44 protein-coding genes, 1 tRNA gene and 1 pseudogene are annotated in these 47,020 nt (G+C 65.5%); 32 read left to right on the top strand and 14 right to left on the bottom strand.

All coding sequences use genetic code 11. From position 1 onward, the window contains the following. The 14 genes from Q0A15_RS05820 to Q0A15_RS05755 all read left to right on the top strand — a co-directional run. On the top strand, positions 1–973 hold a 973-nt coding region (locus Q0A15_RS05820; protein WP_291278587.1), incomplete at its 5' end, for a hypothetical protein. Between the two features lie 223 nt (positions 974–1,196). Continuing rightward, a complete protein-coding gene (rpsP, locus tag Q0A15_RS05815) occupies positions 1,197–1,613 on the top strand; it encodes a 30S ribosomal protein S16 (protein WP_291278586.1) in 417 nt (138 codons plus the stop codon). A gap of 1 nt (position 1,614) precedes the next feature. Next, positions 1,615–1,857: an RNA-binding protein gene (locus Q0A15_RS05810; protein WP_291278585.1), complete on the top strand. Its 243-nt coding sequence runs from the start codon at positions 1,615–1,617 to the stop codon at positions 1,855–1,857. 131 nt (positions 1,858–1,988) lie between these two features. Next, on the top strand, positions 1,989–2,510 hold the full coding sequence (gene rimM, locus Q0A15_RS05805; RefSeq protein WP_291278584.1) for a ribosome maturation factor RimM: 522 nt from the start codon (positions 1,989–1,991) through the stop codon (positions 2,508–2,510). A gap of 1 nt (position 2,511) precedes the next feature. Next, positions 2,512–3,288: a tRNA (guanosine(37)-N1)-methyltransferase TrmD gene (trmD, locus tag Q0A15_RS05800; RefSeq protein WP_291278583.1), complete on the top strand. Its 777-nt coding sequence runs from the start codon at positions 2,512–2,514 to the stop codon at positions 3,286–3,288. A 203-nt stretch (positions 3,289–3,491) separates the two neighbouring features. Further along, positions 3,492–3,866 carry a 50S ribosomal protein L19 gene (gene rplS, locus Q0A15_RS05795; RefSeq protein ID WP_291278582.1) on the top strand — a complete coding sequence of 125 codons (375 nt, stop codon included), beginning with the start codon at positions 3,492–3,494 and terminating at the stop codon, positions 3,864–3,866. Between the two features lie 246 nt (positions 3,867–4,112). Next, positions 4,113–4,916 (top strand): signal peptidase I, encoded by an 804-nt coding sequence (gene lepB / locus Q0A15_RS05790; RefSeq protein WP_291278581.1) that lies wholly within the window; start codon positions 4,113–4,115, stop codon positions 4,914–4,916. Beyond that, positions 4,913–5,671 carry a ribonuclease HII gene (locus tag Q0A15_RS05785; RefSeq protein WP_291278580.1) on the top strand — a complete coding sequence of 253 codons (759 nt, stop codon included), beginning with the start codon at positions 4,913–4,915 and terminating at the stop codon, positions 5,669–5,671. The genes lepB and Q0A15_RS05785 overlap by 4 nt, the downstream gene beginning before the upstream one ends. A 40-nt stretch (positions 5,672–5,711) precedes the next feature. Then, a complete protein-coding gene (locus tag Q0A15_RS05780) occupies positions 5,712–6,023 on the top strand; it encodes a DUF2469 domain-containing protein (RefSeq protein WP_291278579.1) in 312 nt (103 codons plus the stop codon). A gap of 165 nt (positions 6,024–6,188) precedes the next feature. Beyond that, positions 6,189–6,599 (top strand): YraN family protein, encoded by a 411-nt coding sequence (locus Q0A15_RS05775; RefSeq protein ID WP_291278578.1) that lies wholly within the window; start codon positions 6,189–6,191, stop codon positions 6,597–6,599. Beyond that, positions 6,596–8,242, top strand: coding sequence for a YifB family Mg chelatase-like AAA ATPase (locus Q0A15_RS05770; RefSeq protein ID WP_291278577.1), 1,647 nt, complete (start codon positions 6,596–6,598; stop codon positions 8,240–8,242). The genes Q0A15_RS05775 and Q0A15_RS05770 overlap by 4 nt, the downstream gene beginning before the upstream one ends. 71 nt (positions 8,243–8,313) lie before the next feature. After that, a complete protein-coding gene (locus Q0A15_RS05765; protein WP_291278576.1) occupies positions 8,314–9,474 on the top strand; it encodes a DNA-processing protein DprA in 1,161 nt (386 codons plus the stop codon). A 13-nt stretch (positions 9,475–9,487) separates the two neighbouring features. Continuing rightward, on the top strand, positions 9,488–10,411 hold the full coding sequence (locus Q0A15_RS05760; protein WP_291278575.1) for a tyrosine recombinase XerC: 924 nt from the start codon (positions 9,488–9,490) through the stop codon (positions 10,409–10,411). A 166-nt stretch (positions 10,412–10,577) separates the two neighbouring features. Next, positions 10,578–11,081, top strand: a complete 504-nt coding sequence (locus Q0A15_RS05755; RefSeq protein ID WP_291278574.1) for a DUF3145 domain-containing protein — start codon at positions 10,578–10,580, stop codon at positions 11,079–11,081. Between the two features lie 121 nt (positions 11,082–11,202). Here the strand turns inward: Q0A15_RS05755 and fabF are convergent, their stop codons facing one another. The 5 genes from fabF to aceE form a co-directional block, all read right to left on the bottom strand. Further along, positions 11,203–12,438, bottom strand: coding sequence for a beta-ketoacyl-ACP synthase II (fabF, locus tag Q0A15_RS05750; protein ID WP_291278573.1), 1,236 nt, complete (start codon positions 12,436–12,438; stop codon positions 11,203–11,205). A gap of 94 nt (positions 12,439–12,532) precedes the next feature. Beyond that, a complete protein-coding gene (locus Q0A15_RS05745; protein WP_291278572.1) occupies positions 12,533–12,778 on the bottom strand; it encodes an acyl carrier protein in 246 nt (81 codons plus the stop codon). A 115-nt stretch (positions 12,779–12,893) separates the two neighbouring features. Then, complete coding sequence (locus tag Q0A15_RS05740; protein WP_291278571.1) at positions 12,894–13,811, bottom strand: ACP S-malonyltransferase; 918 nt, start codon at positions 13,809–13,811, stop codon at positions 12,894–12,896. Positions 13,812–13,941: 130 nt separating this feature from the next. After that, entirely contained in the window at positions 13,942–15,144 is a 1,203-nt protein-coding gene (locus Q0A15_RS05735; protein WP_291278570.1) for a CdaR family transcriptional regulator, read from the bottom strand. Positions 15,145–15,271: 127 nt separating this feature from the next. After that, entirely contained in the window at positions 15,272–18,019 is a 2,748-nt protein-coding gene (gene aceE / locus Q0A15_RS05730) for a pyruvate dehydrogenase (acetyl-transferring), homodimeric type (protein ID WP_291278569.1), read from the bottom strand. 285 nt (positions 18,020–18,304) lie between these two features. Here aceE and Q0A15_RS05725 point away from each other — a divergent pair, with 285 nt between their 5' ends. From Q0A15_RS05725 to Q0A15_RS05715, 3 genes are all read left to right on the top strand, one after another. Beyond that, positions 18,305–18,742, top strand: coding sequence for a DUF3052 domain-containing protein (locus Q0A15_RS05725; protein ID WP_291278568.1), 438 nt, complete (start codon positions 18,305–18,307; stop codon positions 18,740–18,742). An 8-nt stretch (positions 18,743–18,750) separates the two neighbouring features. After that, positions 18,751–19,209 carry a redoxin domain-containing protein gene (locus tag Q0A15_RS05720; protein WP_291278567.1) on the top strand — a complete coding sequence of 153 codons (459 nt, stop codon included), beginning with the start codon at positions 18,751–18,753 and terminating at the stop codon, positions 19,207–19,209. Positions 19,210–19,272: 63 nt separating this feature from the next. After that, on the top strand, positions 19,273–20,409 hold the full coding sequence (locus Q0A15_RS05715) for a class I SAM-dependent methyltransferase (protein WP_291278566.1): 1,137 nt from the start codon (positions 19,273–19,275) through the stop codon (positions 20,407–20,409). On the opposite strand, the gene Q0A15_RS05710 is transcribed toward Q0A15_RS05715, so the two are convergent. The 3 genes from Q0A15_RS05710 to Q0A15_RS05700 form a co-directional block, all read right to left on the bottom strand. After that, complete coding sequence (locus Q0A15_RS05710) at positions 20,372–21,685, bottom strand: acyltransferase (protein WP_291278565.1); 1,314 nt, start codon at positions 21,683–21,685, stop codon at positions 20,372–20,374. The two genes, Q0A15_RS05715 and Q0A15_RS05710, sit on opposite strands and share 38 nt — an antisense overlap. Next, positions 21,678–22,322: a zinc ribbon domain-containing protein gene (locus Q0A15_RS05705; RefSeq protein ID WP_291278564.1), complete on the bottom strand. Its 645-nt coding sequence runs from the start codon at positions 22,320–22,322 to the stop codon at positions 21,678–21,680. Before Q0A15_RS05705 ends, Q0A15_RS05710 begins: the two co-directional genes overlap by 8 nt. Positions 22,323–22,463: 141 nt before the next feature. Next, a complete protein-coding gene (locus tag Q0A15_RS05700; RefSeq protein ID WP_291278563.1) occupies positions 22,464–23,582 on the bottom strand; it encodes an acyltransferase in 1,119 nt (372 codons plus the stop codon). Between the two features lie 162 nt (positions 23,583–23,744). Between Q0A15_RS05700 and Q0A15_RS05695 the strand changes: the two genes are divergently transcribed. Beyond that, positions 23,745–24,302, top strand: a complete 558-nt coding sequence (locus tag Q0A15_RS05695) for a hypothetical protein (protein WP_291278562.1) — start codon at positions 23,745–23,747, stop codon at positions 24,300–24,302. A 22-nt stretch (positions 24,303–24,324) separates the two neighbouring features. On the opposite strand, the gene Q0A15_RS05690 is transcribed toward Q0A15_RS05695, so the two are convergent. Beyond that, positions 24,325–24,400: transfer RNA gene (locus Q0A15_RS05690), tRNA-Val, on the bottom strand. A gap of 146 nt (positions 24,401–24,546) precedes the next feature. On the opposite strand from Q0A15_RS05690, the gene Q0A15_RS05685 reads away from it, so the two are divergent. Next, a complete protein-coding gene (locus tag Q0A15_RS05685) occupies positions 24,547–25,536 on the top strand; it encodes a hypothetical protein (RefSeq protein WP_291278561.1) in 990 nt (329 codons plus the stop codon). 92 nt (positions 25,537–25,628) lie between these two features. On the opposite strand, the gene epsC is transcribed toward Q0A15_RS05685, so the two are convergent. The 3 genes from epsC to msrA all read right to left on the bottom strand — a co-directional run bounded on the left by epsC (position 25,629) and on the right by msrA (position 27,848). Continuing rightward, positions 25,629–26,216 (bottom strand): serine O-acetyltransferase EpsC, encoded by a 588-nt coding sequence (epsC, locus tag Q0A15_RS05680; RefSeq protein WP_291278560.1) that lies wholly within the window; start codon positions 26,214–26,216, stop codon positions 25,629–25,631. Positions 26,217–26,256: 40 nt separating this feature from the next. Continuing rightward, a complete protein-coding gene (gene cysK, locus Q0A15_RS05675) occupies positions 26,257–27,189 on the bottom strand; it encodes a cysteine synthase A (protein WP_291278559.1) in 933 nt (310 codons plus the stop codon). Between the two features lie 104 nt (positions 27,190–27,293). Continuing rightward, positions 27,294–27,848: a peptide-methionine (S)-S-oxide reductase MsrA gene (gene msrA, locus Q0A15_RS05670; RefSeq protein ID WP_291278588.1), complete on the bottom strand. Its 555-nt coding sequence runs from the start codon at positions 27,846–27,848 to the stop codon at positions 27,294–27,296. Positions 27,849–28,038: 190 nt separating this feature from the next. On the opposite strand from msrA, the gene Q0A15_RS05665 reads away from it, so the two are divergent. The 9 genes from Q0A15_RS05665 to Q0A15_RS05625 all read left to right on the top strand — a co-directional run bounded on the left by Q0A15_RS05665 (position 28,039) and on the right by Q0A15_RS05625 (position 41,055). After that, a complete protein-coding gene (locus Q0A15_RS05665; RefSeq protein WP_291278558.1) occupies positions 28,039–28,890 on the top strand; it encodes a Nif3-like dinuclear metal center hexameric protein in 852 nt (283 codons plus the stop codon). A gap of 88 nt (positions 28,891–28,978) precedes the next feature. Beyond that, positions 28,979–29,704 carry a C4-type zinc ribbon domain-containing protein gene (locus tag Q0A15_RS05660; protein WP_291278557.1) on the top strand — a complete coding sequence of 242 codons (726 nt, stop codon included), beginning with the start codon at positions 28,979–28,981 and terminating at the stop codon, positions 29,702–29,704. A 257-nt stretch (positions 29,705–29,961) separates the two neighbouring features. After that, positions 29,962–32,424 (top strand): LuxR family transcriptional regulator, encoded by a 2,463-nt coding sequence (locus tag Q0A15_RS05655; protein ID WP_291278556.1) that lies wholly within the window; start codon positions 29,962–29,964, stop codon positions 32,422–32,424. 255 nt (positions 32,425–32,679) lie between these two features. Further along, positions 32,680–34,071 (top strand): sugar transferase, encoded by a 1,392-nt coding sequence (locus tag Q0A15_RS05650; RefSeq protein WP_291278555.1) that lies wholly within the window; start codon positions 32,680–32,682, stop codon positions 34,069–34,071. Further along, positions 34,071–34,823 (top strand): WecB/TagA/CpsF family glycosyltransferase, encoded by a 753-nt coding sequence (locus Q0A15_RS05645; protein ID WP_291278554.1) that lies wholly within the window; start codon positions 34,071–34,073, stop codon positions 34,821–34,823. The genes Q0A15_RS05650 and Q0A15_RS05645 overlap by 1 nt, the downstream gene beginning before the upstream one ends. Next, on the top strand, positions 34,820–36,331 hold the full coding sequence (locus tag Q0A15_RS05640) for a polysaccharide biosynthesis C-terminal domain-containing protein (protein WP_291278553.1): 1,512 nt from the start codon (positions 34,820–34,822) through the stop codon (positions 36,329–36,331). Before Q0A15_RS05645 ends, Q0A15_RS05640 begins: the two co-directional genes overlap by 4 nt. Continuing rightward, positions 36,324–37,097, top strand: a complete 774-nt coding sequence (locus Q0A15_RS05635; protein WP_291278552.1) for a hypothetical protein — start codon at positions 36,324–36,326, stop codon at positions 37,095–37,097. Before Q0A15_RS05640 ends, Q0A15_RS05635 begins: the two co-directional genes overlap by 8 nt. After that, positions 37,094–40,336 carry a fibrinogen-like YCDxxxxGGGW domain-containing protein gene (locus tag Q0A15_RS05630; RefSeq protein ID WP_291278551.1) on the top strand — a complete coding sequence of 1,081 codons (3,243 nt, stop codon included), beginning with the start codon at positions 37,094–37,096 and terminating at the stop codon, positions 40,334–40,336. The genes Q0A15_RS05635 and Q0A15_RS05630 overlap by 4 nt, the downstream gene beginning before the upstream one ends. Continuing rightward, positions 40,333–41,055, top strand: coding sequence for a CDP-alcohol phosphatidyltransferase family protein (locus Q0A15_RS05625; protein WP_291278550.1), 723 nt, complete (start codon positions 40,333–40,335; stop codon positions 41,053–41,055). Before Q0A15_RS05630 ends, Q0A15_RS05625 begins: the two co-directional genes overlap by 4 nt. Before the next feature lie 18 nt (positions 41,056–41,073). Here Q0A15_RS05625 and Q0A15_RS05620 read toward each other — a convergent pair whose 3' ends face one another. After that, positions 41,074–42,306 (bottom strand): Wzz/FepE/Etk N-terminal domain-containing protein, encoded by a 1,233-nt coding sequence (locus Q0A15_RS05620; RefSeq protein WP_291278549.1) that lies wholly within the window; start codon positions 42,304–42,306, stop codon positions 41,074–41,076. Positions 42,307–42,539: 233 nt separating this feature from the next. Here Q0A15_RS05620 and Q0A15_RS05615 point away from each other — a divergent pair, with 233 nt between their 5' ends. From Q0A15_RS05615 to Q0A15_RS05600, 4 genes are all read left to right on the top strand, one after another. Then, positions 42,540–43,652 (top strand): O-antigen ligase, encoded by a 1,113-nt coding sequence (locus Q0A15_RS05615; protein WP_291278548.1) that lies wholly within the window; start codon positions 42,540–42,542, stop codon positions 43,650–43,652. A gap of 96 nt (positions 43,653–43,748) precedes the next feature. Then, positions 43,749–44,657: a glycosyltransferase family 2 protein gene (locus Q0A15_RS05610; protein WP_291278547.1), complete on the top strand. Its 909-nt coding sequence runs from the start codon at positions 43,749–43,751 to the stop codon at positions 44,655–44,657. Between the two features lies 1 nt (position 44,658). Continuing rightward, the gene (locus Q0A15_RS05605) at positions 44,659–46,257 is read left to right on the top strand and encodes a glycosyltransferase (protein ID WP_291278546.1); all 1,599 of its coding nucleotides are present in this window, start codon (positions 44,659–44,661) and stop codon (positions 46,255–46,257) included. Next, complete coding sequence (locus tag Q0A15_RS05600; RefSeq protein WP_291278545.1) at positions 46,254–46,691, top strand: adenylyltransferase/cytidyltransferase family protein; 438 nt, start codon at positions 46,254–46,256, stop codon at positions 46,689–46,691. The genes Q0A15_RS05605 and Q0A15_RS05600 overlap by 4 nt, the downstream gene beginning before the upstream one ends. Here the strand turns inward: Q0A15_RS05600 and Q0A15_RS05595 are convergent. Then, positions 46,678–47,020: pseudogene (locus Q0A15_RS05595) on the bottom strand (peroxide stress protein YaaA); the annotation flags it as partial. The gene Q0A15_RS05600 and the pseudogene Q0A15_RS05595 overlap by 14 nt on opposite strands.

Here is a 47,020-nt window from a genome sequence, read left to right as displayed (position 1 = left end):
CGCTCGCATCGTCAATGACGCCGCTACCCGCGGGTTCGACCCTGAGGACGGGGTCCTCGCTGCGGAGCAGGACGGGTTGTTGCCGGGCCAGGTCGAGGAAAAGGACCCTGAGCTTCCCCCGCATCACGCCATGGCTGAGATCCTGGATGCGCTCGGGATGCAGCCTTCCGTGCTCGGATTGCTCCGGGGAGACGCTCCGAACGGGACCACGGTCAGCGTGGTCGGCTCACCCGCACCGTCCGCTGCTTCGCACGTGGGCAGCGACGTCGAGGAGCCGGCAGATCCCCAGCTCGAGCCGGTGTCCGATGAGGTCGAGCCGGCCCCTGCCGAAGAACCAACCGGTGAAGCCACCGAGATAGTCTCGGGCGGCACTGCCACAGACGAAACCGCCGCCGACGATGACGCCGACGCAACGGCCGAAGACGACGGGGCCGGCGACGAGGCGACGGCCGAAGCGAAGCCAGCCGCGAGCACGTCGGACACGGAAGCCGAACACGTCCATGCTCCCGCAGCAGCCGAACCGACAGAAGGCGGCTTCGACTCACTCCTGCATCGCGACGGTCACCGACCGGCTGCCGCGGCCTTCGACGACCTGCTGAGGGCCAAGGAACCGACGGCAGCCGCTGCCGATGTGGAACAGCAACCGGACGTGGAACAGCAACCGGCGGCGCATATGGCACCGGAGCCGGTCCGCGAGCCCGAGCCCTACGATCCTGACGCGACGCCGGAACCCACGCCCGCCGTCGGGACGCCCGCCTCGGCCGCCGGGGACGACTCTGCGAAGGCACGGCGACGCACGTGGCCCATGCTCCTCATGATCGTCGGTCTGGTGTTCATCGTCGCAGCTGTGGTCCTGGTCTTCCTTGCACCGTCCTTCGGGGCAGCGGTCGGCAGCGGCTACATCGTGGCAGGGTGCCTCGGCGTGGTCGGACTAGGGGCCGGCATCCTCGGAGCGGTCAACCTCCGGAGATGACCCTGCCGCACCCGTCGATGTGACGAGCGACGCGCCACGCGGTGCGTATCCACGGTGCGCGGAAGCGGGTACCTCTGGCATAATGGGACGGTACTCGGTTCGTTTCAAGGACCCTCTGATCCCTTGATGCGTGTGCCGAACAAATAGGAGGCTCCGCCCTGCCCCGTTCCCCACGGGTGCGCTCGGTGGAACCCCGCCCCAATCAGAAAGAGAGACCACCCAAGTGGCCGTCAAGATTCGTCTCAAGCGCTTCGGCAAGATGCGCGCCCCGCACTACCGCATCGTGATCATGGACTCGCGCACCAAGCGCGATGGCCGTGCTATCGAGGAGATCGGTCTGTACCGTCCCACCGAGCACCCTTCCTACATCAAGGTTGACTCCGAGCGTGCACAGTACTGGCTCAGCGTTGGCGCTCAGCCCACCGAACAGGTTCTCGCGATCCTGAAGATCACCGGTGACTGGCAGAAGTTCAAGGGCATCGAGGGCCAGGAAGGCACCCTGAAGGTTGCCGAGCCCAAGCCAGAGTTCGTTGCTCCCACCAAGGGTTCCGTCATCCTCCCCGAGGCAGTGACCCCCAAGAAGTCGGAGGAGGCCGCAGAGGCCGAAGAGCCCGCCGCCGAGGCCGCCGAGGCCGTGTGACATGCTCGAGGACGCGCTGGACCACCTCGTACGGGGGATCGTTGATCACCCGGATGACGTCGACGTGCGCCGCAAGAGCGGTCGCCGGGGCGTCGTCCTCGAAGTGAGAGTGCATCCTGAGGACCTCGGACGGGTGATCGGACGTAGCGGTCGCACGGCGAATGCACTGCGCACCGTGGTCGGATCCCTCCCCGGAGGCCCCGACGTACGCGTCGACGTGGTCGATACCGACCGCAGGCGCTGACGCCTCCCACGTGGACGGCCCCACTTCTTCCACTTCTCGCCGATTGAGCGAGACGGATCGGGTGGGGCCGTCGCGCTGTCTTCACACTTTTCCAAGAACATCCTTGCAAGCATCACCTCAGGAGGAGCGACGTGCACTTGCATGTGGCACGCATCGGCAAACCCCACGGCATTCGTGGGGAGGTGACCGTTCAGGTCTTCACCGATGACCCGGAGGCCCGCTTTGCACCGGGCGAGGTGCTGAGCACCGAACCCGAGGCCAACGGCCCGTTGACCGTTGCCTCCGCGCGCTGGAACAAGCGCATCCTGGTGCTCGGTTTCGAGGAAGTGCCGGATCGCAACCGCGCCGAGGAACTGCGCGGCACCCAGCTGTTCTTCGACCCGTCGGACCTCGAAGAGGAAGAGGGCGACGACGAGGGCTGGTACGAACACGATCTGGTGGGCATGAAAGCGGTCGTGGACGGCACCCAGGTCGGTGAGGTGACCGAGCTGGTCACTGGAGCGGCGCAGGATCTCTTGGTGATCCGCCTGACTTCCGGGACGGAGGCGATGGTCCCCTTCGTGGAGCAGATCGTGCCGACCATCGACGAGGACGCCGGCACGGTGACCTTGACCCCTCCGCCGGGACTGCTCGATCTGGCGGGTGAGAACTGACATGCGCGTCGACGTCGTCACGATCTTCCCCGAGTACTTCTCCGTCCTGGAACTGTCCCTCCTGGGCAAGGCCCAGGACAAGGGACTGCTGGACTTCCACGTCCACGACCTCAGGGATTACACCCACGACCGTCACCGCACTGTGGACGACACCCCCTACGGCGGCGGAGCAGGCATGGTCATGCGTGCACAACCGTGGTCCGAAGCGCTGAGTGCCGTGCTCGAGGCGTCTCCGGTGCAGCGCCCGGTGCTGCTGGTGCCCTCGCCGGCAGGTTCCGTCTTCACACAGGCAACAGCGCAGGCCTGGAGCGGCGAGGAGCATCTGGTCTTCGCGTGCGGCCGCTACGAAGGAATCGACGAACGCGTGATGCTCTGGGCTTCGGAGCGTTTCGACGTGCGTCCCTTCTCATTGGGGGACTACGTCCTCAACGGAGGAGAGGTCGCGACTCTGGCGATCATCGAGGCCGTAGGCAGGCTGATCCCTGGAATGGTGGGCAACCCGGACTCGCTCGTTGAGGAATCCCACTCGGACGGACTGCTGGAGTACCCCATCTACACCAAGCCTTCCGAGTGGGAGGGCTACGAGGTGCCGCCCGTGCTGCTTTCCGGGGACCATGGCAAGGTGGACGCAACCCGTAGGCAATGGCAGTTGGAGCGCACCAGTGAGCGCCGCCCCGACCTGATCGAGGCGCTGTCGGTAGCGGCTCTCGACAAGAAGGACGTAGCGACTCTCGGCAGCCTCGGTTGGCAGTTGGATGGAGACCAGCCTCACCGTTGATGACTCTGCCCTCACCATCGCTGGTTGTGGCAGAATAGTGAGCTGTGCCCACCGGGTGCGCGCCCGCCGCAGGGGTCGCGTGTCACAACGGTCGGGTCCGAGACCACAATCGTGGCTCGGAACGTGGTATGGGACGGACAAGTTTCCGTTCCGACGTAAAAACGGTCCAAGGACCTGCGGCCTGAAGACCATATGGAGAGAACATGCATACGCTTGATTCTGTCGACGCAGCCAGCCTGCGCAACGACGTCCCGGACTTCCGTCCCGGCGACACCGTGAAGGTCCACGTCAACATCATCGAAGGCAAGAACTCCCGTGTTCAGGTCTTCCAGGGCTTCGTCATGGGCCGCCAGGGCCGTGGCGTCGGTGAGACCTTCACCGTCCGCAAGGTGTCCTTCGGTGTGGGTGTGGAGCGTACCTTCCCGGTGCACTCTCCCGTGATCGAGAAGATCGAGCTCGTCACCCGTGGTGACGTGCGCCGCGCCAAGCTGTACTACATGCGCGATCGTCACGGTAAGGCCGCCAAGATCCGCGAGAAGCGTGACTTCCAGGCTGAGGCCAAGAAGAAGAACGCCTGATCTCATGACGAGAACCGGACTCCGGTTCTTGCCAGCTTGCGACGCCGGTTCCCGTTCGAGGGACCGGCGTCGTTCGCGTTTCGGACTCGCACACGCGTCGGTGCGGTGACACACCCGTCGGTATGGATCGGTTGATCCATACCGACGCGTGTGCACCAGCACCGCAATCTGTGAATGGGGTCCAGGTTGAGCCGGTAAGGTGAAGTCGGGCTGGCGTTGGCCCAGCAGATGCAGACCAGGAGAAGAGTGAACACCGAGAACGTGGCTCCGGAACCGGAACCCTCCAAGAACCAGGGAGAAGCGGTCGGCGACCACCAGTCCAAGGGGGCACCCCGCAGCACGTTCGGTTCCTGGGTCAAGGAGATCGTCATCGTGGTCGTGGCCGCGCTGGTCATCTCCACCCTGGTGAAGACCTTCCTCTTCCGGGCCTACGTGATTCCTTCGGGGTCCATGGAGAACACCCTTCAGGTCAACGATCGCGTCTTCGTGAATCTGCTCGCCCCTGAGGTGATGAAGATCCACCGGGGAGACGTGGTGGTGTTCAAGGATGAACAAGGTTGGTTGGAGGATCAGCCCAAGACGGCGCCAGCGGGCCCGGTGGCAGACCTGCTGACCTTCGTCGGCCTGCGGGCTGACGACTCGACCCAGCACCTCGTGAAGAGGGTGATCGGCATGCCGGGAGACACGGTGGAGTGTTGCAGCGTGGACGGCAAGATCAAGGTCAACGGTGTGGCCATCGACGAGCCGTACCTGCACGACGGGTCAGCGCCCAGTGACGTGAAGTTCAAGGCCGTGGTCCCCAAGGGCAAGATCTGGGTGATGGGCGATCACCGGGATGACAGCGCCGACTCGAGGGCGCATCCCGACCAACAGGGTGGATTCGTGGACATGGACGCGGTGGAGGGACGCGGGTCCCTGATCGCATGGCCGATTGGCCGCTTCGGGAAGGTCGACAATTCTCCGGAGGTCTTCGACGACGTCAAGGACCGCAAGGCCAAGGTCTACGATCCCGACCAGCAGCGCTTCTCCAACGAGACGGACGACGAGTGAGCCCGCGTGGCACATCGAAGGCCACCACGCGCAGGGGACACGAACCCGACCTGAGCGTGGAGCGAGCCCTCGTGTCACCGGGCGCCCTGCTGGCCTGCGTGGACGAGGTGGGGCGCGGCTCGCTGGCCGGTCCGGTCAGCGTCGGCTTGGTCATCATCGACCCCCACGCGGGCGACGCACCGGTGGGTATCCGAGACAGCAAGGACCTCTCCGCCCACGCGCGGCAGGCACTGATCGCAGCCATCGAGGACTGGGTCGTGGCCGGCGCGGTGGGACACGCCAGCGCCGAGGAGATCGACGCCCACGGGATCGTGCCTGCCCTGCGCTTGGCGGGGCACCGGGCCTGGACCGCGGCGTTGGCGGCGTTGGCGGCCTCGGCCGCCGGCGACGCCAGCGCTGCTGCGGTGGAGAACGGAAGGCCGTCCGCGCCGTCGGCCATTCTGTTGGATGGCAGCCATGACTGGTTCACGCCTCAGCTGCTGGACGCACTGACCCACGCGCCCGACGACGATCTGGCGGAGGTCACCGCGCCCGTCACCACCCGGGTCAAGGCCGATCGGGACTGCGCAGGAGTCGGCGCCGCCTCGGTCCTGGCCAAGGTGGAGCGAGACGCCATCATGGATGCACTGGATCGGGACCATCCGGGTTTCGGGTGGGCACAGAACAAGGGCTACGGAACCGCGGCACACAAGGAAGCGATCCAGACCATGGGCGCGGGTGTTTACCATCGGCGTACGTGGCACCTGGGTGCCTGAGCGTAGGCTGATTCCGAGGATGGACAAGGAGGGAGACCCGATGGGTGCTGACGATCTCGAGAATTACGAGACGGAGATGGAGCTGAAGCTCTACCGCGAGTACAAGGACGTGGTGAACCTCTTCAGCTACGTCGTGGAGACGGAGCGGCGTTTCTACCTGGCCAACCAGGTGGACGTGCAGGCCAAGGTCTCCGACGGCGAGGTGTACTTCGATGTGCAGCTGCAGGATGCATGGGTGTGGGATGTCTATCGGCCGCAGCGGTTCGTGAAGTCCGCGCGCGTCATCACGTTCAAGGATGTGAACGTGGAGGAACTCACCAAATCGGACCTTCTCAAGGATCTTCCGGACTGATCCCGCTGGCCCCTGGGAGGGAATGGTGGAAGCGGTTTCCGGGAGGGACGGTGGCTGATTTTCGCCACTGACGGCGTGTCGTAGAGGACTTGTCCACACATGCCCCGAATCCGGCAACGGCGCTTGCCGTGGCCGGAGCAAGGTTGGCCGTGGAGGTGGTCCACGATGACGACAACGACCACGGGCAAGCCGGAACGCAGCAAGCCCGACCCGAAAGAACTCGGCAGACGAGGCGAAGCGTTCGCCGTCGGGTGGCTCAGCGCGCGCGGTTACACGGTGGTGGCTCGTAACTGGCGCTGTTCGCTGGGTGAAGTGGATGTGGTGGCCCACCACGAGGGTGACCTGGTGGCGGTGGAGGTCAAGACCCGCTCCGGCGTCGGATACGGTGCACCGGCAGAAGCCGTGACCGGGGAGAAGCTGGCGCGCCTGCATCGCCTCGCGCTGTCCTTCGCACGTGAGACCAGCCAGGGGGAACCACCCACCACGCGCCGCAGGGTGGACGTACTCAGCCTGATCTGGCCGCCGGGAGACCCGGTTCCGTGCAGCGTGGATCTGTACCGGGCGGTGACACCATGAGCCTGGGCTCCGCCGCCTGCGTGGCACTGGTGGGGATGAACGGGTACCGGGTGGACGTCCAGGCGGACCTCGGTGGCGGGCTGCCTGGCATGATTCTGCTCGGCCTACCGGACGCCTCGCTGCAGGAGGCCAAGGACCGCGTGCGCTCAGCCGCCCGCAATTGTGGGGTGGCGTTGAGTCCGCGGCGGCTGACGGTCAACCTCGTGCCTGCGGGTATTCCCAAGAAGGGGACCGGGTTCGACCTGGCGATTCTGGTCTCCAGCCTGCAGGCCGACGGCGTGATCCGAGTGCCGCAGGACGTGGTGTTCCTGGGTGAGCTGTCCCTGGACGGTCAACTGCGCCCGCTGCCGGGGATGCTGCCCTCGCTGCTGGCGGCCCGGCATGAGGGTTTCACTCGCTGCGTGGTCCCTGCAGCCAACGTCGCCGAGGCTCGTTTGGTGCCGGACCTGGAGGTTGCCGGATACCAGCACGTGGCAGACCTTCTGATTGACCTCGGCGTGGATCCCGCCACGGTGAAGCGGGCGGCCGATATGCCCGACGGCGTGTTGCCGGCGGAGCAGCCGGCGGCGCCCAGCGCCGCGCCCCCTGCTCGCGCCGCCTCGTCGGCTGCTCGCGCCGCAGCGCCCCATGCGGGAGCCGCTGTGTCGCCAGCGGGTGTCGCGGACGGCCGCGCCGTGGTTCCGGAGGGACCGGACCTGGCCGATGTCGTCGGGCAGCCATTGGGCAGACATGCATTGGAGGTGGCCGCGGCAGGCGGGCACCACCTGCTGCTGGTGGGGCCGCCCGGGGCGGGGAAGACCATGCTGGCGGAACGTTTGCCGGGCATTCTGCCGGATCTCACACCGGAAGAGAGCGTGGAGGCCACCTGCGTGTACTCGCTCGGCAGGCGGCCGGTCACAGGGCTGCTGACACGACCGCCGTTCGAGGCTCCGCACCATTCCTCCTCCACCGCGTCCCTCATCGGTGGGGGTGCGGGCATCCCGAGGCCCGGCGCGGCGTCCATGGCGCACACCGGAGTGTTGTTTCTCGACGAGGCGCCGGAGTTCGGTGCCAAGACGCTGGACTCGCTGAGGGAACCGCTTGAATCCGGGGTGTTGACGCTGCAGCGGGCGGCAGGGAGTGCACGCTATCCGGCGCGTTTCCAACTTCTCATGGCGGCGAATCCCTGCCCGTGCGGGAAACCCGGGAGGGCCTGCGAATGCGCTCCGATGGCCCGCCGACGATACTGGGCACGGCTGTCCGGACCGCTACTGGACCGGATGGACCTCTTGGTGCAGGTTCCCGCGGCACGGACCGCGGAGATCGTCCGCGGAACACGAGGAGAGGACTCGGCGACCGTGCGTCAGCGGGTGATGCTGGCCCGGCGGCGGCAGCGTGACCGGTGGGGGAGCGGCCAGGGACCACACGTCACCAATGCGACGGTGCCCTCGGGCCTGCTGCGTTCGGATCGATTCCGGCTCAAAGGCGATGCAGCACAGACTCTGCACCGGGCAGCCGAGGTGCACGCCCTCACCGGCCGTGGGGTGGACAGGGTCACCCGGATCGCCTGGACCCTGGCGGATCTTGATGGGGATGCTGTACCTGAGACTCGGCATGTTCAGTCAGCGGTCATGTTGCGGGCCCGAGCGCAGGTGACGTCATGACGGTCTCTGGGGAACTGATCGCTCGAGCGGGGCTGAGTCGGTGTGGTGAACCGGGCGATGCGGTGTTGTCGATGGCAGTTCAGGCGTTGGGAGCCGCGAGGGTCTGGGAACTGGTGAAGGGCGCGGCCGTGGCGGCGCAGGATCGGGAGGATTGCGCTGCTCATATCGCGGCGGAAGGAAGGCCGTCTCGGCGTGGAGGACGACTGGAGGATGGCCTGGCCCGGTGGAGGTCCAGGGCCATGCAGTCCGCGCCGGAAGAGGATCTGCACCAGGCAGCACGGATGGGTGGCGGTTACGTGATTCCTGGCGATGAAGCGTGGCCGGTTGCGCTGGATGACTTGGGTCCTGCGCGTCCGCTCGGTCTGTGGTGGAGGGGGCCGGGATTCGAATCACTGGCGCGTCTGGGCGCAGGGCCATGGTCCGAGGCGCGGCTGCTGGCCGTGATCGGTACACGGGACCCGAGCGCCTACGGAATCCACGTGACGGAGCAGCTGGTGACCGGGCTGCGTGAACGCGACGTCTGCATTCTGTCCGGGGGCGCGCTGGGGATCGACGTCGCGGCACACCGGACGGCCTTGGAGATCGGCGAGGGGCGGCCGGCAACCATGGCCGTGCTGGCGGGTGGAATCGACAGACTGTACCCGGCCGCGAACTCCGCCACACTCTCGGTGATAGGCCGTCGGCACCTGCTCTTGAGCGAGCATCCACCAGGAACGTCCACCGCCCGTTGGCGGTTCCTGGCGCGAAATCGCATCATCGCCGCGTTGGGGTGCGGGACGCTCGTGACGGAGGGGCGGTGGCGATCCGGGGCGCTGAACACGGCCAACTCGGCCGCGGAGTTGGGCCGGTGGGTCGGCGCCGTGCCAGGCCCCATCACGTCGGGCGAGAGCGAGCTTCCGCATCGCCTGATCCGTGAGGCCGGTGCGGACCTGGTGACCTGTGTTCAGGACGTCGTGGGGGACCTCGGGTGGGATGGTGCAGAATCAGGAGCCACTCCGACCGACGGCCAGGCACAGCTTCCGTTCCCGAACGATCCGGAGCATCCCACCGACGGGATGGACCCGGTGGAAGAGCGGCTGTGGGAAGCGCTACCCAGGCGAGGGGGACTCGGCTTGGACCAACTCGTCTCGGCAGCGGGGCTGTCCGTCTCGGAAGCGCTGGCGGGTCTGGAGAGATTGGCCGGCCGTGGCGCAGCGGCTGAAGTACCGGGAGGAGGGTGGAAGCGCGGTTAGGCTTGAGCCCATCATGACCGACTTCCCCGCTACCGTGGCGCAGCTGCTTGACCAGTACTCCAGGCACCTGAGCCTCGAGCGCGGCCGCAGCCAGAACACGGTGCGGGCCTATCTGGCCGACATCGGATCCCTGCTCGGTTCATTGGGCGCGGACCAGGACAGTCGTACCGGTGACGTACTCGGTGCCCTCGACCTCGCGGCACTGCGGTCATGGGTGGCTGCAGCCGGAGAGGCCGGCGCCTCCAACGCGACCGTGGCCCGTCATGTGGCCGCGGCGCGGAACTTCTGCGCCTGGGCCAGGCGGGAAGAGTGGTTGGACGTGGACCCTTCGGTCCGTCTCCGCGCTCCCAAGCGCGCCAAGACGCTGCCACCCGTGCTGCAGCGAGGACAGATGGATCGTCTCATGGAGCACCTGGGTCAGGAGGAGGGCCCGGAAGCCGACCGTGACCGCGCAGCCATCGAGCTGCTTTACGCCACCGGCATCCGCGTGGGAGAACTCGTGGGGCTGGACGTGGATGACGTGGATCAGGACCGCAGGACGGTGAAGGTGCTCGGCAAGGGCAACAAGGAACGCGTGGTGCCCTACGGTGTCCCTGCTGCGCACGCACTGGATAACTGGCTGCGGCGCGGCCGGCCGGCCCTGGCTGCGGAGCACAGCGGGCCTGCGCTCTTCCTGGGGCGCCGAGGTGGCAGATGGAATCAGCGGCAGGTCAGGGAGCGTGTGGACCGTGCCCTCTCCGGCTTGGGGGATACCTCGGCCAGCGGACCGCACTCCCTGCGCCATACCGCCGCGACTCACCTCTTGGACGGCGGCGCGGACCTGCGCAGCGTCCAAGAGTTACTGGGTCACTCCTCGCTCGCCACGACCCAGCTCTACACCCATGTTTCGGTGGAACGGCTGCGGGACGGATACCGTCAGGCCCATCCTCGCGCCTGATTCACGCCATGAAATTCGTGGCAGTGAAGGCACTGCGCGCGGCGGCGTTTGGCAGAAGACGGAGTTCGGGGCAAAATGGCCTAAGACAAGCGGAAACGAATATGTGACCTGTAGAAATCCGGGCCGGCCGTTGGGGAAGACGAACCGACCACATCTGGAGGAGCACATGTCGAGTCCGATGACGCGCGGGGCTTTGTACATCCACTCAGCCCCTTCTGCGATGTGCCCTCATCTCGAGTGGACCATCAACAGCGTTCTTGGTCGACAAATCGACCTGGATTGGACGCCACAACCCGCCGCCCCTGGTCTTCTGCGCGCCGATTTGGCGTGGACGGGGGAACAAGGAACAGGGGCCTTGCTGACGTCCACCATGCGCGGATGGATGCACCTGCGTTACGAGGTCACCGAAGAGGCCTCCCCGGGTTCCGATGCCTTGCGCTGGTCCCACACACCCAGCTTGGGCATCTTCCAGGGTGTCACCGACGTGCACGGGAACATCATGGTCTCCGAGGACCGTATTCGGTATGCCTACGAGAAGGGCCAGGGAAACCCGGCCGTTGTCTACCACGAACTCTCCATCGCCTTGGGCGAGGCTTGGGACGAGGAACTCGAGCCCTTCCGCGCCGCGGCTGAGGGTGCACCCGTGCGCTGGATGCACCACGTGGGCTGACCTGCTCCACCGCGTGGTGCCCTGATAGCAGGCGCCCTGATGACAGGCCGGAGACAGCGAGACGCCCCGTGAACCACCACGTGTGGTTCACGGGGCGTCGCCCGTCCGGGGAGTCCCGAGATCAGCGGTTGCGGAACGCCGCCACCGCGTTGTGTCCCCCGAAACCGAAGGAGTTGGACACGGCCACGCCGCTCTTCAGCGTGCGGGCGGACGTCACGACGTCCAGGTCCACCTGCGGGTCCTTGTTCTCCAGGTTGATGGTCAGGGGCGCCTGGTGATCGTGCAGGGCCAGGACGGTGAACACGGCCTCGACGGCACCGGCGCCACCGAGCAGGTGACCGGTCTGGGACTTGGTTGCTGACACGGCCACGGAATCCAGGTGGGAGCCGAAGGCCGCGCGCAGGGCCACGCCCTCGGGGATGTCGCCCACGGGGGTGGAGGTGGCATGGGCGTTGACGTGGACCACGTCGGCCGCCTCGAATCCACCGTCGGCCATGGCCGAACGCAGTGCGCGGGTGGCGCCGAGGCCCTCGGCGTCCGGCGCGGTGATGTGGTACGCGTCCGCGCTGATTCCTGTGCCTGCCAGCTCGGCGTAGATGCGGGCTCCACGGGCCAGAGCGTGCTCCTCCGACTCCAGGATCAGCGTGCCTGCACCCTCGCCCATGACGAAGCCGTCGCGGTCCAGGTCGTAGGGACGGGATGCGTGCTCCGGATCGTCGTTGCGACGCGAGAGCGCCTGCATCGACGCGAAGGAGGCGATGGTGATGGGGTGGATCGCTGCCTCACAGCCGCCGGCGATGACCACATCGGCCTGACCCGAGCGGATCATCTGCTGGGCAACGGCCAGTGACTCGGTGGAGGAGGCGCATGCCGAGACGGCGGTGCGCGCAGCTGCCCGCGCCTTGAACTCCAGGGAGAGTGCCCCAGCCGCGGCATTGGGCATGAGCATGGGAACCGTCATCGGCATGACCCGACGAGGGCCCTTCTCCCGCAGGGTGTCCCAGGCGTCCAGCAACGTGTTCACGCCGCCGATACCGGTGGCGTAGGAAACGCCGAGGCGATCGTGATCCAGCTCGGCCTCGTCCAGCCCGGCATCGGTGAAGGCCTCACGCGCGGAGATCAGGGCGAACTGGGTCGAGGGGTCGTTGCGCTTGAGCTCGGACTTCTTGAGAACGTCTGCGGCGGGAACGGCTGCGCGGGCGGCGATGGACACCGGCAGGGCCAGTTCCTCGACCCAGTCCTCGGTGAGGCTACGCACGCCAGAGGTGCCCTTCAATGCTGCCGCCCACGTGGTGGGGACATCTCCGCCGATGGGGGTTGTGGCGCCCAGTCCCGTGACGACGACGGTCTTGGCCATGGCTAGTGCTCCTTGGACTCGGTGCGGATGAAAGAGCGTCCCCGGGACCTTGGGTCACGGGGACGCGTTGCGGAACCGGTGGCTCCGCGGAGGATCAGGCCTGGGCCTTCTCGATGTAGGAGACGGCGTCGCCCACGGTCTTCAGGTTCTTGACCTCTTCGTCGGGGATCTTCACATCGAACTTGGACTCGGCCTCGACGACGATGGTCATCATGGAGATGGAGTCGATGTCCAGGTCCTCGGTGAAGGACTTCTCCAGCTGAACGTCCTCGACCGGCAGGTCGGTTTCCTCGTTGACGATCTCGGCGAGCCCGGCGAGGATCTCTTCGGTGGTAGCCATGAAAGGGTGTCTCCTTGTATTCGGTCGGGTTCCTGGGAACCCAGGGTGCGGGGTCTTCGATCCCTCAGATTACGTGGTCGTTGCCGATCCGTGGTGGAACGACACCGACCGAGTCTCAGGCGTGTTCGGCGACGAACGCGCGAGCATCCTCCAACTGGTCGGGAGTCTTCAGGGCGAGCGTCTTGACGCCCTTCATACCCCGCTTGGCCAACCCTGTCAGGGTGCCGGCCGGGGCCAGTTCCAGGAGCCCGGTGGCGCCGGCCTCGAGCATAGTGGCCTCGCACAGATCCCAGCGCACGGGGCGGGTGACCTGAGCCACCAGGGAGGCGAGGAAGTCTTCGCCGGAACCGATCCGGGTTCCGTCGTGATTGGTGAGCAGAGCGGTCTGCGGGGCGCCGGGCTGCAGGGTCGATGCGAGTTCCTGCAGGGCGGGCACGGCCGAGGCCATGTACTCGGTGTGGAATGCGCCGGCGACCTTCAGCGGGATCACGCGGGTCTTGGCCGGTGGGTTCTCGGCGAAGGCGGCGAGCGCATCGAGCGTTCCTGCAGCCACGATCTGGCCTCCACCGTTCTCGTTGGCGGGGGTGAGCCCTGCGTCGATGATGGCGGCACGCACGGTGTCGGGATCGCCGCCCAGGACGGCGGACATGCCGGTGGGGATCTCGGCGGCGGCGGCCGCCATCCCCTTGGCGCGGGTGGAGACGAAGCTCAGAGCATCGGCAGGGGAGAGGGCCATGGTCAACGCCGCGGCGGTGATCTCGCCGACCGAGTGGCCGGCCACGACGGAGTTCTCCGGAACGGTGCGGCCGAAGAGTGCGCGAGCGGTCAGGATGCCTGCGGCCACGATGAGCGGCTGGGCCACGGCGGTGTCCTTGATGGTCTCCTCGTCGGCCGTGGTGCCGAGTTCGGTGAGATCCAGTCCGACGGCTGCGGAGAGCGTCGTCAGCAGTTCGGCCGATTCGGGATCCTCCAACCAAGGCTGAAGGAAACCAGGAGTCTGTGAGCCCTGTCCGGGGCAGACGATGGCAAGCACGTGAGCGACCTTCTCCAAGCGTGTGTATGTGATGTTTCCTGGGGTATGCCCCGCGATGCGCGGGATACACCGCCAACGAGTCTACAACGTTCGCGTGCTGCGGCGGGTCCGGGGCATGCCGTCGGGCATTTCAGTGCCCGACGGGTGGGTCCGGGGACCCGCCGGCCCCGTCACCTTGGCGACGGGGCAGCCGACCGGCGATGAGCGCGAAACGGAGGGTGAGCGCCTCCCTGGGGACCAGCGGGTCCAGCCCGGTGACCTCGTGGATGCGCTTGAGCCGGTACCGGACCGTGTTGGCGTGTACGCGTAGGTCCCGGGCCGTGGCCTCCAAGGCGTGTGCATGGCCCAGGTAGGACTCCAAAGTGTCCACCAGGTTGGAGCCACCGGCCGTGAGCGGCGCGTAGTAGCGGTGTTCCAACGTGCGCAGTGAGTCCGGGTCCTGGTTGAGCGCACGCTCTGGCAAGAGGGCATCCGCCGCTACGGGCCGCGGCGCATCGGGCCAGGCCGGTGCTGCCGACAACCCGGATACCGCCGCATGAGCAGAGGTGGGTAGCGACTCGAAGGTACCCACCACCGGCCCGTGGACCACCGGGCCGCTGCCGAAGAATTCGGAGACGCCTCCGAAACCGGCAAAGGTGTCGGATGCGCTCTCGGTGAGGCCACCCAACAAGAGGATGAGGCGGTCTCCTTGGATGCCAACCACGCAGTCACGGGCCAGGCGCACGGCGGCGCGGCGCAGGTCCCGCACCAGCGCCGCGGTCACCGACCGGGGAGCGTAGCCGGCCACGACACAGAAGTGGCTGCGGGAACGCCATCCCACCGCGGAGAGGCGTGAGCGGATGGCGTCGGCATCCTCGGCGCGCAGGAGGGCGTCGATGGCTTGCGCCTCGAGCCGGGAGTCCCACGCACCACGACGCTCGGCGGCGCGGGCGTAGACGTCGGCGGCCGCGAAGGCGACCTCACGCGAATAGACCAGCACGGCCTCCCGGAGCGGCACCTGTTCACGTGGCGCGGCGAGTTCAGGGACGCGGTCCTCCACGACCCCCACCACGATCCGGATGAGCTGCAGGGCCCGTTGCAGCGAGATGACCCGTGAAAGATCTGTCGGGGCCGGACCGAACACGTCGTCCAGCACCCAGGTGGGTTCGCTCGGCGTCTCGAACCACGTCACGAACTGCGCTATGCCACGCTCCGCGACGGTGTCGAGCTGGATTCGCTGCTCCGCTTCCAGACTCCGGTACCAGGGGAGATCCGTCGCCAGCTTCTGCAGGGCGATGTCGGAGAGTCTTCCCTGCTCCGATTTGAGTTTGGCCGCGGTGGAGGTGGTTGACACACGAGAAGTCTAAGGGGGGTCAGGAACGGCAACGGCCCCGGTCCCTCCGATGTCGGAGGGACCGGGGCCGTAGGCCGGACCTCAGAGGCTCAGCTGAGCTACGTCAGCGTCTCAGGTGGTCAGCGTCTCAGGCGTCGCCGCCTGCGGTGCCGGTGGTGCCGGCGTTGACGTTGAGCAGGTCGTACTTCTTGAAGGCCTGAGCCGGCACGTCTGCGTCCACCTCACCGCGCTTGGCGAGCATCTGAAGTGCGCGCACCACCACGGAAGCGGAGTCGATGTGGAAGAAGCGACGAGCCGCCTGGCGGGTGTCGGCGAAACCGAAGTCGTCTGCGCCCAGGGTCGCGAACTCGTTGGGCACGAACTGACGGATCTGATCGGGCACCTGCGTGGCGAAGTCGGTGACGGCGACCACGGGGCCCGTGGCGCCGGCCAGCTTCTCGGCGACGTAGGGCTTGCGGGCCGGCTGCTCCGGGTGCAGGAATGCGTCCTTCTCTGCAGCGAGGCCGTCACGGCGCAGCTCCGTCCACGATGTGACGGACCAGAGGTCAGCGGCAACGCCCCAGTCCTCTGCGAGGACCTTCTGGGCCTCCTGGATCCACGGCACGGCGACGCCGGAAGCCAGCAACTGGACGCGGGGACCGTTGTCCAGGTCGGAAGGCTTGATGGCGTGGATGCCACGGATGATGCCCTCGACATCCACGTCCTCCGGCTCGGCCGGCTGGTGAATGGGCTCGTTGTACACCGTGAGGTAGTACATGACGTTGGGATCGGAGTGCTTGCCGCCGTACATGCGCTCAAGGCCGGAACGGACGATGTGCCCGATCTCGTACCCGTAGGCCGGGTCGTAGGAGACGATGGCCGGGTTGGTGGCGGCCAGCAGCGGGGAGTGTCCGTCTGCGTGCTGGGTGCCCTCACCGGTCAGGGTGGTGCGGCCTGCCGTTGCGCCGATGATGAAGCCGCGCGCCATCTGGTCGCCCGCTGCCCAGAATGCATCGCCGGTGCGCTGGAAACCGAACATCGAGTAGAAGATGTAGATCGGGATCAGCGGCTCACCGTGCGTGGCGTAGCTGGTGCCGGTGGCCGTGAACGCGGCAGCGGAACCGGCCTCGTTGATGCCGGTGTGCAGGATCTGCCCGGTGGGGGCCTCCTTGTAGGCCAGCACCAGTTCACGGTCCACGGAGATGTAGTTCTGTCCGTTGGGGTTGTAGATCTTCGCGGTCGGGAACATGGAGTCCATACCGAACGTACGGGCCTCGTCGGGGATGATCGGCACGATGCGCTTGCCGAACTCCTTGTCGCGCATGATGTCCTTGAGCAGCCGGACGAAGGCCATGGTGGTGGCGGCCATCTGCTTGCCACTTCCACGCTTGGTGCCGGAGTAGGACTTGTCTCCGGGGAGGTCGAGGGCCTTGGACTCGTTGCGACGCTCGGGCAGGAATCCGCCCAACGCGTGACGACGGGTCATCAGGTACTGGATCTCGGGAGCATCCATGCCGGGGTGGTAGTACGGCGGGTGGTACGGATCCGCCTCGAGCTGCTCGTCCGTGATCGGGATGCGAAGGTGATCTCGGAAGGCCTTGAGGTCATCCAGGGTCAACTTCTTCATCTGGTGGGTCGCGTTGCGGCCCTCGAAGTGGGTGCCGAGGCCGTAGCCCTTCACCGTCTGCGCCAGGATCACGGTGGGCTGGCCCTTGTGTTCAACGGCTGCCTTGTAGGCGGCGTAGACCTTGTTGTAGTCGTGGCCGCCGCGCTTGAGGTTCCAGATCTCCTGGTCGGTCATGTCCGCGACCAGGTCCTTGGTGATGGGGTGCTTGCCGAAGAAGTGCTCACGCACGAAGGCACCGGACTCGGCCTTGTAGGTCTGGTAGTCACCGTCCGGGGTGGCGTTCATGACGTCCACGAGCGTGCCGGTGTTGTCCTTCTGGAGCAGGGAGTCCCACTCGCGGCCCCAAACGACCTTGATGACGTTCCAGCCGGCGCCGCGGAAGAAGGCCTCGAGTTCCTGCATGATCTTGCCGTTGCCGCGCACGGGGCCGTCCAGCCGCTGCAGGTTGCAGTTGATCACGAAGTTGAGGTTGTCCAGCTTCTCGTTGGCGGCCAACTGCAGGAAGCCGCGCGACTCCGGCTCATCCATCTCGCCGTCGCCGAGGAAGGCCCAGACGTTCTGGTCCGAGGTGTCCTTGATGCCACGGTTGTGCAGGTAGCGGTTCAGCTGCGCCTGGTAGATGGCGTTGGCCGGGCCGAGTCCCATGGACACGGTGGGGAACTGCCAGAAGTCCGGCTTCATCCGCGGGTGCGGGTAGGAAGGGAGTCCGTGGGGCGCCTTGGACTTCTCCTGGCGGAAGCCGTCCATTTCATCCTCGGACAGGCGGCCTTCCATGAAGGCACGGGCGTACATGCCGGGGGAGGCGTGGCCCTGGAAGAAGACCTGGTCGCCGCCTCCGGGGTGATCCTGCCCACGGAAGAAGTGGTTGAAGCCCACCTCGTAGAGGGTCGCTGCACCAGCGTAGGTGGAGATGTGGCCGCCGACTCCCACATCGGGCGACTGTGCGCGGTGCACCATGATCGCGGCGTTCCAACGCATCCACTTGCGGTAGGTGCGCTCCATCTCCTCGTTACCGGGGAATGCGGGCTCCTGGTCCACAGGGATGGTGTTGACGTAGTCGGTGGTGGTCACCATGGGGACCTGCACGGACTTCGCACCTGCGCGCTGCAGCAGGGAGCGCATGATGTATTGAGCGCGTTCGGTGCCCTCCGATTCGATCAGTCCGTCAAAGGACTCGATCCATTCGGCGGTCTCCTCGGGGTCGGCATCGGGCAAGTGATTGGTCAAACCACTGAGGATGTCGGTGATGTGCGGCTCAGATTGGGTCACGAGCGTTACTCCGTTCGGGGAATGCTTCGACTGACCTTGGGCGACCATGTACACACCGGTTGGTAGACACGTGGCCGCTTGCGCGGTCATGGATTCACTTCTCAGAATAGACCTTCGCAGGGGCCTCATGCCGCATCGGAGTGGTCGCGACGACCGGTTTATTGCAGTCATATGACCTATGTATCCCGGCGTGTCGTGGTTGCTCATGTTGAGCCTGAGCCGGTTTCGGTGTTGGCTTAGGACTACAAAGGCGGGTTTTCCCCCGTCGATCGCAAGGAGATGAGGATGACCACCGTGAGCGATGCCAAGGCACCGCAACCAGAGCCGCAGCACGGAGCAGCCCAGCGTATGGGGCTGAAGCCAGGCGATTTGGTACAGGAACTGGGCTACGACGACGATGTGGACTTCGATCTGCGTGATGACATCGAGCAGCTGACCGGTGAGGGGCTGCTTGATGAGGACGAGCACGATGTGTGCGAGGCCGTCATCTTGTGGTGGCGCGACGACGACGGAGACCTCGTTGACGCCCTCGTGGACTCGCTGACGGATCTTTCCGACGACGGCGTGGTCTGGTTGCTGACGCCGAAGCTGGGCCAGGACGGCCACGTGTCCGCCGTGGAGATTCAGGAGGCGGCACCCACCGCAGGCCTGCACTCCACCTCGACGGAGGGCGTGTCCTCCGACTGGCAGGCGGCGCGGCTGGTGCCGCGACGAAACCACTGATCACCGTTGTGCCGGGCCCCGGAGTGGGGGAGATTGCCCCGGATTTCGAGCTGGTCAACCAGCACGGGGAGTCGGTGCGTCGCGCCGACCTTGCCGGTGGACCGGCGCTGTTGGTGTTCTTCCCGCTGGTTCTGACACCGGTCTGCGAGCAGGAACTGGGGGACCTGGCCGAGCGGCAGGCCACCTGGGATGCGCAGGGGACCCGCGTCGTCGGGCTTTCGGTGGATCACCGTTACTCTTTGCGTGAGGCGGCAGACCGCCTCGGCGTGGAGTTCGATCTGCTCTCCGATTTTTGGCCGCACGGCGAGGTGGCCCGCGCCTACGGCGCCTTCGATGAGACGCGTGGCCATGCCACGCGCACAACTTTTGTGCTCGACGGCGGTGGCCGGGTCCGCTCCATCGTCGCCTCTGATCGACTCACCCCGCGTGATGTGGGGGAGTACGAGCGGGCTCTCGCCTCGATGTAGACATGAGCTCACGGCTTGCTGTGAGGCCCCACCCGCGTCAGCTGCACGATCCGAGGAGCATTCATGGAGACCCTGGTCTGGACCGAGAACGGGATGACTCGGCACGCTCGGTGGCATTCCGAGACCGGGGTGCCGACTCCGCAGCGCGTGGAGGTCGTGGATGACGCGTTGAAGGCCGACGTGGCCTACAAGCTGGCCCGGAAGGGCGTTGCGCTGCTGTGGCGCGGCGATTACCACAACGCGAGGCAGCTCTTGAGGGCCCTGGGCAAGCGGGCCGACAGGGAGGCGAATCGTCGCGGACGTGACGAGCGAGGTTCCGCTGCGGAGAGGTTCCTTGCCCACCGGAGACAGCGGGCCAGGCGGGCCAAGATCTTGGGGTCGCTGATCGTGGTGCTGGACGACGGGGCTCATTTGCGGCTGCGGAGGGCGCCTGACGTCGCCTCTGCCTGTCACCAGGCCTACGGGGTCCTCGCGGAGGACATGTGCGTGAGCCTGAACGAGCTCTCGGGTGTCCTGAGCGCAGCACAGTGGCAGGAGAAGGGTGTCGAGATCCAGGCACTCGGCGCCAGGATCCACCCCGGCTACGGAGTGTTCTCGCCGGTCAGGGGCGAGTACGTGGACCTGGTGGACCAAGCTCCCATACCCACTGGGGCGCGCACCGCGTTCGATCTCGGAACCGGCACAGGGGTGCTGGCCGTGATCCTGGCCCGCCGCGGTCTGGCCGCCGTCACGGCGACCGACATCAATCCGCGCGCGGTGACCTGCGCTCGCGACAACGTCGAACGATTCGGTTACACGGATCGGATCAGGGTGGAGGAGGCGGACCTGTTCCCGTCCGGGGGACAGGCCGACCTCATCGTCTGCAACCCGCCGTGGCTTCCCTCGACGCCGACTTCCGACCTGGAGAAGGGGGTCTACGACCCCGATTCCGACATGTTGAAGCGGTACCTGGCTGGGTTGGGATCGCGGCTGGCCCCTGGAGGCGAGGGCTGGCTCATCATTTCCAACCTCGCCGAGGAACTGGGGCTGCGGGGGCGGGACGAGCTGCCGATGAGGATCTCCGAAGCGGGGTTGCGGGTGCTGGGGCACCTGGACACCACGCCGCGCCATCCGCGCGCCCAGGACGAGTCGGACCCGTTGCATGTGGCGCGCAGTCGTGAGGTCACAACGCTGTGGAGACTGGCCCTCGACCCCGACTGATGACGAGCGCCAGCCACGTGGCGGCGACCGCGAAACAGGCCAACCAGAGGTCCAGTCCGTAGAGGGAGATCGCCACCGAGGGCAGCACGAAGAGCACCACCGCCGTACTGACCCGCACGGGGCCGGCGGGATGGGTCCGCGCGGGGCGAGGCAGTTCGAGCCGCGACGCGCCGAGTGAGATGGCCCAGACGATGCCGAGCACTCCGACCAGCATGAGGGGCCGGGTCCACCACCAGATGGCGCCGCCGGGGGTCGGTGCGCCCCACGGACCGAAGACGATGAGGGCCGTCAGCGCACAGATCGCGGAGACGTGCCAGAGGTAGATGGTCATCAGACGTGGCCCGAAGAACATCACCATGCCCTGGGCCGGCCTCGTCCTCATCACTGCTTGGAGCGTCGGCCGCAGCAGGGTGTATGCCGCGGCCTGGATGACGGCAAGGATGGCCAGCGGTGTGGTCGGAGGCCACTGGTTGGTGAGCATGAACCAGGAGTATGAACCGAAGTACGTCAGGGCCAAGAGGGCTGCGACGCCACCGATCGCGACGCCGACCTGCCGCAGCCGGCTCAGCCGTTCGAAGGCTCCGTCGTGCAGCAGGAAACCGATCTGCTGGCAGAACAGCCACACCAGGACCATGTTGGGCAAGCCGAAGAACTGTTCCCCGAACCCGTAACCGGACTTGTCGATCCGGGGAAGATCAAGCCAGCGGATGCCTACAACGAGCCGGATGATGTCGACCGCGAGTGCGGCCACGATCAGTGTGGCTGCACTCCCGTACGGTGAACGTTCGTGCCAGCGGATCATGATCGGGGCAAGCGCCTGCACCGTCATGTACGCGCCAAGGAACCACAGCACGGAGCCCACCGGGGTGGCCACCGCGTCCAAGAGCTTCGGGGGCACTCCGAGTGCGGTCGCGGTGAGCAGCCCAACGCTCAGGAAGAGATACAAAGGTAGGGCGGGGCGTGCCAGCCGGTCCAGGCGTTTGCGGATGAATCCGGATGACGTCTCACCCCGGGCCTGGGACGACCGGTATCCGATTCGAGCAGTGAACCCGCCGATCACGAAGAACAGCGGCATGATCTCCGCGGCCCACGACGCCGGTGTGGCCCACCGGGCGTTCTCGACGCCTGACGTGATCAGGAGGCTGCCGTCGGGATTACGGCCTACACCAACCAGGACCAGGTGGACAAAGACCACGAGCAGTACACAGCCAACGCGAACCAGGTCGATGGAGAGGTCACGGTCCGCGTTCGGCCGCGGCCGGTCGGGGTCAGACACTGGTGGGTGTCCCACATTCCGAGCAGAATCTTGCTCCGGCGGGGTTCTGTGCGGAGCACGAGACGCAGACGGTGGTGGCGGCCAGGGAGGTACCGCATTCTGGGCAGAATTTTCCGCCGTCCACCTGAGCGTCGCACGACGGGCACCGAGACGGTGTCGTCGTTGCCAGGGCATAGCCGGACGTCAGGTCCACGCTCTGCAGTTTGTCGCGGAACTGGGCCTCTCGGGCCATGGCCTGCTGCTGAGCCAGTTGCTCGCTGCCGATCGGGGAGCAATTGGCGCACTGTCCCACCTCTTGGTTCCAGCACACGTCCTCACAGACCCATTGCCCACAGCCTCGGCATTGCTTGAACTCAGGCGAGATCTGTCGAACGGCGGCATCCAGCGCCCTGTCCTTCTCCTTCGAGTTGCTGCTGCGGTTGAGGAGGTTCTCGGCCGCATTGGCGAAGTCCCAGGCCTTGGTCCCGCTGAGTACGCTGCCGATGCCACGGGCGAAGCGTTGCCGCTTGGCCCGACTGTCCGGTTGGAACGTGGATCTGTATCCGTTCCCGCAGCGTTCGCAGCGGAACTCGAACTGGAACCCCTCGTCGTTGGACAGGTCGGAGAAGTTGTCTGTGAACGGGATGGATCGATCCATTGAGGGCTCCATGATGCTGTGGGGCGCGATCCGAACGTCGCGCTCCTGTGGATCGTCATATTAGCGGCTGGTCGACGATGCGCAGCGTGAATCACCCGAGTGATACGACGGGAGAAGGACGGCCCGGACATGCCGTCCGGCTCACGTCGAGGACTTGCCTGGTGCCGCCACCCTCGTCGACAGCCTTCGCCCCAACCGTTGCAGTGGGTCCTCGAAGATCTTCTTGCTCACCGACGCCACCGCGATCACCAGCGCCGTGGTCAACACGAACAGCAGCACACTGTAGCGGCCGGGGACAAACTCCCTGATGACATTGGCGCAGAGCATGTGCATCAAATACATCCCATAGCTGATGGTGCCGACGTAGGCCAGCGGTCTCCAACGCAGAACGGGGTGGAGCAGGGTGTCTTCAGTGATGCACACGCTCGCGACGGCCGCGACCATCAGCACCTGGGTGAGCTGCTCCGGGGTGGGCCAGATCAGGGAGAGAACGATCGCAGCGAAGCAGGCGAGGGGAAACCATCGAGCCGAGAGCAGCGGCGACATCCGCTCGAACACGGCGGGCGCGTCCAGCAGTAGAGCCGCTGCTGAGCCGAGCAAGATCGGCAGGGCCAGGCTCGCCGCGATGGTGACGATCAACGCTCCGCTGGGCAGGTGCATGGCTATCTGGCTCACGAGGATGAGCATTGCGAGCGCGATGAGCGGGCCACTGAGCGTGTTGCCACCCTTGCGCAGACCGAGGAACATCAACAGCACGAGTAGTGGTGGCCAGAAGAGGTAGTACTGCTCCTCGGTGGCGAGCGACCATGCGAAGTAGAAGGTGACGGAAGGTCCGGCGGAGAGGTCAACGAACCAGTTGGAGGTGTAGGTCAAGAAGGCCGGCAGATGGCTCAGGAACTGGTCCGAGGCCGGAGTTCCCCGCTGTGTCAGGACGGTGAGTGCCACGTAGGCGGCCAGCACAACGTAGTAGATCGGCATGATCCGGAACACTCTGCGGATGTAGAAGCCCTTCAGGGAGATTCGGCCTTTGCGGCGCCTTTCGCGGAGCAGGAGTGTGGTGATCAGGAACCCGCTGATGGCGAAGAACATGTCGACGCCGAATCCGCCCTTGGTGAAGAACTCGGGGCCGGGATTGCCAGAAGTGTGCTGCCAGATCACTGCGATGACGCTCAAGGCGCGCAACGCGTCCAGGGCTCCGAAATTCTTGGTGCGCTGGAAGTCCTGGTAGGTGGCGACCTTCTGGCGCCGATCGGTACTCACGTGGATTCGTCCCGTCTCGTCAAGCTACCGTGGGTGAGGCGAAACGCGGGCCGGTGAATTGTCCAACGCATCGGTCGATAAACTTCATGTCGGCTCATCTTTCACCACCGGTTCGGCCCTGACAAGCAAGAACTTCAACGACATCCCACTCAGGAGTGCTGCGTGTACAGCAAACAGTGGGCCGTGAGGGCCGCCTTGGCCGGGGTCGGGGCTTGTCTTGTGTCCACGACGCTCGCGGTACCAGCCATCGCAGAGCCGTCCGCGGAAAGCGCCATGACCGCTGCGCGCACCGCCGCGAAGACCGTCATCGCGCTGGTGAGGGGAGACAACATCGAAACACCGAAACACGTGGACGGTGATCGGGTCCGCGATGATGGTGGTGTCCCGGCGCAGTTGTTGAACCACTATTACGGTAGAAGCGGTCGCGACGTCGTGATCGATTGGTCATTCTTTGCCGAGGACCAAGGGTTCATGGAGTTTGCCCGCAGCCTGCCGGTGGACCGGACGGAACATGCCTATTCCGCGGTGATCGACAAGAACGGGGCGGATATGGTGCTGGCTCTGAACAACTTCGCGGTGACCCGTACGTCGCAGAACTGCTATGTGGTCAGGGACTATTACGACTTCGATGCGAACTCGCGTTTCGCGGCCTTGAAGCAGGACGCGCTGGATGGCAAGGCCAAGGAATTCACCATCCGCGCATCGGGGTGTGAACTCTAGGCCGTTCTGCCGAGGTCAGCTGTGGTGGGTCCTAGCGGGCTCGAACCGCTGACTCCCACGGTGTAAACGTGGTGCTCTACCAACTGAGCTAAAGACCCTTGATGCCTTCAGGAAAAGGCACTTGTTGCATCCTACCTTGTCCCAGACCGTGGAATGCACCACGAGGACATCATCACGTGATGAAACATGCCTAAGATGGGTTGTCTGTCTGCACCATCCACCCCAAGGAGTACATGTGATTTCGATGAAGCGCGCCTTGAGCGCGGTCGCCGTCTCGGCGTCCGTAGCGTTGTCCGGCGCCATCGTCGCCGCCCCGATGGCCCAAGCCACCGTCGACAATGCCTCGACGGCGTCCCAAACCCTCGTCGCGGCGAAGGCGAAGAAGGCGTCCAAGCCCAAGATCGTGCAGCAGCCGCGGTCGGCATCGATCCGTGGCAAGGCCAAGGCGACGTTCAAGGTCAAGGCCTCTGGATCGGCCTTGAAGTACCAGTGGTACATCAAGCGCTCCGGAAGCAAGAAGTTCACTTCGGTGAAGACCGCCACTCGCTCCTCCTGGACCACGGCCAAGCAACCCAATCGCAGCACCACCGCAAAGGTGCGCGTGGTCGTCAGGAACTCCTCGGGCAGGGTGACCTCGAAGACAGCCAACCTCAAGGTGACGGCCTGGAAGAAGCCGGTCATCGGTTCGAGCAAAGCGACCCGGGTGAACCATGCAAAGGGCACGGTATTCACCGTGGCCGGTCGCAACCTCTCGGGCGCTAAGGTGACCGCATCGAAGATGAACGGATCCAAGCTCTCCATCCGACTGGTCGGCCGGAACGCGTCGAAACTGAAGTTCAGGGTGGGGCGCAACGACGTTGTGGACTTCAACAAGATCACAGTCAGCAATCCTGCCGGGAAGTCGTCCACCGTCGTGCTGTTGATGCGCAAGGTCAGCACCAAGGATCACAAGGCAGTCGTGCAGCAGATGCGGGAATTGAACACGGCGGTGAAGGACGCTTACGGCTACTGGGAAGACGAGCTCGTCGTTGGCGTCCGCTATGCGCTGACGTCTGCGACCAACAACACCAAGCGGTGGGAACCTGTCGACGCATCCGCTTCTCAGGTGATCACGAATGCGGCCTTGGCCGAGATCGCCGTTTATGACGATGATTACACGCAAGATGATGTGGACTTCTACTACACGGAATTCCTCGACTGGTGGGAGGCGCTGAGGGTGTACATGAAGATCTGATCCTTTGCCTCCATCAAACCGAAGACGGCGGTGGCCGGCGCGCGTACGCGGGCCGGCCACCGCCGTCGGGCATTGACGGAGCGCGAAAGCGCTCAGATCCACATCGCTGGATCGATGTACTCCGCGGGATCCACCGCCGGCTCGTGCTCCTCCGGCTTGCGCCGACGGTCACGGGCGGGAACCCCGGTGAGGATCGAGTTCTCCGGTGCGTCCCTGACCACCACGGCGTTGGAGCCCACGGCGGAATCCGAACCGATGGTGATGGCTCCGAGCACCTTGGCGCCGGCTCCCACCGTCACCCTGTCACCCAGGGTGGGGTGTCGCTTGCCCTTGGCCAGCGACTGTCCGCCCAGCGTCACGCCCTGGTAGAGCATGACGTCGTCCCCGATCTCCGTGGTCTCACCGATCACCACGCCCATGCCGTGGTCGATGAAGAACCGCCGCCCGATCGTGGCACCGGGATGGATCTCGATGCCGGTGAGGGCCCGAGCGAACTGTGAGATGGCGCGGGCCGGGAACTGGAAGGCACCTCCCTTGAGCCACAAGCGATGAGCCAGGCGGTACGCCCAGATCGCGTGGAGGCCCGAGTACACCACCGCGATCTCGGTGTTGCTGCGCGCGGCAGGATCGTGGTCGCGGGCGGCGCTCAGGTCTTCGCGTACGCGGCTGATGAAGGACACGGGTCTCCTTGGACGTGGGTGGTGGACGTGGCGGCGGGTGTCAGCCGCGGATGTCCTCGTAGAGGACCGTGGAGATGTAACGCTCACCGAAGTCGGGAACGATCGCGACGATCAGCTTGTCCTGGGCCTCGGGGCGCTTGGCGATCTCGAGGGCGGCCCACACGGCTGCGCCTGCGGAGATGCCGCCGAGGATGCCTTCCTCGGTACCCAGGGCGCGGGACACGCGCACGGAGTCATCCAAGGTTGCGTCGAACACCTCGTCGTAGATGTCCTGGTCCAGGACCTCAGGGATGAAGTTGGCGCCAAGACCCTGGATCTTGTGCGGGCCCGCCTTGCCGCCGCTGAGCAGCGGGGAATCGGAGGGCTCAACGGCGACGACCTTGACGTCGGCGTTCTGCTCCTTCAGGTACTGGCCTGCACCGGAGACGGTGCCGCCGGTACCCACGCCTGCCACGAAATAGTCGACCTTGCCGTCGGTGTCGTTCCAGATCTCCGGGCCGGTGGTGGACTTGTGGATGGCCGGGTTGGCGACGTTGGCGAACTGCTGGGCCCAGATGGCGTTCTCCGTCTCGGCCACGATCTGCTGAGCGCGCTCCACGGCGCCACGCATGCCCTCAGCGCCGGGGGTCAGGACGATCTGGGCGCCGTAGGCGCGCAGCATGACGCGACGCTCGGAAGACATGGTCTCCGGCATGGTCAGGATGACCTTGTAGCCGCGCGCCGCGCCGACCATGGCCAGGGCGATGCCGGTGTTGCCGGAGGTGCCCTCCACGATGGTGCCGCCGGGCTTGAGCTCGCCGGAGGCCTCAGCGGCGTCCACGATGGCGCGGCCGATACGGTCCTTGACGGAGTTGGCCGGGTTGTAGAACTCGAGCTTCACGGCCACGTTGCCGGGCAGGCCCTCTGCCAGACGATTCAGGCGGACCAGCGGAGTACCGCCGACGACCTCGGTGATGTTGTCATGGATGGGCATGTGTTTCCTCTCGACTTGAGCTTGAGCAGGCGGGAACGCCGAAGGTGGGCCGTGCACGTCGCAGATGACCTGCCGGTCCCTGCCTCCAGGCTAGTCGGCTCGGGTCAGCTTGACCGCTGGAATGTGGCGAATTGTGTCCTTGCCTTGGCCAGCTTGGGGTTGATGATGACCTGGCAATAGCCGACCTCGGGGTGTTCGGCATAGAAGTCCTGGTGCTCCGGTTCGGCAGGGTGCCAGCCGGAGAAATCCTCGATGGTGGTGACGATGGGTTGGCTCCAGTTGCCCTGATTGCGCTCGATGGCCGCCTGCATGCGCGTGGCTTGGTCCTGATCGAGGGGGAACAGTGCGGAGCGGTACTGGGTTCCCACGTCGTACCCCTGGCGGTTCAGCGTGGTGGGGTCATGCATCGTGAAGAACATGTCCAACAGCGTGTCCTCGTCGATCACCGTGGGGTCGAAGGCCACGGCCACGGCCTCGGCATGCCCGGTGGTGCCGGAGCAGACCGACTCGTAGTACGGCTGCGCAGTGTGTCCGCCCGTGTACCCGGATTCCACACCGGTGACACCCCGGACCGTGCGGTACCAGGCGTCAAGGCACCAGAAGCAGCCGCCGCCCAGCACCAGGAGTCCTGACGCCGGCGGCGTCGCCGCGGCGCTCATGCCCGACGACGTGGGGCCGGCTTGATCGCTATCGGCTGGATTGGTGTGTGGTTGCGTGATGTTCACGTAGGACTCCAACGTCCGGACCCCGCGAGATTGTTCCCGGGGCATCGCCGGAGGGCCGCCACACCGGAGGTGTTCCCACTTCACCTGTTCCGCGGCAGGCCCACGGACGGATACGGTTGGGGGCATGAGTCGAGTCGAGGCACCGTCCCCCTCCCTGGCTGAAGTGTGGTCCACGGTAGAAGAGCTGTGGCCCAGTACGTTGGCGGAACCATGGGATGCGATCGGGCCGGTGACCGGAGACCCGGAACAAACCGTGAAGTGCATCGTGCTGGCGGTGGATCCGACCCTGGCCGTGGTGGACGATGCGCTGGAGCGTGGAGCAGATCTGCTGATCACTCACCACCCGCTCTTGTTGCGTGGGGTGCAGTCGGTGGCGGCCAATACCTTCAAGGGGCAAGTGGTTCACCGGCTCATCGAGAACCGCTGCGGACTCTTGACCGCTCACACCAACGGCGACTGCGCCATCGGTGGAGTCTCAGAGGTGCTGATCCGCTCGTGTGGGGGGCAGGATTCCGTCCCGTTGGTGGCGTCGGCCGGGGGAGTGGAGGGCGAGGGGCTTGGTCGCGTGGGTGACCTGCCCCGGGCCATGCGCCTGACCGAGTTCGCGGAACGCGTGTACTCCGTCTTGCCTTCCGTGGCGGGCGGTGTGCGAGTGGCGGGGGATCCCGACGGGCTCATCCGCCGCGTGGCCGTGTGCGGCGGTGCAGGCGATTCCTTGTTCGACGAGGTCCGGGACAGTGGTGCAGACGTCTACGTCACGGCAGACCTGCGCCACCATCCGGCCTCGGAGGCCCGTGAGGCGGCTGGCGGTGGCCGACCCTATCTGGTGGACGTCTCCCACTTCGCTTCTGAATGGCTGTGGCTCGGAGCCGCCGCCGGTGTGCTGCACAGGTCCCTACAGGACCAGGGATTCGGCGTGGAGATCGCCGTTTCAGGGATCAACACCGACCCATGGGACTTCATTCTGACGCCATGAGTCACAGGACGTCCGACATCGCGGGCAGGCCTGCTTCGTGCCCAGCCCGCCACTTTCTCAGCCTGTCTCTTTCAAGGAGTACCTCCAAGTGATCACTGCATCCCCAGAACAACAGCGGCTGCTGCTCGAGCTGCAGGCTCACGTGTCCGCAGGCAACCTGCTCTCCAGACAGCGGCGCGAGGCATTGGAGGACCCGGAGCTGCTCTCCGCCCGTGAGGTCGTCGACGCGGCCCGCCTTCGTCGCGACGAGACCGCCGCTGACCAACGCACGGCTGACGCCGAGGTGCAAAGGCTTGAGGATCAGGCGGCCAAGGTCGCGGAACGAATCAAGGGCAACGAAGCCAAACTCATGTCCGGACAGGCAGGCGCATCGACCTTGCAGGGGCTGCAGCGTGAGATCGAGTCGCTGACGGCAACCGCTGCGGAACTGGAGGACGAGGAACTCTCTGCGCTGGACTCCGCCGAGTCGGCCGCGACGGATGTGGAAGCTGCCGAGTCTGCGTTGGCCTACGCAACGGACCAACTGACGAAGGTCCAAGCCGAGGTGGATGCACGGGTTGCCGAGCTTGATGGTCGTGCCGCCGAAGAATCGGCCGCGCGGGCGTCCGTAGCGGCCGGGGTCCCGGAGGACTTGCTGGCCGACTTCGAGGATCGGCTGTCCCGACACGGCGTAGGTGTCGCGAAGCTGGTGGGGTCTGTGTCCGGTGGGTCCGGGATGGCGCTCTCCCCTGGGGATCTGGCGCAGATCCGAGCGGCTGCTGAGGACGAGGTGGTGTATTGCCCCGACTCCGGGGTGATCTTGATCCGGGAGTGAGGCGACCGGTGGAGGCTCGTGTCGATACCTACCGGCTCGGAGCAAAGTACTGAGTACGTACGCACAAATTACGCAAGCCTCTGGATACACCATGCATTGGGCTATATCTTGGACGAATCACAAGCGCTCGGCACGGGTCAGTCAGGCCCATTCAGAGGTATCGTTCAATGACTTCATCAATCGAATTTCCTTCAGCATCCACGCCTGCCGGTGATCCAGACTCGACCGAACGAGGTCCGGGCTGGACCACCTTCAGAGTGTGTAAGCCCCAGCTCCTGGACCGCGTCGTTGACGGTCTGAGGCGTGACGCTGCTGCCGTCATCCTGGTGGGCGAATACGGGGTCGGCAAGTTGAGCTTGGCCGGCGAGGCCGTTGCGGAGCTGGCAAGCCAGTCAGAGACACTCTCCGCCGTGGTGACGGTGGTGGACCAACAGGACGTAACGGAGGAGCTCGTCGATTCGCTGAACGTGGACGGGGAACGCTTCCTGGTCCTGGAAGGCATCGATCAGTATCCAGCTGAGGCTGCCGCCACGATCGAGCGGTTGGTCGGCACTCCCGGGCTGAGGATCGTAGCGACGGCCAGACGTATCCGCGGGGGAGCTACTCGGTTGGCTTCGAGGGCGGGAGTCCGACGGTTCGCGGTCCCGGCGTTCTCGATCTCCGAAGCGGAACGTTACGTGTGTCTGCTGCTGGGGTGCGAGGCCGTGGAATCGCTCACCTTGCGACGCTGGTACCGCATGACCGAGGGAAATTTCGCCTCCCTGACCATGCTCGTTCAGGCCACTGAGGAAGAGGGCGGTCTGCAGAGTCGGCGCGGCTTGGTCTGGGAGGCGGCCGCCGGTGAATCCGTGCCTGCCGAACTCACCGAAGATCTCTTGCGTCGCTGCACCGCTGAGGAGTTGGAGACCCTGCAGCTCGTTGCCGCGGCAGAACCCATCGTCGAGGATCCGCTGCAGCGAATGATCCAGCCCGAACAGCTTGCGCATCTCGTTGAGCAGGGCCTTCTCGCCGTCGAGAGGCGAGCGGACGGCGGATCCAGGATCAGCTTCAAGCAACCGCTGCACGCCATGGTCGTCAACGAACAGACCTGTCCGGATCGTCGTCGAGAAATCAACCTGCGCCTCTATCAGACGCTCCTGGAAGACTTGGGGCGTCGCGATCCGACGGCGGCCGGTCGGAGGGTGACGCGGCTGGTCGCGTTCGGTCTCGAGGCGGGTCTCGAGCTTCCGATCGAGTGGTTGTCCTCCGCCCTGAACCACATGGTGAGGCTGGGGACCGACGAGGGACTGCGCACTCGCATCTGCACGGTCATCGCGATGCACAAGGATGCGAATTCGACGCAGCTGGCCAAGGCGGCCATCTGGGCTGCTGTGGCAGCCCGATTCAATGGGGACAAGGAGCTTGCCGCCGCAGCGCAGCAGTGGGGGATCCGGGCGGCGTCCGCGCTGAAGCCAATGGTGGGGGCGCCTGATCGGCTCTATGCCGCACTTCAGGTTCGGCTGGCCACGTATGAATCGACCGATCTGGGAGACATGGTGGCCGCCAACGCCAGGTTGGCCACCCTCGAAGAGGCCAGTCGTGAAGCGCACGAGAATGTTCGCTTGTCCGTGAGGAGTGCGCGCATGGCGGCCAGGGCCGCGGCCGGCCACCTCGACAGCGTCGGTGAGGTTCTCACGAACGAGTCGCGACTTCTGCAGTTGCCGGTGGAGCGGGCTCGATTCTGGTCAGCTGTGGCCTCGACGCTGGTCCTGGCGCAACGGGGTCAGTTCTCGGAAGCGACAGGACGCTCCGACGTCGCCGTCACCATGATGGGTCTGGGTGGAGCCGGCTACGGCCCCAACGCGGAACTGCTGAGCTTCTGCACCTATTTAAGCCATTGGTTCTCGGGTGCGCCGGAGTTGTCCCGAGACGCCTTGGAACAACTGCGTGCGGTTGCCCTGACCGACCAGTCCAGCTGTGGTCTGGCGGATCTGGCCGAGGTCCTCCAGGCGAATTCCTTGGGACACTGGCAGGAGGCCGAGCGCAGGGCCCATGTGCTGATCCTGCGCTTGACCGAACACGACCCGTTTGTGGTGCGCCCCTTGGCGCGGGCGGCTATGGCCTTGGCACTGGCGGCTCTGGGACAGCGCTCCGCTTCACTCCAGGCCATCCGCATTGCCGAGACCGGTCGCTTCGGGGTATCCCTCATGGCCAGGGGAATGCTCCTGACGATGACGCTGAGAGCCCGTCTGTGGTGCCAGGCGTCGGACACGGCGGCAGTCGCCCGGGACACCGCCAACTGGGCGGCGGCCGATCACCTTCCCATGGTGGAGCTGGTGGCCATTCACATCCGTGGGCTCGCAGAACCCGAGTCGCTGCCGCAACTGCTGCCGAGGTTGACAGTGCTCGCCGGGGAGGTCGACGCTCCGGTGGCGGAGGTCATTCGACAGCATTGCCAGGAACTCGCAACGCTGCAGCCAGCCTGGGAGACGCCTGCGGCGCGCATCCTGGCATCGTTCGGAGCCTGGATGCCGTTGCCCTCAGCACCTCAACTCTCCGCTCGTGAGCGTGAGATCTCCCTGCTGGCAGCCTTGGGGTATTCAAGCAAATGGATCGCGGAGCATCATCACCTCTCCGTGCGCACGGTGGAGACGCACCTTCGTCACGTCTTCACGAAGATCGGCACCACCAATCGCGACGAGCTGAGGGGTTGGTTCCGAAGGGAGTCGGTCGGCGGCTGAGTACGTAGTCCGACACCCGCAGGGGAGCCCTGATCGCGTTTGTAACGCTGTTGGGGATATAGCCTGAAACTCGTCTCGGTAGGGCTTGCGTATTCACCGCCCCGACCACCGGTCCCACTTCCTAACCTGTGTCTGTTATCACCAACGGACCCGTGGTTTGAGGAGTAGCAGGTGCTGGTTGAGAGGAAGAGTGCGGCCTCAGGGCTGCACGGGCTGACGCGCACGGTCAGCCGCAGAATGAGATGGGCCGGTGCCATGCGCCGACGGTTGTACATCACGGATTCCCTGGTGGTCGTCGGCGCGGTGGCCGTTGGCTGGCTGACGCAACAGTTCACCGCGACCACGGACCAAGGAACACTACGGGACGCATCACTGTTGGCCCTGACCTGGCTCCTTCTGCTGGCAAGCACCCGCACCCGTGGCGACGAGATCCTTGGGGCGGGTGGCAAGGAATATCGGCTGGTCGCGCAAGCAACCTGCCTCGCTTTCGGTACCATCGCCATCGCTCGCCTGATCATGGGGTGGGAGGGAAATCGCACCCTCCTTCTCACGGCCTTCGCCGTTGGCATCACAGAGCTGTTGGTGGGCAGACGGGCGTGGAGGTACTGGCTGCTCTGCCGCAGGGAGGCCGGGCACTTCGTCTCCCGAAGCCTCGTGGTGGGATGCACGGACGACGTGGGTCGTCTGGTCGCGGCTCTGGACGGCAAGGCCACGCAGCCATATCAGGTCATCGGGGTGACCCTCACCGACTCCGGCCAGCGGACCGAATCCAAGCCGGCAGAACCCACGCTGGCCGGACACCGAGTGGTGGGAGACCAAGGCAACGTCGTGGCCACAGCGGCCCGGATCGGGGCGGACACCATCATCGTGGCGGGGGAGAACCCAGGCACGCCTGCCTTCGTCAGGCAGCTCTACAGCCAATTGGAAGGAACACCCGCTCGCCTGGTGCTGGCGCACAGGGCGGGGGAGGTGCTGGGCAGCAAGGCTGCCTTCCACCCCGTCCAGGGACTGCCGCTGCTGGCGCGGGATATTCCCACCTACCGGGGCGGTCAGCTGGTGTACAAACGTGCACTGGACATCGTCTGTTCCGCAGTGGCGCTGCTGTTCATTGCGGTCCTGACACCCTTCATCGCATTGCTGATCAAGGCGGACTCACGTGGCCCCGTGTTCTTCTCCCAAGAGCGCGTCGGCCGGGATGGCACGTTCTTCAAGATGTACAAGTTCCGCACCATGGTCACCACGGCGGAAGCCGACCTCGAAAAGCTCAAGGACGCCAACGATGGCGCAGGCCCTCTGTTCAAACTCAAATCCGATCCGCGTGTGACACGGGTGGGCCGCGTGCTCCGCAAGCTTTCCCTGGACGAGCTGCCGCAGTTCTGGAACGTGCTGAAGGGGGACATGAGCATCGTGGGCCCCCGGCCACCGCTGCCCCAGGAGGCAACCACCTACGACGGTCAGGTGGCGCGCCGGCTCTACATGAAGCCCGGCATCACCGGACTCTGGCAGGTCAGCGGGCGCAGCGATCTGAGCTGGGACGAGAGCGTCCGCCTGGACCTGAGCTACGTGGAGAACTGGTCCGTTGCCAGGGACCTGCAGATCATGTGGCGAACGGGACGCGCCATGATCCAGCCGCAAGGAGCGTACTGATGCTTGCACCGCGCGCCGTCACCGTCTCAGGAGTGAAGGTCCGTGCTTTCACCCAGAGCGCCCTCACGCAAACCGTCACCACTCTTGCACAGTCCCCGGGCACCGACGTGCTGGTGGGCGTCAATGCTCACGTCTGCAACCTGGCCCGCCGAGACCCGGACCTACGCGGCTTCCTCGACAAGGCCCTCAACTACGCCGACGGGCAGTCGGTGGTGTGGAGCGCCCGCCTGCTCGGGATGCCCGTGCCGCAGCGCTTGGCCACCACCGATGTCGCGGAGCCGATCCTGCGTTCAGCGGCCGCTGCAGGACTCCCCATCTACTTCTTCGGGGCCCAACCTGGCATTGCCGACGCGGCAGCAACCATCCTGCGCTCACGAATCCCGGGGCTGAAGCTACGTACTCACCACGGCTACGTGAAAGATGAAGAGACGGCAGCGCTGCTGACCGACATCGCCGAACACGGAACCAAGATCCTCTTCGTCGGGTTGGGTGACCCGACCCAAGAGCGCTGGGTGGCAGCCCATGCGGAGCAGCTGCCGCCGGTGGTGCTGACCTGCGGAGGCCTCTTCGACTGGCTCAGCGGTCATCACCGGCGGGCGCCTCACTGGATGATCGACGCGGGCCTGGAATGGCTGTGGAGATTCATGATCGAACCCAAACGCCTCGCCAGGAGATACCTGGTGGGCAACCCCTCCTTCATGTTGGCCGTGGCCAGGGAACGGTTGCTGCTCAGGAACCGAGCACGCGCATGACTCGTGAGCACTCTCTCGGCCGTCAGAGCGTGTTCAGTTTCCTCGGGTCGGCCACGAGCGCCGCCATGGGTCTGCTGCTCGTGGTGGTGCTTGGACGCGTCCTGGGAGAGGCCGGGTCCGGAATCGTGATGCAGGCCGTCGGGGTGTTCATGATCGCGCTGGGTATCTCTCGCTGCGGTATGGACTCGGCAGCGATCTGGCTGCTTCCGCGACTGAGCCTCGACGCCAAGGCCCACGTGGCTCCAACGGCCTGGTTCATGATTCTGACCTCCGCAGCCATGGGGATCATCTGCGCGGGTGTCATCACGGCCACGGTGCATCTCACCGGCAACGGCAGCGAGGCCACCCGAGCCATCTCGGCCTCGGCCTGGTTCCTCCCACCCACCGCCATGCTGCTCACCGGTTTGGCGGCCACCCGCGGGCTGGGTGGAGTCGCTGCCTACGTCCTGGTCGGCAACGTCGTCCTGCCGACTCTTCGCCCGGTTGCCATCATCGTCTTCGTCGCTGCAGGCGCCGGTGCGGTGGGGGCCACCATCGCCTGGGCAACACCGGCCGTCCCCGCGCTGGCCCTCGCTCTCGGCGTCCTCGTCTTCCAAATCCGCCGCACAGCCGAGGGACAGCGGAGCACCCCGATGGAGTTCTTCCGCTCCGGCACCCCAGGCCGAGCACTCAGATATGCCGGCCCCAGGGTGGTCTCCTCAACCTTGGAGCAAGTCCTTGCCTGGGTCGGGATCATCCTGGTCGGGTTCCTGGCCGGTCCCGTCGCCGCAGGTATCTACGCCGCAGCCACCCGCTTCGCCACCTCCGGGTTGATCGTTGACACCGCCATCCGCGTGACCGTGTCCCCCCTGTTCAGCCGGCTGCACCACCTGGGCCACATCCCGGAACTGGTCCACGTCTACCGCCGCGCAACCAGCTGGCTGGTGCTCTTCAGCGCACCCGTCTTCCTCATACTGGCGATCTTCGCCCCGGTCGCACTGGGACTGCTGGGGACGGGCTTCACCGCCGGAAGCACCACTCTGGCCGTGATGTGTCTCGGAGCCATGGTGACGCTGATGGCAGGCAACATCCACTCCATCCTCCTGATGGGAGGCCACAGCGGACTGGCCGCACTCAACAAGGTCGTCGTGGTGAGCGTCAACATCATCCTGATCCTTGTCCTCACCCCACTTTGGGGAATCCTCGGCGCGGCCGTTGCCTGGGCGGTCTCCTGCCTCCTGGACGCTTCGCTGGCCACCCTCCAGGTACACCGAGTCATGCAGATCCGGCTTCCCCTGACCTCCGGCCTGCGCCCACTCCTCGGCACCTTGGCCGTCATCGGCCTCCCGGCCCTGACGGCACGCGCGCTCCTCGGGGCCACGTACCCCGCGCTCGCCGTCGCCCTGCTCGTGGGTGGCACGGGATTCCTGCTCTGGTGCCGCCTGGACCGTACCCGACTTCACCTGAACCAGTCACTACGTCAAACCGAATCCTCGTTTGCCTCCGAAAGGACGACCTCCGATGCGTGATCCATCCACCGGCCCAACCCACAGGGGCCGCGTCATCGCCTTGGCCATAGGTGGCTTCGTGACCGCGGCTGGCCTGACCGTCGCCGTCGCGGCCTCCGCCGCCAACGAACCCGACCGGCACCCAGCCGACGGAGGCACCCAGGCGGCCGCCCACACGTCGAGCACGGGCGTTGCGGCCACGCACTCCGCCCCAGCGGCGGAGAGCGGAACCCCGGGCCAGGCGCGAGCCGCAGCCGCTGCGAGCTCGTCGGCCACGAGGTCGTCTGCCACAAAGAAGCAACGCTCCGCGGACCCTGTGGCCACGAGGGCCGCTACGGCAGCCACCCTGAAGAAGGACCAAGCCAAGGAGGTCGTCGAGAACGGTCTGTCCGCGGCTCTGGAACAGCCGGACACCGCCAAGAAGTTGCGCACCGCGGTCAATGATGTTGCCCAAGAGGATTACCTCGAGGAACTGGAAGCGCAGTGGCAGGAGCTGGAGGCGTACGGCTGGCAGGCGGAGGGGTCGCCTCGGGTTCTGAGCACCAAGGTCAGGTCGCAATCGGCGAAGGATCGAACCGCGGTGATTTCCGCCTGTATCGATTCCTCCGCCGTGCGTTTCCTGGACGCTGATGGGAAGGCCATCAACGCCAAGGCCAACCGTCCCGGTCCGGCCACACAGATTTTCACTGTTCAACAGGGCAAGGACGCCCGTTGGCGCATCGTGGACAGGTCCTTCCCTGCGGATCCCGCCTGCGGCAACGACGCTGAGACGAGGACGAAGCGATGAACAAGCAATCGTATATTTTCAATGCCCGACGCCGTGTGCTTGCCGTGGCGGCGTGTGCCTCGGTGCTCCTCGCGGGCGCCGTCCTGCCCACGGCAGGACGGGCGGAGGCCGCGGAGGCGGTGACGGCGTCCACCGAGGCCGACGGTCTCACCGAGGCCACTGCGGCGGCCTCATGTTGGGAGATCAAGCAGAATGCGCCGGCGTCGACCAACGGCGTGTACTGGCTGTACACGCCGGCGCTCGGTGCACCACAACAGTTCTATTGCGACCAGGAGCGCCAGGGAGGCGGCTGGTTGTTGGTGGGCCGCGGACGCGATGGATGGTCGTCCTCCACACAGGGGTCGGGTACGCCCGCCCAGGTCTCGTCCACCGTGTCGGGGCAGGCCGCCTTCACGCCTCGTCAGCTGCCAGGCCCCATGATCGATCAATTACTCAACGGTGATCCGGTGAAGAGCTTGCCCGACGGCGTCCGGCTGGTCAGGGCCACGAACCAGGCCGGCACTCAGTGGCAGGACGCCACCTTCACCTACGAGAGTCCTCGCTCCACCTGGACGTGGAATTTCAACACCCAGGAACGGGTGGACACCGCCAAGTTCGGCTCGGTCACCTCGCGCGGCGGCAAAGTCAGCGACTTCGGCACCGACAGCTCCTACAACCGGGTCCGCACCATCACCGGATCAACGGAGGGGTGGCAGGCCGGCTTCGGATACGGCTCCAACGTCCGTGGGGCACCCGACGCGGGGAGCTACCTATGGTCAAAGAACACCTCCACCGGATATGCGCGGCCCTTCACCCAGGTCTTCGTCCGGCCACAGTTGCGCAGCACGGACATCAATGAGTCCTTCCCCTCCGGAGGAACCGCGGCCCGCACCGTGACCTCGGTGGCCAACAGCTTCGCGCTGACACAGAACTGGGGTGTTGCGGGTCTGGGCAATGGGCCGAGCACCATCGAGGGCAGCAATGAGGTCTCGGCATTCACCGAGGTCAACGGCACAGTGTTCGTTGGTGGGAATTTCCTGCGGGCCCAGAAGACGTCTGGGGGCGGATCGGCCACGAACCAGGCCTATCTCGCGGCCTTCGACCGTGACACCGCTGAACTGAAGACCGGCTTCAATCCGACGTTCAACAACCAGATCAAGGCCCTGGCCACCCTACCCGGGAACAGGATCGCCGTTGGCGGCTACTTCACCGAGGTCAACGGCAGTCCCCACAACGGCCTGGTGGTGCTCAACGCCGCCACCGGCCAAGTGGACACCGCTTTCACCGGCAAGCTCATCAACTACATCGGTAACGGGGTCCCCGTGGTCCGCACCCTCGATGTCGAGGGAGACTGGCTCTACGTCGGAGGCGTGTTCACACACTCCACCGGCGGCAGCAATCCGCGGGAGGTCTACACCCGCAACGCCGCCAAGTTCGCCGTTGGCAACGGCACCCCGGACTCGAGTTGGAATCCCGAGTTCAACGGGTCGGTGATCAGCCTGGACGCCTCTGAACAGGGGGACCGGGTGTACTTCGCGGGCTTCTTCTCGCAGTCGCAGGGGCGCGATGCTGACAAGGCCGCGGCCATGTCATCGCAGAACACGAACCTGATCCCGTGGAACGTGGTCTTCTCCAACCGTGCCAACGGCCGCACCGGCTACCAGCAGGCCGTGCTGGAGGTCGGGAACTCCGTGTGGTTGGGCGGTTCGGAGCATTCCCTCATGCGGTACTCGCGGGACGGGCTGAACATGCTGAATTCCTCGATCGGCTCCACCGGCGGCGACTTCCAAGCATTGGCCACGGACGGCACTGCTGTGTACGGCGGATGCCATTGCTTCGAGGACCAGTACGAGGGGTCAACGACATGGCCGAACATCGGCACGTCCTGGACCTCGGCAGACGCCATCTACGGCACGGGAGCGTGGAGCGCCGCCGACGGGAAACGCATTCCCGAATTCAACGGGACGTTCAACACCGCTCGTGGGGCTGGATCCTGGGCCCTGTTCGTGGATTCCAACGGCACCCTGTGGCAGGGCGGTGACTGGACCTATTCGCACCGTGCCGGATGGAACCGGCAGTGGTCAGGTGGGTTCGTGCGGCACGCGCAGAACGACGTGACACCGCCGTCGGCCCCGGGGCAGTTCTCGGCCGTTCAAGGGGAGGGCGGTGTGTCCCTGTCCTGGTCCGCAGCCACCGACACAGGTGGCAACGTGGCCTACGAGGTCATGCGCGACGACCGGGTTGTCGCCACGGTCACGGACACCTCGCTCACGCTTCCCGAAGGTGAGGCCACGACCAAGTACTTCGTTCGCGCTGTGGACCAGGCCGGCAATCGCTCTGCCTCAACGAGGGCAGTACAAGCCGAGCAACCACCCCTGGAACCCAGTTCCGTGACCTACGTACCCACCGGTTCGGACTGGAAGTACGTGTATTCGGAGAGCGGCCCTTCCGGGGACTGGACCACCCGAGGCTACAACGATGCGTCTTGGGCCACCGGAACCGCACCGTTCGGTTGGGGGCATACGAACATCGCAACGCCCCTGACCGCGGACGCGCCGAAGCCCGCTGTGTCCTTCTACCGTAAGACCTTCACGGTGGAACAGGCCTCGGCAGTCACGGCCGCGCAGATCACCACGCGGGCCGACGACGGCATCGTGGTCTACGTCAATGGCACAGAGGTGGGACGAACGCGGGTCGATCCCGGACCGGTGGGACCGCGCACGTATGCCAACGCCGCTGTGAACGCTTCCACTGCACTGGCGAATCCCGTGCAGTATGCGATTCCCAACGACCTGCTCAGAGACGGGGAGAACGTCGTCACCGTCTCAGTCCATTCGAATTACCGCAGTACGCCGAGCCACAGCTTCGAGCTGGAAGCCACGGCCACTATGGGCAGCCCCGCTGCGGTGGCCCGAGAGGAGAAGGCGCAGGCTCGAGCCTCCGAAGAGGAGGACAAGGCCCAGGCGGACGAGGAGAAGGCCCAGTCCAAGGACGCCGAGACGAAGGCCGAGGGGAAGTCTCGGTCGGCTGAAGCCGACACCCAGTCCCCGGTGGAGAAGAAGAAAGGTATCGGATCCGCCAAGGAGCCTTCGAAGGAACCGTCGAAGCCAGAGTCGAAGGCGGACGTTGAGCCGTCCGCCCAGCCTGACACATCCGCTCAGCCTGAGACGTCCGCCCAGCCGAAGCCATCCGCAGAGCCTGAGTCGGCCGATGAAACCGAATCGTCCGAGCCGGAGACGCGGGAGGATGCGCAACGATGAAGGCACCGGCCCGGTCACCGAGTTTTCGTGACAACCTGAGATCCCTCGACGGCGCCCAGAAGTCGGGTGCAGGAGTGCCGGCCTACATGCGGTGGGTCAACCGCAGGGCCGGACGGGTCATCGCTGCGGGTGCCGGGCGGATGGGCCTCACACCCAACATGGTGACCGGGATCAGTGCCCTGCTCTCCGGGCTGGGCCTGGTCCTGGTGATCGTCTTCGAGCCGCACGTCTGGACCGGTGTGTTGGCTGCACTGCTGCTCGCCGCAGGATTCGCGTTCGATTCTGCGGACGGACAGCTGGCCCGCCTGACCGGTGCAGGCGGGCCGGCGGGGGAGTGGCTGGACCACGTGGTGGACGCCATCCGGACTCCCACGGTGCACTTGTGCGTGGCTGCGGCCATGCTCTTGTACCGGGAGGACCTGAGATGGGCGGTTATCGTGGCAGCATGCTTTGCCGTGTTGTCCGTAGGGCAGTTCATGAGCCAGATCCTCGCTGAACAGCTCGCCAAGCAGCGTGGCGCGCGTGCGGAGGAGGGCAATGGCAAGCTGAAGTCGTGGATACTGCTCCCGAATGACACCGGCACGCTGTGCTGGATGTTCGTCCTGTGGGGAGCCCCTGCGGTCTTCTGTGTGGGTTACGCGCTGTTGTTCGCCCTGAACCTGCTCCATGCTGCCGTGTCGATGCGGCGCAAGTTCAGACTGCTGCGCACCCTGGGGTGAAGCAATGGCGACGTAGGCTCACTCGGAGCTGCGCTTTGGCGGCCGGGCGCTCGTTTGAACCACTCCGAGCAACTCGGTATCGTTTGCCCGCGCCTCCGCGGCGACCCAGCGTAGCTGCACCAGGTCGCCTGCGACCTGGTCGAAGATGAGCACGGCGGTGTCTCCTCGGGCGAGCCCACCCACCAGCTGCGCACTGTCCGAGGCGGTGATCAAGGAGACGCCGAGTGTAGGCGAGGCCTTCTCCAGCGCTTCCGCCAGGTCCGCGGCATAGGTTGGGTCGCTGGCGCAATCCGCCAACACCAGCTCCGCCTCGCCAGGGGTTCTGGCCAGGATGCGTTCACACGCCACCTGCACGCTCTGGTCCCGTTTCAAGGTGGGTGCACCGCGCGGGGGCCTACCTCCAGCCAGGATCGGAGTCGAGAGCATGGTCGAGACCTCTCTGACGCTACGGACTCTGCGGTCGAACGGGTTGCGGAGATAGGACAGGATCACCCCGAGGACCAGCCCCACACCTGCGGCGGTCAGGAGCAACCGGGAGCGTTGTGGCTGAGCGTAGGTGTTGTTGTCAGCGGCGGCGGACAGCACCGTGCCTCCCGCCGTGTCGACACCGCTGAGCTTGTTGCGATCCGACAACAGGTCGTTGATCTCAGTGAGCACCTGCTGTTGTTGTGCCTGGGCCTCGATTTCGGAGATGGAGCCCTTGGAGGCGTCGGCCAGAGTCCGGTTGGCCTTCTTGAGGTCCTGCTGCAGCTGTTCGATCTGCCCGTTGTAGCCGGAGATCATGGTCCGTACTCGGTCGGAAGCCTGCTCGCTCCGGTAGTTCAAATACGCCTCCGCGACCGCGTCCGCACCGGCAACGGCCTCGTCCTCGGTTCCGGCCACATAGACGACATTGACCACCGTGGTATCGGATGAGGTCAGGATCTGGGAGGCCGCACGCACGTCACGGCCCGTGACATCCGCACCGAGCTCCTTGGCCGCGCGGGAGGTCACGATCTGCGACCGAGCGATGGCGGCCTCTGTATTGCCGTCCAACAAGCCCGAGGCGGCTCGCTGCGGGGTAAAGGGCTCGGAGGTGATGACGTTGAGATTCACGGTGGTCTTGGCGGTGAAATTACGCGGTAATAAAAAGGCGCAAGCCAGCCCGACCAGAATGCTGACCACAATCATGGTCACCACGAGGCGCCACTGCCTCAGCAGAATCCGTGCATAGTGAGCCAATCCCAGGGAAGTGTGGTCAGATTGATCCATTTCCTTATCATAAAGCTATGCCTACGAAAGGGAAGAGGTGGATCGGAGCAGGACTTCCGGCACCTCTCAGCGAACGTCGTGGCGTCTCTCGACGCACGGAGCTGCCACGCTGGCCGCTCACCGCCATGCTGGCGTTCTACCCTGTGTGGTGGGTACTCGGATTCGGTTCATTGGCCTGGATTCCCTTGTCAGGAATCATGGCGTGGCTGTTGCTACGCCGAGGAGGAGCGAGGATGCCACGAGGGATGGGCATCTGGTTCCTCTTTCTGCTGCTCGTGCTGGTCTCGGTGATCGGCATCGACTCACCCGGCCGACTCGTCGGTTTCGTCTACAGAGCCTTGGACTATCTCAGCGTCACCGTCGTCTTCGTCTACGTCTACAACGCGCGGGCCAGTCTGACGCCTCAATACCTCCTGGGACTGGTCACCCTCTTCTGGGTCTGGACCGTTGTGGGCGGTTATGCCAGCGTCTTCTTCCCCACCTTCTCCTTCCGTACCCCCCTCGGCCTGCTGCTGCCCGGCTCACTACGCAACAACGAAGTCGTCGGTGAGATGGTGGTGCGACGCCTCACGCAGTACAACCCGGACAGCTGGATCGTTCTGGAGCCGCGGCCCTCGGCACCGTTCCTCTACACGAACCAGTGGGGCAACGTGTACTCGTTGTGCCTGCCCATGGTCATCGCGTATATGAGCCTGATCCGACGTGGAGCGCTGTTCTGGACGCTGTGCGCCACCATCGTGGCATCCCTGATCCCGGCCCTGCTGACGCTCAATCGAGGCATGTTCATCGGAATCGGGATCGCCTCTGTCTACGTCTTCTGGCGCTGTGCCCTCAGTGGCCGATGGAGGATCGTGGGAGGCCTGACAGCATCGGGTGTCGTCGTCGCCATCGTGGCTCAGGCGGTCGGGGTGGTGGACAGGCTGGCCTTCCGTGTGGAAAGCAGCTCATCGACAGAGGACAGGGCGGACCTCTACGGCGAAACCTTGCGTCGCTCCTTGGAGTCACCACTCTTCGGCTATGGCGGACCCCGGCCGTCCATGATCGAAGGTGCGCCGTCGGCAGGAACCCAAGGCCACCTCTGGGCCGTCATGTTCTCCCACGGATTCCCGGCCCTGCTCTGCTTCATCGCGGCTCTACTGTGGTTGTTCCTCTCCACCTACAGGGCCAAAGGCCTCGAGGGGCTCCTGCTCCACACGGTCTGCCTCGTGATCCTGGTGGAAATGCTCTACTACGGCGTGCTGCCCAACGGCCTCATCCTGGCGTTCGTTGCTGCCGCCTTGGCGCTGCGAGAGCGTGAATACGTGATTCTTCCCGATGTGAACTCGACCCGGTATGCCTCAACCTGAAGGTGTTCATCCCCTCGTGCGTGCTGACTGAGGCGTTCCACGGACCCCGAGCCGGCGCCGTGCGTGGGGAGTCGTGCGACCTGATCGAGGTAAACGGTGCAGCAACCTGCCGTCAGCGTGGTGATCGCCACCAGAGACCGACCCGTCCTTCTCAGACGTGCGGTCGGGTCCGTCCTGAATCAGCGCGGAGTTTCGCCCATCGAAATCATCGTGGTGGTGGATGGCCCGGCTCAGGAATCCCTCGTGGATGTGGAACCCGGTCCCCACGACCTGCAGTGTGTCCGCAACACCGGGAAACCCGGTCTGGCGGGAGCTCGCAATGAAGGCATCATGAGGGCCTCGGCGGATCTGGTGGCCTTCTGCGACGACGACGACGAATGGCTTCCGGGCAAGTTGGCCGCACAAATCGAGAGCCTCAAGGATCCTTCAGTGGTGCTGGGCGCCACGGCCATCGAGATCCGATCGGAGGGTGGCAGTCACGTCAGGACAGCACCTGCTGAGGTTGGCCTGGCCGATCTGTTGAAGGACCGCATCACCGAATTACACCCGTCCTCCTTCCTGATCCGTCGTTCGGCGCTCATGGGAGAACTCGGCCTGGTCGATGAGGAGATCCCCGCGTCGTACGGCGAGGACTACGACCTGCTGCTGCGGGCGGCCAAGGTGGGCAGAATCGTGGCGCTGCCGCAGCCGCTGACCGTGGTGCATTGGGACAGGGCCTCATACTTCACGCAGAAATGGCGCGGTATCGCGGACGGACTCAGTTACCTGTTGGACAAGCACCCTGAGTTCGGCTCCAGTCGCTCAGGCAGTGCCCGCATCGAGGGGCAGATCGCGTTCGCTCACGGTGCCGTGGGAGACAAAGCGCATGCGAGGAGCTGGGCCTCGAAGGCGATTGGTCATGACCCCCTTCAACCGAGGGCCTACCTGGCCCTCATGGTGGGTCTCGGCCTGGTCTCCGCGAACTGGGTGGTCAACACCCTCAACCGTCATGGAAGAGGCGTGTGAGATGCCGCGACTCTCGGTGCTGATGCCGGCCTTCAATGCTCAGGACACCGTCATGGCCGCGGTGCGCAGTACCCTCAGGGATCTTCCCAAGGACTCCGAGGTTGTGGTCCTGGATGACGGGAGCGCGGACTCAACCGCCCGTGTTCTTGGCGAGGTGAAAGATCGGCGGCTGCGGGTACTGTCGCGTGCCAATGACGGAGTTGCCTCAGGCCTGAATGTCCTGTTGGGACAGACCGACAGCGAGTACATCGCCCGGATGGACGCGGATGATCTGGTGTTACCAGGGCGGTTCCGGCGGCAGCTGGCTGCTGTGGACCAAGGAACGGACGCTGTTTTCTCCACGGTCGTGACCTGGGGCAACGGTAGGGTGACGCCGCCCAGGCCATCAGGGATCCGGCCAGAGGATTTCGGAATGCACCTGTTGCTGACCAATCCGGTGGCCCATTCCACCCTCCTGGCGCGGCGCGAGGCAGTTGCAGCCGTAAGCGGGTACAGGAAGTTACCGACCGAGGACTACGACCTGTGGCTGCGAATGAGCATCGCGGGGAGCAAGCTTCAGCGTCTACCGGTTCCGGGGTTGGCCTATCGAACGCATCCTCAGCAGATCACCGCATCTGCGCAGTGGCGCCGGAGCAGCTGGGAGAATCCGCAGATCGCCGAGGCGTTTTCTTCTCTGGCGCAGGAGCTGCTCGGCGTACCGGCGTTCCGCATCACGGCACTGGCGATTGCCGAGACCATGAGCGCCGAGGAGAAGTTGTGCCGATTCGACGAGTTCGCAGCGGCCTTTGACGCTGCGCTGACTCAGCACGGCGACTCCGCGCAGCGGGCTTTGAGGAGAAAGCTCGCGGAGCGACGCAGATGGCTGACCCACAAGGTCGCGGAAGCAGCTCCGGATGAGATGTCCAGGACTCGGCCACCCGGGCCGGACACGGTGCGGACGTCCACTGCCGGACCGGTCTCGACGGGGTCTGACTCCGCCGGGCCGGACGCGACAGGGACGTGCCCCACTGAAGATCTCCCCGTCGAGGTCGGCTCGGTCCCTGGCTCCACTGCCCGGGAACGTTTCCGGGTCGCCGTGGCAGCCGATCGTCTCGCCAATATCGCCTACCCCAAGAGTCGGCTCGTGTTGCGGTGGTTCCGCAGCGCGCAGCGGTGGAGGCAGACACCGGGACCGTTCGGGCGCGTCATGTTCCTGGCGGTAGGAGGCTCATACAAGGCCGTGACCGAAGGAATGCTGGGAATGGAGTTGCCGGTCAGCACTGAGGTGGGCCCAGGCTTGCGCTTACGTCATGGCTTCGGGATCGTCGTGAATCCGTCCTCCCGAATCGGTGCGAATGTGATGCTGCGACACGGGGTGACGCTGGGCAACCGTAAGGAGAAGAACGACTGCCCGGTCATCGAGGACGGGGCTGAGATCGGCGTCGGAGCCGTGGTCATCGGATCCGTGACGGTGGGCACCGGAGCCAAGCTCGGGCCCAACGTCGTGGTGGTCAAGGACGTCCCTGCAGGGGCGTCGGTGCACTCGGCCGGCAACGAGATCAACATCGGACGAGAAAAGAAACACACCAACGGCACCGGATGGGCAGGAACGGCGGCATGAGGATCGGATACGCTGCGGGAGCCTTCGACCTCTTCCATGTGGGTCACCTGAACCTGCTGCGGCAGGCACGCGCCGGGTGCGACAAACTGGTGGCCGGCGTGGTCTCGGACGAGATGCTGCGGCAGGTCAAGGGCATCGAACCCGTGGTCCCCACTGAGGAACGCTGCGAGATCCTGCGCCACATCGACCTGGTGGACCAGGTCTACGTGGAAACCACGCCGTCCAAACTGGACGCGTGGAGAGACGTCGGTTTCACCCACTTCTTCAAGGGCGATGACTGGCGCGGGACGGAAAAGGGGCTGCTCCTCGAGGAACAGTTCGGAGCGGTCGGGGTCCAAGTGGTGTATTTCCCGTACACCGCACACACCTCGTCAACGGCACTGCGTCGGGCGCTGTCACTGTTGGAACGAAGTGACGGCGCTATCGCGAAGTGAAGCGGTGGTCCTCGGGAAGTACCACGGTGAGGCGCCACGGTTTCGCCCTGGAAGGATCTGACAACTCGACCTCCCACCACTGGGCGGCGATCTGGCGCAGTTCCTCTGGGGTGGTGGGATTCTCGCCGGAGGCCAGCAGCCGCCCGATGAGTTCGCCTCTGGTGTGTTTGGCGAAGTGGGAGACCACCTTGCGTTCGCCGCCGCGGAGCTGGACCACATCCACCGCCACGGAGGTGGCCGGCGGCCGCGTCGCTGCCGCGGCAGAGGGGGGGGGGCGTACGTCGACCACCCATTCGTGGTTGGCCCGGGACGTCAGTGCGGGGGGCAGG

This window comes from Galactobacter sp. (assembly GCF_022712295.1).
GTDB lineage: Bacteria > Actinomycetota > Actinomycetes > Actinomycetales > Micrococcaceae > Galactobacter.
The sequence above is the reverse complement of the archived record's forward strand: the minus strand, read 5'-3'. Positions and strand labels throughout refer to the sequence as shown.

Coding starts and splice junctions, on each gene's coding strand:
- Q0A15_RS05625 (WP_291278550.1), top strand. CDS start 40,333: ATGAAGGCACCGGCCCGGTCACCGAGTTTTCGTGACAACCTGAGATCC.
- cysK (WP_291278559.1), bottom strand. CDS start 27,189: ATGCCCATCCATGACAACATCACCGAGGTCGTCGGCGGTACTCCGCTG.
- trmD (WP_291278583.1), top strand. CDS start 2,512: ATGCGCGTCGACGTCGTCACGATCTTCCCCGAGTACTTCTCCGTCCTG.
- Q0A15_RS05715 (WP_291278566.1), top strand. CDS start 19,273: ATGGAGACCCTGGTCTGGACCGAGAACGGGATGACTCGGCACGCTCGG.
- Q0A15_RS05770 (WP_291278577.1), top strand. CDS start 6,596: ATGAGCCTGGGCTCCGCCGCCTGCGTGGCACTGGTGGGGATGAACGGG.
- Q0A15_RS05635 (WP_291278552.1), top strand. CDS start 36,324: ATGCGTGATCCATCCACCGGCCCAACCCACAGGGGCCGCGTCATCGCC.
- Q0A15_RS05630 (WP_291278551.1), top strand. CDS start 37,094: ATGAACAAGCAATCGTATATTTTCAATGCCCGACGCCGTGTGCTTGCC.
- Q0A15_RS05645 (WP_291278554.1), top strand. CDS start 34,071: ATGCTTGCACCGCGCGCCGTCACCGTCTCAGGAGTGAAGGTCCGTGCT.
- rplS (WP_291278582.1), top strand. CDS start 3,492: ATGCATACGCTTGATTCTGTCGACGCAGCCAGCCTGCGCAACGACGTC.
- Q0A15_RS05760 (WP_291278575.1), top strand. CDS start 9,488: ATGACCGACTTCCCCGCTACCGTGGCGCAGCTGCTTGACCAGTACTCC.
- fabF (WP_291278573.1), bottom strand. CDS start 12,438: ATGGCCAAGACCGTCGTCGTCACGGGACTGGGCGCCACAACCCCCATC.
- Q0A15_RS05665 (WP_291278558.1), top strand. CDS start 28,039: ATGAGTCGAGTCGAGGCACCGTCCCCCTCCCTGGCTGAAGTGTGGTCC.
- Q0A15_RS05725 (WP_291278568.1), top strand. CDS start 18,305: ATGACCACCGTGAGCGATGCCAAGGCACCGCAACCAGAGCCGCAGCAC.
- Q0A15_RS05640 (WP_291278553.1), top strand. CDS start 34,820: ATGACTCGTGAGCACTCTCTCGGCCGTCAGAGCGTGTTCAGTTTCCTC.
- Q0A15_RS05780 (WP_291278579.1), top strand. CDS start 5,712: ATGGGTGCTGACGATCTCGAGAATTACGAGACGGAGATGGAGCTGAAG.
- Q0A15_RS05685 (WP_291278561.1), top strand. CDS start 24,547: ATGAAGCGCGCCTTGAGCGCGGTCGCCGTCTCGGCGTCCGTAGCGTTG.
- Q0A15_RS05755 (WP_291278574.1), top strand. CDS start 10,578: ATGTCGAGTCCGATGACGCGCGGGGCTTTGTACATCCACTCAGCCCCT.
- Q0A15_RS05615 (WP_291278548.1), top strand. CDS start 42,540: ATGCCACGAGGGATGGGCATCTGGTTCCTCTTTCTGCTGCTCGTGCTG.
- Q0A15_RS05705 (WP_291278564.1), bottom strand. CDS start 22,322: ATGGATCGATCCATCCCGTTCACAGACAACTTCTCCGACCTGTCCAAC.
- Q0A15_RS05810 (WP_291278585.1), top strand. CDS start 1,615: ATGCTCGAGGACGCGCTGGACCACCTCGTACGGGGGATCGTTGATCAC.
- Q0A15_RS05620 (WP_291278549.1), bottom strand. CDS start 42,306: ATGGATCAATCTGACCACACTTCCCTGGGATTGGCTCACTATGCACGG.
- Q0A15_RS05600 (WP_291278545.1), top strand. CDS start 46,254: ATGAGGATCGGATACGCTGCGGGAGCCTTCGACCTCTTCCATGTGGGT.
- Q0A15_RS05650 (WP_291278555.1), top strand. CDS start 32,680: ATGCGCCGACGGTTGTACATCACGGATTCCCTGGTGGTCGTCGGCGCG.
- msrA (WP_291278588.1), bottom strand. CDS start 27,848: ATGAGCGCCGCGGCGACGCCGCCGGCGTCAGGACTCCTGGTGCTGGGC.
- Q0A15_RS05765 (WP_291278576.1), top strand. CDS start 8,314: ATGGCAGTTCAGGCGTTGGGAGCCGCGAGGGTCTGGGAACTGGTGAAG.
- Q0A15_RS05605 (WP_291278546.1), top strand. CDS start 44,659: ATGCCGCGACTCTCGGTGCTGATGCCGGCCTTCAATGCTCAGGACACC.
- Q0A15_RS05775 (WP_291278578.1), top strand. CDS start 6,189: ATGACGACAACGACCACGGGCAAGCCGGAACGCAGCAAGCCCGACCCG.
- Q0A15_RS05745 (WP_291278572.1), bottom strand. CDS start 12,778: ATGGCTACCACCGAAGAGATCCTCGCCGGGCTCGCCGAGATCGTCAAC.